A 57,671-nucleotide genomic window follows, 5' to 3' on the forward strand; every position below is an offset into this window, starting at 1 on the left:
CGGCAACCTCGTCATGCTACCGCAGGGAACTCGTCGCGCCGCCTGACGCGTTTCCACTCCAATTGACACGACCTCGCCTTGTCCGCGCACTCCTCCAGCGCTTCTGTCACCTGCTGCTTCAGCGCGGCATCCAGGAGCTTCACGGCCGCCGCGGCGGAGCTTCCCGTCGTCGCTAACGTCCGCACGGCCCTGGGAACCACCGCTTCCTCTCCCGCGACCTGGGCACAGTAGGCAGGCTGCGTCCTGCAGGAGTTCGTCGCGCTGTCGAAGTCGTACTGACTCCGCCTGTGCGCGCCTCCGCATGCCTGCAAGAGCACCGAAGCGGTGAGGAGCCATGGCCACCGTTGACTCATCCTCACGAACGTCTTCCTTCCGAAGTCCGCATAAGCTTCCCCTCATGCTGACCGAGGTGCAGGCGGGACCCTATACCGTGCGCGGCGTGTCCGTGGGCGGCGTGTACACGTCGCTCCTGGTGCCGGAGCTGGGGGTGCTGCTCGACGCGGGCATCCCCATCCGCTCCTTCGCCACCACGGACCGCATCTTCCTCAGCCATGGCCACTCGGACCATGCGAGCGCGCTGGGTTCGCTGCTGGGCATCCGCGCGCTCGTGGGCAAGGGGCCGCCGTTCGTCTACCTGCCGGCGGAGATTGAAGCGCCCGTGCAGGAGGCGCTCGCGGCCCTGGGGCGCCTGCACCGGATGAAGTCCGAGATCCGCACCGTCCCCCTGCGCCCCGGTGACACCGTGAAGGTGCAGCAGGACGTGTGGGTCCGCGCCTTTCGCACGCATCATCCCGTGCCTTCGCTGGGCTACCAGTTCCTCCGCCGCGTCGCGAAGCTCAAGCCCGAGTTCCGCGAGCTGCCTCCGGCGGAGATCGGCCGCCGTCGTCAGGCTGGCGAGCCGCTGTTCGATGAAGTCGAACGCCTGGAGCTGGCCTACTGCACCGACACGCTCTCCAACGTGCTGGAGCGCCAGCCGTCGTTGTTCGACAGCCGCGTGCTCATCCTCGAGTGCACGTTCATCGACGCGGAGCGCACCGTGCGCGACGCGCAGGAGCGGGCCCACATCCACCTGGAGGAGATCGCCTCCATGGCGGACCGCTTCCAGAACGAGGCCCTGGTCCTGATGCATTTCAGTCAGGCTTACAGCCCCGCGCAGGTCCACGCGACGCTCCAGGCCCGGCTGCCGCCATCGCTGCTCGAACGCGTGCGAGTCTTCGCGCCTGACGCCGGCCGCTGGTTCGGTTGACCCGTGGCGCCGGCCCTTCAGGAGGCCGCCATGACGTCCGCATCCGCCCGCCACGTCCTCATCGCCGGAGCAGGCATTGGAGGCCTCACGCTGGCCTGTGCCCTCCAGCGCGCGGGCCTTCGCGCCACCGTGTTCGAACGCGCCGAAGCCCTGCGGCCGGTGGGCGCGGGCCTCATCGTGCAGATGAACGCCGCGCTGGCCCTGCGCCGCATCGGCCTGTGTGACGCGGTGGTCGCGGAGGGCGAACGCGCCGAGCGGACCCGCATCCTCGATTCGACGGGGGCTCGCATCACCGACGTCGACGTGCGTTCGCTCCAGGAGGAGCTGGATGCCCCGATGGTGGCCATGCACCGTGCGCGTCTCCAGGCCGTGCTCCGCGCTCACGCGGGCCCGGAGGAGGCCGTGCGGCTGGGGGTCAGCGTGACAGGCTTCCAGGACGACGGCGCCCGCGTCACGGTGACGCTGTCCACGGGCGAGACGGTCTCCGGCGACGTCCTGGTGGGCGCGGACGGCCTGCGCTCCGCCGTGCGGTCGGGGCTGCTGGGCGAGCAGCCCACGCGTTACTCCGGCTACACCAGTTGGCGCGGTGTCTGTCCGGGCGCGGAGCTCGTGGAGCCGGGGTTGCTCAGCGAGACGTGGGGCCCCGGGGCCCGCTTCGGCATCGTGCCCATCGGCCATGGCGAGGTGTACTGGTTCGCCACGCTGAACGCTCCCGCGGGGGCGGAGGACGCGCCGGGACAGACGCTCGCCGTCCTCCAGGAGCGCTTCTCCGGATGGCACGCGCCCATCGCGCGGCTGCTCGCGGCGACGTCGCCTGAACGCATCCTGCGCACGGACATCCACGACCGTCCTCCGGTGCGGCACTGGAGCCGGGGACGCGTGACGCTGCTGGGGGACGCCGCGCATCCGATGACGCCGAACCTGGGGCAGGGCGGCTGTCAGGCCATCGAGGACGGCGTGGTGCTGGGTGAGTGCCTCGCGGCGCAGGGCAGCGTGGAGGACGCGCTGCGTGCCTATGAGTCCCGCCGGGTGAAGCGCGCCAATGCGTTTGTCGTGCGCTCACGGCAGGTAGGACGTGTGGCCCAGTGGGAGAATGGAGCCGCGCGCTTTGTCCGCGATGCACTATTCCGGCGAGTCCCGCAGTCGGCCGCGAAACGTCAGCTTTGGACGCTGGTCCAAGGCATGCGCTGACACGAATCAAGCTCTGTAGAGTCTGTCTTTGCCAGGGATGCGCAGCCTGCCCTGGCGGGGGGAACTCATGCAGACAAATCCCACGCGGCTTGCCGCCCTGGTCCTCGTGTCCGCGGCTTCCTGTCAACGCACGGAGACTCCGGTGTCCGCCGCGCCGCTGGCCGCTCCCAACGTCGTCACCGGGGGACAGGATGCCGGAGCCGCTGACGTCAACGCCCGCATCCAGCGCATCCTCGGTGAGCCCGCGAAGTACGAGCAGGCGTTCGCGGCGTTCCAGCAGGCGGTGGCCACGCACGACGTGAAGGCGGTCGCCGCCATGGTGGCGTATCCGTTCACCGCGACCGTGGGCGGCAGGAAGGTGAAGCTGCCAGACGCCGCGGCGTTCGTGAGGCACTACGACGTCATCGTCACGCCAGCCATCGCCAGGGTCATCACCCGGCAGCGCTACGCGGACCTCTTCGTCAACGCTGACGGCGTGATGTTCGGCCAGGGGGAGGCCTGGCTCAACGGCATCTGCAAGGACGCCGCGTGCAAGGACTTCGACGTCCGGGTGATCGCCATCCAATCCGCGAACTGATCAGGACCGCGAGACGGAGGCGAGGAACGGCAGGACGTGGGGCAGCACCTTGGGCGCCTTCGCCCAGGCTCCGCCGTGGTCGGCGTGCTCGATGGTCGCGAACGCCGCGCCGGCCCGGCGCGCCACGGCCTTCATGGAGTCGTGGTACGGATCCAGCGCGCCGCAATAGAGCAGCCCCGGCTTGCTGGATCCCACCAGCGCCTCGTCCAGGCCCGCCGACGTCTCACAGGCCTTCATGCACAGCCGCAGCGCGTCCAGGTCTCCCGCGTCGATGGCCTCCGCCAGCTCCGGCGCGCGCCGTGCTCCCAGGAGGAGCACCTGGAACCAGTCCACGGTCGTCCCGGGCTTGAGCTGCTTCTCCAGGGCCGCGTAGGCCACGGGCAGGCCCACCGCCGGATCCCAGCCGCCCACCACGTAGGACGCCAGCCGCTCCGGCGCCAGGGACGCCAGACCACACACCGTCCAGCCGCCCATCGAGTAGCCCCACGCGTGCGCCCGGTCGATGGAGAGCGTGTCGAGCACCGACAGCGCGTCCTCCACGCGATGCCTCAGCGCGTAGGCCTCCAGGTCGTGCGGTGTGTCGCTCTGGCCGTGCCCCAGCGAGTCGAACGTCACCACCGTGTACGCATCCGTCAGCGCGGGCACGTACCCCTTGAGCGTCCAGTGCGAGCCCACCTGGAGCAGGCCGTGCAGGAGCAGCAGGGGAGGGCCGTGGCCCTGGACCTCGTAGTGGATGCGGCGGCCGGACCTCGTCGCGAAGGGCATGGCGTGACGATTCCCTAGATGCCCGAAACCTTCGCGGCGCTGGCCACCGTGAAGCCGAAGGCCACCGTCTGGCGGGAGCGCGGCGGCACGCTCAGCTCGAAGCGCACGATGCCCTCGTCGCTCACCTTCGTGGGCGCGGGCTTCGTGGCGTCCTTGAGCAGCGCCACCTCCACGGCCTCCACCTCCGACACCGGCATGCGCTCCTCCACCGCGAGCGCCGCGGGCTTCGCGCCCATGTTGGAGACGAACAGCTTCACCTTCTGCGTCCGCGTGCGCCGGCCGGTGATGCGGGCCACCTCCTCGCCCACGTCCACCTGCCTCGACACGCGCAGGGAGTCCTCGCTGCCGAAGCCCAGCTTCACGCGCTCGCCCCGGCCCGCGAACTTGAGCTGCGCGCGGCCCACGTAGCCGTTGGCGCGCACCAGGTCCACCGGACCCGCGAGCAACACCGCCGGCCCCGTGTTGTCGAACTTCGCCACGCGGTGCACCAGCGGTGACTGCTCCGGGCAGGCCACCAGCTCCGACGTGGCCGGCGAGGTGAACGCGAACAGCGCCACGCGGTGCGCCTCGCCATCCGACGGCACCGTGGCCTTGTGCGGCGCGGCCAGCGTCACGGGTTCGCCGCCGTCGTCCATGCCGGGCAGCGCGTCCGCCGCCTTCGCCGCTCCCGCTTCGCCCGTCTCCTGGAGCGACTCCTCGCGCAAGGTGACGTCCACCACCTGCTTCTCGCGCGACGTCTTCTCCCGCAGGGAGAGCCAGTCCTCCGTGAGCCGGGGCGGCGTGGCGCCCAGCGTGGGCCGCGCCGTGGAGAAGGCCAGCGTCACGTCCTTCCACGCCTCGCCGGTGTTCTGCCAGACCACCGCCTCACACTCCAACCTCACCGAGGACTCCGCCTCCGAGAGGCCCAGCACCGCGCGGTAGGCCGGCCGCCACGCGGCGCACGGCACCAGGTAGCTGAGCGTCAACGTCGCCTCACCGCCCGCGGCGTGGCTCACGTCCAGCTCGGCGCGCACGTCCAGCGTGGGCTCCGGCATCTCCGTGCGCGACAGCACGTCGCGGGTCTCCTGGATGTGCTGCCGCTCCAGGCGCCCCAGGTCACGGCGGGCCTGCCGCAGGTGATCGTCGGTCGCGGTCTGCTCCTGGCGGACCGTCGCCAACTGCTCCTTCCACTTCGCCGGATCCGCTTCACCGGCGCCGGTGCGCTCGGAGATGGCGCGGAGGATGTCCCGGCGCGCGGTCTCCAGCAGGACGTGCTTCGCCTCCAGGCGCCGGACCTCCGCCTGGGCGCGTGCCAGCACCTGCTCGCGCTCGAAGGCGCGGCGGGCCAGCTCCGAGTGGTGCTCGCGCAGCGCTTCGGGCAGCACGGCGCGCATCGAGCGGCGCAGGCTGGCCTGGGTCACCACGCCTCCGGTGAGCTTCGCCTGGAGCGAGCGGTCCACCGCCACCGCCGGCAGCCCGTCCACCACGAGGCGGCAGGGGCCCGGGGGCAGCGTCACCGTGCCGCTGCGCTCGACGAGCGCCCGGTCCTCCAGGACCGTCACCTTGATCAGGGGCAACAGAATGGAAGTGCGCATCACGTCCTCCGGTTCCCGCCGTTCAGCATCTTGCTGGCGGGCAGCTTCACGACCCACGTCGCCTTCATCGAACGCTTCTCTCCCGCGGGGACGCTCACGCGCCACACGCGCTCGCCCTCCACCGCCTCTTCACCCGGCAGCGGCGTGGGCTTCTGCCAGGGCGGCACCACCTCCGACTCCTCCACCTTGATGTCCTTCTGGGATTCGGGGACCGCGCTGATCCGCTCGGAGATGGCGATGTTCGCGGCGCGGGAGAGGTGGTTGGCCACCTCCACGGAGACGTGGTGCGTGAGCACCGTGCTGTTGCCGAACATGCCGCCCGAGGCCTCGTCGAAGCGGGTGTTGCGCGCCACCTGGAGCGCCTCCTCCACGCCCAGGCCCAGCCGCTGCGTCTCGCCCGGCCCCAGCGTGGGCATGGGCGACGTCATCAGGAACTCGTCGCCGAGCGTCACGTCCACTGGCCCGGCGAGCAGCGGATGCGGCGAGGCATTGTCCATGCGCACCGTGCGGAAGACGCGAGGCTCCACGGAGGGCACGCACACGTACTCGGCCTTGAACTCCAGGGGCACCGTCAGCATGGGCACGGTGTGCCATGCGCCATCGGACGGCACGTCCGCGACGGCCTCCGCGTCGAAGCGTGCGTCGAAGTGCCGGGCCGACTCGCGCGGCGGCACGGCCCAGGAGGGGGGCGCCACGCTGTTCACGGACTCGGCGATGACGAAGGCCTGGGCCTCCAGGCGCACGACCTCCACCTGAAGGCTCACGGACGTGATGGACAGCATCGCCTGGGAGACGAGCGCGGAGCGGGGACGCAACCGGCCGCGCTGCCCCGGAGAGGCCGCGGAGGCCAGCGTCAGCGAGTCGTAGTCGAACAGACCCTCCGCCGGCTCCAGGCCCGCCGCGCTCCGGTGCTCAGCGCCAGCGCCGCCCTCTTCTTCATCCATCAACATGTCCGCCATCGGGGCGTCATCGAAGTCATCCTCCGAGACCGCGCGCTTCTTGCTGCGCATGCGGTCCATGCCGCCACCGCCGCGGGGCGGGGGCATGCTCGGTGCCGGAGCGGCGCTGGGGACGTTGCGGCTGGGCGCCGAGGGACGAGCCCCTCCCAGAAAGGCTCCCGAAGCCTTCGGCGCAGCCATGGGCGGAGGCGGCGCGGACACGCTGGGCGGCGCTCCTGGCGGGCCTCCGAACGAGGCCGATTCCTTGTAGAGTTCCTCCTGCTCGTAAGCGCCTTTCGCCATCTCCGGCGCGGGCATGGGCGGCGGTTGGGCCTTCTGGGGGACGGGCTCCGGCCGGGGAACGCGCAGCGCGTCGTAGCCCGCGAACAGCTCCTCCAGGCCCGGCGCGGGTTCACGCCACCCGGAGCGCGCGGGGGGCGGCTGGCTGCGGCCGATGCGCAGCGATTTGAGCTCCGGCACCTCCGCGCGCCGCTCCAGGCTCGCGGTGGAGACCGCCAGCCGCACGCCCGTCCAGTCCTCTCCGGTCCGCTGGACGACGGCGGCGCGCATGCGCAGCGTGCCTTCCACCAGCGTGCGCGGGAGGCGCAGGTCATAGGTGGGCACCCAGCGCGCGCCGGCCACCGCGTACTCCAGCACCAGCCGCGCGTCCGCGGTCGCGGCGATGGGGCCGGACAGCGTCAGCAGCGCCGCGCGGAACAGCCGGGCGCGGTCCACGCTCCGCGCGGAGGACAGCTCCTGGACGCGGCGGCGGCGGAGCTCCAGCTCGTTCGTGGCGTCGCGGTGCTGGCGCGCCAGGTCCAGCTCCTGGGCCTGCAGCTCCGCCAGCTCCGCGTCCACGAAGCCCGTGAGGGACAGCATCGCGGTCAGCGGTGCCTCGCGCGGGGGATGGCCCTTGCGCTGGGCCGGCCAGGTGGGAGCCAGGCCGCGCAGCGCCGCGATCTCCGCGCGGACCCGCTCCAGCCGCCCATGCACCGCCGCCAGCGAGGCCTCCGCCGCTTCGAGCGCGTGCTGTTCCGCGGGCAGCTCCGACTCCGGCGGCATCCGCACGTCGAACGTGGGCTTGAGGTCGCGGACGAGGAGCTCCGGCGGGCCCTCCACCACCCGGGCGCGCAGCGAGCCCGTGCGCAGGGCCAGCGGAAGGCCGTCGATGCGGACCTGCCCGGGCAGGTGTCCGTTCTCGGGCGAGAGCACGAACGCGCGCGTGCACAGCGCGCCCTCGGCGTGAACGGTGACGGATTCCAGGACGGACGGTACGACGCGCATGAGCCCCCTCTTCCGTGGAGAGGCCCGCAGGCTACTCCGAGGCCGCCGCGAATGGCGACCTGGAGAGAAGGGGGCAAGAACTTTCAGGGCCCGGCTCACGCTCCGCGCCGTGGGGGCGTGCACGCCCAGAACGCGGTTGACGGCGTGCGCGCGGATCATGTGCGTGTCCGGCGTCTGGGATTGGCAACGTCGAATGCACGGGACCGGGGGGCGCCATCCCGCGCGACCGCATCGTCTGTCTTGAGGGCGAGGGGATTCAGTGGGAGATGGAATTTTGCGATGAGTAACAGCCAGTCATCATGGGCAGGCTTGATTTCGTTCCGTTGTCACGGTGTCCATGCAAAGCTTGCCGTCCATGCGAACGTCCTGGTTACGTCTGTCTTGGGTGCTGTTGCTTTCCGCCTGTGCGACCACGCCGCCCCCGCCCCCCGGCGGCACGGCGGACCCGCTGCACCGGGTGAGCCGGGTACGGGTGGCGCCGGAGGTCGAACTGGAGGTGCTCGACTTTGGCGGCAAGGGGCCGGCGCTGGTGTTCCTGCCGGGCATGGGGAGCACGGCGCATGTCTATGACGTGCTGGCGCCGGAGTTCATCGCCACGCACCACGTCTATGCCTTCACCCGGCGCGGCTTCGGCGCGTCGAGCTGGCCGGCCACCGGCTACGACAGCGCGACGTTGGGGCATGACGTGCTGGCCGCGATGGACGGCCTGGGGCTCGCGAAGGCGACGCTCGTGGGGCACTCGCTCGCGGGGGACGAGCTGAACTGGATGGGCCTGAACCATCCGGAGCGGGTGGAGGCGCTCATCTTCCTGGACGCCACGGACAACAAGGGAGAGATCGCGGAGTTCCTCAAGCCCGGTCCGCTGCCGCCGCTGCCGTTCACCGTGCTCGACGGGCAGCCGTCACGTGAGGCGGTGACGGCGCTGCTCGCGCGCGACCTGGGCGGTCCGTTCCCGCCGCATGAGATTGATCAGGCATTTGAGTTCGACGCAGCCACGGGCGCGTACCTGCGCTACCACCGCATGCCGGAGGCGACGGAGCAGTGCATCCGGGGCGCCGCCTTGCCGGACTACGCGAAGCTGCGCGGGCCCGTGCTGGCCATCTCCGACGATCTGGCCTTCGCGGCCTGGGTGGAGCATCTGGCCCAGGCGGAGAACCTCCCCGGGGACCTGCGCGAGCGGGCCCGCGCGTTCCTGCCGGAGCTGCGCCAGCGCGAGGCCGCCCAGGAAGCGCTGCTCAAGAGCCTGCCGAACTGGAAGGTCGTGACGCTCCCCGGCGCGGGCCACTACCTCTGGCTCCCGCGACAGGCGGAGGTCATCTCCGAGATGCGCGCGTTCCTCGCGCGATAGGTCTTCACCCCACCGGCATCACCCCCGAGAGGTCACCTGCAATGCGCTGGAGAGCCTTTGTCGTCCCCGCCGTCCTGGTCCTGAGCGCGTGCTCGGAGTCCTCCGATCCCGACCCCACGCCCAGGCGCCCGTTGAAGGCCGTGCTGTTTCCATACATCCCCGACTCGGCGGGGGACGGCTTCGCCAGCCTGGAGCAGCGATTGGAGGCCGACTTCGAGGCGGCCCATCCGGACATCGACCTGGACGTCGTCTTCGACGCCAACCTGGATGTCTATGACCTGAGTGACGGCGGGACGCTGAACCAGTTGCTCGGCACGGGGGCCGGGGCCGCCCAGGTCGTGGAGGTGGACACGCTGATCCTCGGCTCGCTCGCGGAGAGACAGTGGATCCAGCCGGTCGCGCTGGAGGCGGGCGTCGTGCATCCCGCGGCGGAGGAGGCGGTCCGCATCGGCGGTGAGAACTATGGCGTGCCCACCTACCTCTGCACCAACGTCGTCTATTCGCGGACCTCGAACATCCAGTCCGCGACGGACAGCGCCTCGCTCGTGCGCATCCTTCGCGAGGCTTCTCCCGGCAAGCGCCCGCTGGCGACGAACCTCGACGGGAGCTGGACGCTGCCTTCCTCGTACATCGATGCCTGGGCGGACACGCACCCTGGGGACGCGCTCGCGGGCGCCATCTCGCTGCCGCTCGACGCTCCGACGATGAGCGCGTTCGCGGACGTCGTCGACAGTTGCTCGCTCGAAGCGGGCGTCAACCCTTGCCTGGATGGCAGCTACGCGGACAACACGGTGGCGGAGGTGGCCTTCGCCCAGGAGCAGGCCAACGGCTTCATGGGCTACACCGAGCGCCTGTTCTACATCCTCCAGTCGCAGCCCACGATGCCCCTCCCGGAGGTCATCTCCGTCCCGCTGGGCGCGGGCTCGGCGCCGGCGGTCTTCGTGGATGCGCTGGTGCTCAACGCGAACTGCACCGGGACCTGCGCGGAGGACTCCCGCGCCTTCACCGCGTTCATGCAGGCCCCCGGAACGCGCAGCCTCATCGCCTTCAGTGAAGACGGCCCCCAGGGCACCCGGCCCCGCTACCTGCTCCAGGCCAACCGCGCCTTCTATCAGCAGGAGCCCGCACGCTCCGACCCCATGTATCAGCGGTATGAAGCCCTCCTGGGCGGAGCGCGGCCGTATCCCAACCAGCGCTTCCCCGAGAACCGGAAGGCACTGCAGGCAGCCCTGCTCGAAGCCCTCCAGTAGCGCCGGGAGGGCGACGTCTGGCGAATGAGTGGGCGAGCCCCCATCGTTGAAGAGGGAGGAATCCACCCCCTTCACGCGTCCCATGGCCCGCTTGCACGACAGCCCGGCGCAGCCACCCTCGGGTGGCTCGCCATCGGAGTACAGCAACCTCCTGGATGCCGTGCTCGCCAGCATGGGCGAAGGGCTGCTGGTGGCGGACGAGCACCAGCAGCTCGCGTTCATCAACCCGAAGGGCGAGCAGATCCTGGGCATGGGCGCCACCGACGAGCCGGTCAGCCGGTGGCCCGCGCATTACGGGTTCTACCTGCCGGACCAGGTGACCCTCTATCCGTCCGAGGACCTGCCCATGACCCGAGCCCTCCGGGGCGAGGCTGTCAGCCGGGCGGTGGTCTTCCTGCGCAACGCCAGAAGGCCGGAAGGCACCTGGCTGCACGTCAGCTCCAGCCCGGTCCGCGACGTGACCGGGCGGGTGCGCGGAGGCGCCTCCGTCTACAGCGACGTCACCGACTTCAAGCGGGCCGAGGACGCGGCGCGCGAGGGCGCGGCGAAGTACCGGTCGCTCTACAACACCACGCCCGTGATGATGCAATCCATTGATCCGCACGGGCGGCTCATCAGCGTCAGCGATTGCTGGTTGAGCACGCTGGGCTACGAGCGCGCGGAGGTGATCGGGCGCGAGTCAGTGGAGTTCCTCACCCCGGCGTCCCGGCGTTACGCCCGCGAGGTCGTCCTGCCCGAGTACTACAAGACGGGGGCGTGCAAGGACGTGCCGTACCAGTTCGTGAAGAAGGGCGGGGAGGTCATCGACGTCCTGCTGTCCGCCATCGTGGAGCGGGACACCTCCGGCAGGATGGTCCGCTCGCTCGCGGTGCTGCTCGACGTGACCGAGCGGAAGCGCACGGAGGAGGCGTTGCAGGAGAGCGAGCAGCGGCTGCGCGCCATCCTGGACAACGCGCCGACCGTGTTCTTCCTCCTGGATACCCAGGAGCGCTTCCGGTTCGTGAACCGCGAGTGGGAGCGGCTCTTCCACCGCACCCGGCAGCAGGTCGCCGGCAAGACCGTCTTCGATGTCTTTCCCCGGGAGATCGCGGAGACGCTGCACGAGGCCAACCACGACATCTTCCAGCGCCGCGTCGCCGTGCAACGGGAGGAGCGGCTCCTGCACGACGATGGCATCCACGTCCACCTCACGCAGAAGTTCCCGCTGCTCGACGCCACGGGGGCGGCCTACGCGCTCTGTGGAATCGCCACCGACATCACCGAGCGCAAGCGGATGGAGGTCTCCCAGCGGTTCCTGGCCGAGGCGAGCCGCGAGCTGGTGGCCTCGCTCGACCCGGAGACCACGCTCCAGCGCGTCGCCGAGCTGGCCGTGCCCCTGTTGGCGGAGCTGTGCGTCTTCTTCGTGCGGACGGACGGCGTGGGCCTGCGGCCGGTGGCGGTGGCGGACCGCTCGCGGGCCCGCGCGGCGAGCGTGCGGGAGTGGCTGTTGCGCCACCCGCCGGACCCGGACGCCCGCCACGGCCCGGCCCACGTGCTGGCCACGGGTGAGTCGGAGGTGTCCGAAGCGTCACGGGGCCTGTGGGACTCCGAGGGGCTGACAGAGGAGCTGCGGCCGCTTCGGGAGCGGCCCTCGCTGGGGGTGCCGCTCCAGGCCCGAGGCCGCACCCTGGGCGTGCTGTACCTCCTGTCTCCCGAGCCGGGGCGCACGTACGCGCGGGAGGAGCTGACGTTGACGGAGGAGCTGGGGCGCCGGGCCGCGTTCGCCATCGACAACGCGCAGCTCTATTGCTCGGCGCAGGAGTCCATCCGCGCGCGGGACGAGTTCCTGTCCATCGCCTCCCATGAGCTGAAGACCCCGCTGACCTCCATGCGGCTGCGGGTCCAGCAGATGGAGTCCGTGCTGTCGGGGGCGCGGCCCCTGTCCCCGGAGCGGATGACGCGGATGCTGGAGGTCTTCCAGGACCAGCTCCAACGTCTGTCGAACCTGGCGGACCACCTGCTCGACGTCTCCCGCGTCCACGAGAAGCAGCTCGACCTGCGCATGGAGGAGATCGACCTGGCGACGGTGGCCCGGCACATGGCGGGCCATGTCTCGGAGTCGCTCCAGAAGGCGGGCTGCGAGTTCGAGCTGGTGGCCCCCGAGCCCGTCTGGGGCCGCTGGGATCGCCTGCGGATGGAGCAGGTGATGCTCAACCTGCTGACCAACGCGATGAAGTACGGCGCGGGGCGGCCCATCCGGATGGAGGTCACGAAGCAAGCGGGCAGGGCGCTGCTCATCGTCGAGGACCAGGGGATGGGCATTCCGCTCGAATCCCAGGAGCGCATCTTCGAGCGCTTCGAGCGCGCCGCCTCCCTCAACTACGGAGGGCTGGGCCTGGGGCTCTTCATCACGCGACGCATCGTCGAGGCGCACGGCGGCAGCATCCGCGTCGAGAGCGAGCCGGGGCACGGCGCGAGGTTCATCGTGGAGCTGCCTCCGCGCGCGGCCTGAACGGCCGATCGTAATTCTCGAACGGGCTCAAGCTGCGCGTCGGGCCGAGCCAAGGCCGCATGACATCAATGCCCGAGAGGCGCTTGCGCAGCGTGACGCTCTACCTGGGCACGGCGCTACGTACCAGGCCTTCCAGGACTCCTGGCAGGAAGCGCTTGAGTAGGAGCGCCAGCAGCTCTTTGCCGAACGCCCCGACGTAGGTCTCGCTCGTCTTTTTGCTGACGGCATTGAGGATCTGGCGTGCGGTGAGGTCCGCTGGGTGGCCTTTGGCGATATCGCTCCCCACCTCGTTCTTCGGCGAGCCGTCACCCGTGAGGGCGTTCTTCGATACGTCGGTCTGGATGTAGCCGGGGCAGACCAGCGTTACGAAGAGCCCGTCGTCAGCAATCTCCGCACGCAGGCAGTCGAAGAACCCGTGCAACGCGTGCTTGCTCGCCGCGTAGGCTGAGCGTTGCGGTGTGCCGACCTTTCCCATCACCGACGAGACGACGACGAAGTGTCCGGCCTTCCTCTTCACCATTGACGGAAGCAGTGCCTTCGTTAGCGCCACCGCGCCGAAGTAGTTGACGTCCATGATGCGGCGGTCGACGTCGAGGCGGGTCTCCTGGGCCAGCGAGCGCTGGCTGATGCCACCGTTGTGGACAACGACGTCGATGTGGCCGAAGCGCAGAAGCGCGGCCTCGACGTGGGCAGGAAAGGTTTCCGGCTCCTCGAGATTGAGCGGCAGCACGAATGCCTCGGTGCTGCACCTCGCGGCGACCTGTTCGAGCTCTGCTCTCCGACGCGCCGAGAGGACCAGTCGTGCGCCCTCACTCGCGAACGCCTCTGCTAGCGCCGCGCCGATGCCCGAGGATGCTCCCGTGATCCAGATGACCTGGCCCTCAAAACGACGTCGCATTCAATCCTCCGCTTGCAGCAGCAGCATCCCGGAGGCCGAGGAGGTCAAGGGACTCGCGAAGCACGCGCTCCGCGTCCGAGACCGGCCCATCGTGAAGAGTCGTCCGGTCAGGTCGAACGACGACGCACCACTCGTCGCGTGTGAGCTTCGCGAACGCCCCCGTGGCATCCTCGAAGCTGCCTGGTTTCGGTGCGCTCCCTCGAGCGCGCAGCACCACCGTCGTTCCGCCGAGGCGCTCCCAGCGCCGTGCCGTGTCGGCGCCGATGGCCGGCGGTGCGGCGGCGGAGCAGAGCAATGTGAAGCCATGCCCGAAGGCCTCGTCGCTCAGCAGCGTCGTTCCGTGCGAGTCGCGGACTTCGCCCTGCGGGAGCCACGCGCCACGCGCGAGGCGGCCTGAACCGCGCGCGAAGAGGCCGTTGTCGTACGCATGCGCCGGCTTCATGCCGAAGTCGCTGATGAACGACTTGAACGGCGGGAGGTGCCGCAAGACCTTGAGGCTGCCGTGGGAGAGCCACGCCCACGCCCGCGAGCGCGGCATGATGAAGAGCCCCGCGAAGCGCGCGAGGTCGATCATCTTCTTGGCGTGCGGACGCCGCTCCAAATCGTAGCTGTCGAGAATCGAGGCCGCGGCACGTTGCTGTGTGACCCATGCGAGCTTCCACGCAAGGTTCGCGGCGTCGCGCAGGCCCGCGACGAGCCCTTGCCCGACGAAGGGCGGGGTGATGTGGGCCGCATCTCCCACCAGGAAGACGCGTCCCTTGCTGAAGTGCGCGCAGGCGCGAGCATGAAACCGATAGACTGCCTTTCGCTCGAGCCGGTATTCGCCCGGGCTCGTCCAGGGGCGCAGCAGCTCGGAGATGGCTGTATCCTTCAACATCTCGTCCCGCCGTTCACCCGGGTGGAGCATGAACTCCCAGCGCGTTCGTCCTCCGGGCGCGGCCATGTGTGGGCCAGGCCGCTTCGGGTCGCAGATGAACTCGACATGGTCGATGGTGTTGGGGAGATCCAGCGCATCCACGATGAGCCAGTCTTCAACGTACGTGGCTCCATCGAAGGACTCACCGATGGACGCGCGGACCGACGAACTCGCGCCGTCCGCACCCACAAGGTAGCGGGCGCGGACGAACTCCTCTGTTCCATCCGTTGAGCGGAGCAGCGCTCGGATGCCGTCGGCCTCTTCGGTGAATTGGACCAGCTCCATGCCGGTGCGGGCCGTTATCGTGGGTTGCCGCTCGACGTTCGCGCGCAGCGCACGCTCAAGCTCTGGTTGGAAGAACGTCACAAGCATCGGGTGGCCATCAATGACCTTCGATGTGTTGATGCGTGCGATCTCACCGAGCTGTGGGCTGCGAAGCACGACGTAGGGGACGGGCATGCGGGCGAAGTCGCGTGCTCCGACGCCGACCTGCTGGAGAATGCGCAGGGCTTCATTGTCGAGAGCAATGGCCCGTGGTGCCGTGAAAACCTCCAGGGCCTTGTCAACAACCAGCGCACGCACTCCGTAGCGGCCGAGCAACCCCGCGAGCGCCGCTCCGACTGGGCCGTAGCCAACGATGAGGACGTCGAAGTCCATCGCTTACCTCTCCGCGATGATGAGGTTGCGTTGAACACCGAGGTCGAGTCGACCGTCGTCGCTCCGGATGCTTGCTTCCACGACATCCCCGGGCTGCAGGTACTGTGTCCGCTTTGCCTGCATGGCCAAGAACAGTTTCCACCTGGCTTTTTCGGGAACGAGCGCTGCCATCCGTTGTTTCATGGGAGAAGGGACGCTGAGCGCGCATCCGGCAGGCGTGCCCGTCGCGAGGAGATCCCCTGCGCGAAAGTCGTGAACGCCTGACAACTCAGTGAGTGTGGCGGCAGGACCGTGTACGAGGTTCGCCGTGGTGTCCTGCTGGCGGACCTTGCCGTTGACCTTCAAGCGGAGGGTCAGCTTGCGCAGCAGGTGCGTGTCCTCGGCGTCGAACAATGCGAGCTGCGGACCCACGGGGCCGAAGGTGCGGAACGACTTCCCCTTGTAGAACTGCATCTCGGGGATTTGTACATCGCGCGCCGAGTAGTCGTTCACGATTACCGCGCCTGCGATGAAGTCATGGAGGTTCTGGTCCGTGATCTCCTGGGGTTGGGTGATGTCACGCCGGAGCACGAGCCCAAGCTCAATCTCGTAGTCGAGGAACCGCACGCGCGTGGGGCGCACGACGTCGCTGTCGGCGGGGACGATGCACGACGACGCCTTGGTAAAAATCATGTTGAACGTCTTGGTGTCGGGGTCGACTCCTGACTCGACCATGTGCTGGCGGTAGTTCGCGCCCTGGCACACGAACTGCTGGTTGTGCGTGACAGGCGAGAGGACCTTGACGGTCGCGAGGTCGATGGATGTCCCATCGAGTGCGGCGAGCTGAGGAAGGGAGACACTCCGTACGAAGTCCCCCGTCGTCGGAAAGTCACCGGGCACTGGAGTGACAGAACCGCCGCGCACTACTCCCCAGTGGACCTTGTCTTCATGTTGGTATCGAACGACATGAACAATCATGTTTCACCCGAAGAGCCGTGCGAGCGTGAAGAGCTTACGGAGGCTAAGGTCAGGGCTGCGCCGGACATGCCGGACGAGGGCCGTGACCGTCGCGGGAGTGATGGCTGGAGCAGTGAACGAGCGCGGCATGATTGGGCCCCATTGGGACATGGCCTCGCGGCTCACCGGGTGAACACCCATGGGCACCTCTTCGGTGAAGAGGTCGCCATCGCAATAGTGCTCGTGCTTCTGACCCATGGGGTCGTTCCAGTAGTCGAAAATCTGACTGCCAAGGATGTGGCGGCCGACCCCCCAAGCGTGTTTCCAGCCGCGCTCGCGCAGCACGCGCTGTCCCATTCCGACCGCGTCGGCGTCGACGACCTCGAATGCCGCGTGGCTGAACGCCGGCCTGATGCCCTGGGCGAGCGCCAACGTGTGGTGATCCGCGGGCGTGTCTCCAAGGTTCAGGCGCATGAAGACGACGGCTGGCGAGCCATCGGGCAGCACCTGTACGTCACTGGGAAGGAAGCCAAAGTGTCGTGTGTACCACCCACACGTTGCCTGAAAGTCGGCGACCTCGAGCACTACGTGGCCCAGCTTGAGCACCTCTGGCGGCGCGATGGGAGGGCGCTGCGGTGAGTTGATGCGTGTGTGCTCTCTCCCGAAGTTGAGAGGGAGGGGGGCGCGGTGCGGAAACGCGTCTTCTTCTTCTTGGCCGTGGATGGCCTCGACGACGAAGCCTGATGGGTCGGTGAGCACCACGGCATTGCCGCCACCCGGATGTTCCGCGGGGCGAATCGGGCTCGCGCCAGGGAGCCCCGCGAGGAGCTCGAGGTCCGCGTTGCTTGCGACCCGAAGCCCGAATCCAATGAAGCCCGCTCCCGCGCCCGCGCGCCGCTCAATGCGATAGCAGTAGGGGGTGGGCGCCGATGCGCGCAGGTAGAGCGCGCTCGCCGTGCGATGCACGACGTCGAGTCCGAAGTCCGACAGGAAGCGCTCAGCCTCTTCGACCTGCGGCAGCCCGAAGATGAGGTGGGTGAGCTCCTGCGCCTTCACGGTTGGCGAGGAACACCTCGAGGGCTCCGCCGTCCGAAGCGTGAGAGACTGAGCACGTGGGTTCATTCTGATGATCTAATCAGTTCTGATATTTTCGTCAAATTGGTTCGACCTATGCCAAGATCCAAGACTGCATCGAAGCGCACCGCTCCTCGCGGACGAGCCCCTGTCCCGACCCCACTGACCGTGCCAGCCGACGAACCGGCATCGCGCGGCGACAAGCGGAGGAGGGAGACGCGTGAGCGCTTGCTGAAGGCGGCATTCCGGCTGTTCGCCGAGCGTGGTGCCGACGCCGTGCCAATCAACGAGATTACCGACGCGGCGGATGTCGGCTTCGGGTCTTTCTACAACCACTTCCCGTCGAAGGAAGCGATCCACGAAGCGGTCCTCACCCAGGTCTTCGACGCGTTCGGTGATGCCCTCGAGCGGCTGGCAGCCGGCATCGAGGACCCGGCAGAAGTCATCGCGGTGAGCGTCCGCCACGCGCTACAGCGTGCGCAGCGTGAGCCCCTCTGGGGCAAGCTTCTCGTCCGCGAGAGCTACCAGGGGCAGGTCCTCGCGCGTGGACTCGGGCCTCGACTCCTGCGTGACATTGGGCGAGGGATGGCGAGCGGGCGCTTTTCCACGCCTGATCCGCTTGTCAGCTTCATCGTCGTTGGCTCCAGTGTCCTGGGTGCCATCACCGCGCTGTTGCTTCCCCCCGAAGCGGCCCGTCTTGCCGAGGCGGCGAGCCTTGATACGCGGACAGGCGACCTGGATGTTCGCACAGCAGCCGCTGCGCTCCATGTGCTCGGACTGACCCGTTCAGAGGCTGAACGGGTCGCGCGCCGCCCACTGCCAGTCGTCGAGTTCCCTTGACGGTTGTTGGACGCTCAGGGCGCGAAGCCCGTTTCATGCTGGCGCGTCCTGGCGGACCACCGCGGGCGCGGGCTCCAGGTCCAGGGGGCGGCCCAGGCAGTCCTGGCCGTCCTCGGGCGCGGAGGTGCTCCGGGGCCGGTACTCCCAGTGCCACGGCTCCGACTTCACGGTCCGCTGGAAGCCGAAGCGGCACGCGTTTCCCGCGAGCCAGTCATACGTGGGGGAGGCCTCCTCGCTGCCCACCACCAGGTCCACCGCGAGCCCCCGGTTGTGATTGGAGCGGCCCGGCCGCGCGGCCTTGGGCCCCAGGCCCTTGCGGTAGCGGCGCCACAGGTAGCGCTGCTGCTGATACGAACGCCACCCGCTCGTGACGAGCAGCGGCTGCCCCGCCGTGCGCGCCTCCTGCGCCATGCGCTCGAACGCGGCCGCCGCGTCGCGGTGCAGCCGGTGGCCGCTGTGGATCCGCACCAGCCGCGGTGCCTTCGCCTTGGCCCTGCGGACCTTGGCTTCCTTCGCGAACCCGACGGGGGCCAGCAGACAGACCAGGAGCACGAGGCCCCAGCGGAGCAGGGGAGAGGACATTCTTCGGAGGTCCAAGCAGTGGGCGGGGAGTGGAGGCTGCCGCCTTTGTTCCGATGTGAAAAGCAGGCGGGCTGGCGAGCGCTTCTCCCTCGTGCCCGGTCGCCCGGACGCTCCGTGAGGACTAGAAGAGCTTGAGCTGTGCGTCGGGTGCGGGCGCGTCCCGGGGCGGCAGCACGTTGAAGCCGTGGGCGCGTGCCCAGGCCTCGCTCGGGCCCCTCCAGTGGTGCGCGTCCATGCGCACGTGCCCCGTGTCGTCGAAGGCGACGCCCTCGGCCTCCAGCAGCTCGCGCTGGCGGTGGCCGGAGGTGCTGATGCCTCCCGTGCGGTTGATGATGCGCTGCCACGGCACCGTCGCGGCTCGCGACCCCAGCGCCGCCATCGCGTGGCCCACGGCGCGCGCGTCACAGGCCCCGCCGACGATGGTGGCGATGTCTCCGTAGGTGGCCACCTGTCCGGAGGGCACCTGTTCGCAGACGCGGTAGATGCGCTCGTACGGGTCCTGCGTGTCGGTGGGTGATGCCATCCTAGGCCGCCACGGCCTGCCGCTCCCGCGACGGAGCGCCGGCTTGATTGAGCACCGCCCACTCCTGGCGCAGGCGCACGTACAGGGCATTCAACGGCTGGCCCGGCGCTTCGTACTGGCCCACATGGTGCTCCACGAGGTGGCGCAGGAGCACGTAGCAGGTGGTGGCCGCGCCCGCGCCCTCCACGGCGGCGAACTGGGCCGCGTCCGTGAACCAGAGCGTGGTGGGCATCTGGCAGGCCTGCGTGCCCGTGGCCACCAGGTGCGCACCGGGCTTGAGCCACGGGTGCTTCGCGAACAGGTTGGGCCGGTCCACCGTGAGCGTGGAGATGAGGTTGGAGATGCGCCGGTCCTTGAACCTCGAGTCCCCGTACACCTGTCCGAACACGAGGCCTCGCACCCGCTTCATGAACACCTGGGACGTCAGCGCCACGAGCGACGTCCCGCGGAGCACCAGCATCTGCGCGAACTCCGGCACCGTGAGCTTCTTGAAGGATGGCCAGACATCCAGATCCATCTGCCGCTTCACCAGCGTGATGACATCCGTCAGCCGCGCGCGGACCCAGACCAGCGCCGTCGCCACCGACGCCGTCAGCACGCCGGGGATGAGATAGAGGAAGTAGTCCCGAGGCTCCCAGTCGCCGGTGCGAGCGGTCTCGAACCCGCGCCACGCGAGGATGCCCGCGGAGAGCAGGGCGAGGAAGAAGAGGCCGTAGGCCAACCAGGAGACGCCGTTCAGCGTCACCCAGCCGCGCTTCGTCGGGTTCTCCGGGACGTTGTACATCTCCGGGCTCTGGACGCTGACGTCGGAGATGAGCAGCGTGGGCGGCGGCTCCGCCCGGTTGTACGCGAGCAGCAGGCTGTCGATGCCCTGGTTGTCATAGATACCGCCGTCCATCAGCGGCAGGCCGCTCTGGAAGCCCGGGCCCAGGGCCGCCAGCGCGGTGTCGAGCGGATAGCCCTGGGGCCAGTGGAACTGCTGCGGGAACACCAGCGGCTCGAAGCCGCCCGGGAAGCACGACGACGCGGCGGCGATGTCCGCCAGCCGGACGTGGCTGGCCACCGGGCGCGGCATCCGGTAGCCGTTGTTGCCCAGGACGATGCCCGGGTTGCCGCTGCGCCGGAAGCGGAAGTCCAGGCCGGTGTGGAACTCGGTGGTGTTGAAGATGGCCTCCTGGAGCTGGAGCCCGCCCGCGTCCAGGACCTCTCCGAAGCGCCGGTCGCCCAGGAAGTCGGGCCGGGCGTAGACGTCCGCGGCGGACCGGATGAGGCTGGCCCACGCGTGGCTGCCGTGGTCCCGGTTGGAGGTCAGCCCGGTCAGGGCCTCCGCGATGACATTCGTCCGCAGCAGGTACGCGGAGAACGCCTCGTGAAACGCCTTGAACGGCTTGCCGTCCAACTGGCTCACCACCCAGGCCATGCCCGTGAGCGTCCCCCCGGACACCGTGGACAGGCCCACCACATCGGACAGGAGTCCCACGGTGTCGAGGAACCGCAGCGTCCCCAGGTGGAACGCCGCCGCGCGGTAACCCCCACCGGACAGGGACAGCGCGAGCGGTCCGAGCGGACCGTGTTTCACGGAGACAGGGGCGGTGGCGTCTTGGCTCATGGCGGGATTCGGGGCGCGGCGGGGAGGACGGCGCAAGCTTAGGCCAGAACGGAAGGACCATGGCGCTTCGCACGGGACCTGGGCCAGGCTCCCAGCCCATGCCAATTCCTTCCTCGCATCGTCGCAAGGCCGTCTCCACGGCGCTTCGAAGCCGAGCCGACGGAAGGCACGGGCGAGCTCTACCGGAACCTCGACCTCCAGAGGCAGCCATGAGGAAGCTGGGCATCGTGCTCGCGGGCATGCTGACGAGCGCCCTGGCCTCGTCGCTGTTGACGGCCTGGACGGAGCGGACGGAGACCGATACCTGAGCGGCCGCGACCGGCCGGGGGCCTTCACCCGCGCCGGTCGCGCAGCCGCGTGTAGGTGTATGAGACGAGCAGCAGCATGACGCCCAGCAGGATGAACGTGACCACCCGCTGATCCGGCGGCAGCTTCGCCACGTCCACCAGCACCAGCCGCCCCAGGGCGAGCCCCAGCACCGCCAACGCGGCCAGCCGGTACCAGCGCTCGCGCACCGCGAAGCCCACGCCGAAGAGGAGGAAGGCGGCGATGACCCAACCCAGCGTGACGAGCCCCTCGGGCATCCGCGCGCCCACCAGCGCCACCAGCGCCAGCCCCGCGCCCGCCGCGCAGACGGCGGTGAAGGCCTTCCGGGCCTCGGGCTCCGGCAGGCCCGCGACGCGCACCGTCCCGCCGCGCTCCACCAGCACGAACGCCACCACCAGCCCGGTGAGCAACGACAGACGCCCCGGCGTCTGCCATTCACACGCACCCAGCGCCACGTAGAGGATGAGCACGCCCACGCCCCGCAGCACCGGTGACTCCACCCCGCGCGCGGCCAGGCCCGCGGCCAGCCCCGTCACCGTCCACGCCGCCACCAGCGCGACGTCGTCGTAGTTCGCGGGCATGGCCAGCGCGAGCGTCACCGCCGTCAGCGCCAGGTACGCGTGCGTCAGCGCGGAGGGCGCGCGCTGGAGCCTCGACACGGCGGCCCCCGCGCCATGCGCCAGCGCGACGACGAGGAGGAAGCCGAAGAGGTGCGAGTCCTGCTCCTGGGAGACCTCGTACGCGCCCAGCGACGTCAGGCCCGCCCAGTTGAGCAGCGTGAAGGCGAGGCACGCGCGCACGGGCAGGTCGCGCGGGCGCACGAGCAGCGCCACGGAGAACAGCAGGAAGTAGAGCGCGAGGAAGCCCAGGCTCAACAGGAGCCGGTCATCCTCGGGCGCGCCCGGCGCCATGTGGCCCGTGCGCACGGCCCAGACGACGTGCGTGCTGTACACGGCCACCAGGCTGGACAGGGGGACGATGACCCAGCGGTTGCGCACCAGGAAGAACAGCGCGCCCGCCGCCAGCAGCGTGGTGGACAGCAGCGTGAACGCGGTGATGTCGCTGAGCATCCCCGTGTGCAGCCCCAGGAACAGCGCGATGCCCGCCACCGTCTCCGACTGCATCCGGTGCGCGATGGTGACGATGGCCACCACGAACCCCGCGAGCAGCACCAGCGCCAGCACCTCGCTGTCGATGACCCGCACCGCCGGGATGAAGTGCAGCGCGTAGGTGACGAAGTACGCGAGCGCCAGGCCGCCGCCGAAGACGATGCGCCCGAAGAGCTGATGCCGCCGCGCCAGCCACAACCCGAACGCGCCCAGCCCCGCGCTGAGCAGGTAGCCCGCGCCCACGCGCGCCAGCACCCCCAGCTCCCCGAAGTGGTACGTGATGAGGTACGCGATGCCGATGATGAGCGCCACGATGCCCAGGCGGCTCAACCAGTAGGTGCCGACATGCGCCTCCAGGTCCCGCGGCTCGGGCGCGGCCACCGGGGGCGTGGCAGGGGAGGGCGGGGCCACGGGGCGCGGCGCCTCCCGGGCCTCCAGGCTCGCGAGCCGCGTCTCCAGGGCCGCGACCGTCGCCTCCAGCCGCTTCACCGTGTCCCGCAGGTCCTGCCCGTCACCCTCGTCCGCCATGGACCTCCCTTGGGCGGAGCTTCAGCAGCTCTGACGCCACGTGCGCGTGGCCGTGGCCCCCGGGAAGCGCGCACGGGGGCCGCGGGCCGTTGCTTCAGGCGAGGTTGTGGAAGACGTGCTGCACGTCGTCGTCCTGCTCCAGCATGTCCACCAGCTTGAGGACCTCCGTGGCCTGCTCCTCGGGCAGCTCCTTCAGCGTGCCGGGCAGGGGGATGTACTCGGACTGGGTGGACACGGGCGTGATGCCCTTGGCTTCAATCGCCGCCTGGAGCTTGCCGAAGTCCGCGAACTTGCAGCGCAGGAGCAGTTGCTTCTCGCCCTTCTCGCCGGTCGTCTCGCCCATCTCCTCCAGGCCGTGGTCGATGAGCTCCAGCTCCAGCTCCTCCTGGTTCACCCCTTCCGCGTCCAGGCGGATGGCGCCCATGTGCTCGAAGAGGCGGGACACGCTGCCCGCCGTGCCCATGCTCCCGCCCAGCTTGGTGAAGGGGAAGCGGACGTTGGCCACGGTGCGCGTGACGTTGTCCGTGGCCGCCTCCACCAGGATGCCCACGCCGTGCGGCGCGAAGCCTTCGTACAGGAGGATCTGGTAGTCAGCCTGGTCCTGACCGCTGGCGCGCTTGATGGCGGCGTCCACGTTGGTCTTCGGCATGTTCGCCGCGCGGGCGTTCTGCACGGCCCGGCGCAGCGCGGGGTTCGATTCGATGTTCGGCCCGCCCGCCTTCACCGCGATCACGATGTCCTTCGTGATGCGCGTGAAGACCTTCGCCATCTTGTTCCAGCGGGCGAACATCGTCGCCTTGCGTGTCTCGAAAATGCGTCCCATGGTTTCCTCAATATACCGTGGCCCGCTCCGGTGGAGAGGCTTTCGGAAAGGGGCGGGTGTGTCACCCGCGCGGGAAGCGGCTCGCCAGCGCGTCGGCCAGGGGGCCCGCGCCCGTCCGGAGGGGGTCCACGCAGGGCAGGCCGTGCGCCCGTCCGGTGGCCTCCAGGAGCGCGCGCGCTTCGGCCTCGCCCAGGTGCTCCGTGTTGATGGCGATGCCCGTGCACTGGATGGCCGGGTTCGTCAGCCGGCCCTCCAGCACCGTGCGGTCGATGACGTCCTGGATGGACGGCAGCGGGTGTTTCACGCCGCGCATGCGCGTGCGCGTGGGCTCATGGCAGACGATGAACGCGTCCGGCTGCGCGCCGTGCAGCAGGCCCAGCGTGACGCCCGCGAAGGAGGGGTGGAACAGCGACCCCTGGCCCTCCACCACGTCCCAGTGGTCCGCGTCGTTGGCGGGCGTGAGCCACTCCGCCGCGCCGGAGACGAAGTCGGACACGACGGCGTCCAGCGCGACGCCGCGCCCGGAGATGAGGATGCCCGTCTGCCCGGTGGCCCGGAAGTCCGCCTTCCACCCGCGCTGACGCAGCTCCTTCTCCAGCGCCAGCGCCGTGTACTTCTTGCCCACCGCGCAGTCGGTGCCCACGGTCAGCACGCGCAGGCCGGGCCGCTTCGTGCCCTGGCCCGTGGCGAAGTCCCGGTCCGGGAAGCGCACGTCGTGCAGCCTCCGCCCGTGCTTCGCCGCCGCCGCGGCCACGGCGGGGAACGAGGACAGCCGCTTGTGCAGCCCGGTGGCCACGTCCAGCCCGGCCTCCAGCGCCCGCGCCAGCGTGTCCACCCACGCGTCCGCCAGCACGCCGCCCGGGTTCACCACGCCCACCACCAGCGTGCGCGCGCCCTTCGCCTTCGCCTGGGCAATGTCCATGTCCGGCAGGCCACAGTCCGCCACGCAGCCCGGGAGGCGCAGTTGACCCACGCACCAGTCGGGCCGCCAGTCCACGATGCCGTGGGCCGTCTTGGCCGCGAGCTGATCCTTCACGTCTCCCAGGAACAGCAGGTAGGGCTTGTCGATGTCCACGCGCGGTGCCTTAGCACGGCCGAAAAACGGCGTGGAAATGGCGCGGGGGAATAAGCGCGACAGCGGACGTACCAGGGAGGAGCCCGCACATGGGCTTCATCTTCCGGAGTCATCCATGCGCTTCATTCCCTCCGCCGCGCTCGTGTTCGCCGCCTCGCTTGTCACCGCCTGTGGTGGCCCGCTCGACGAGGAGGCCCCTGGCGCGGACGTGGTGGACGAGTCCATCGCCAGCCAGGAGCAGGGCGTCGACGAGTCCTGCGTGGGCTCGACCGTGGTGCTGGCGCAGCCGGACGGCGCTTCGGTGGCGGCGGTGTTCCCCCACTGCTCGTACGCGGACATCTCCGCGGCCTCCAACGACAGCACGTATGATCAGCCGGCCTGCCCGCACCGCTTCGTGACGGAGATCACCGGCCTGAACGGCGGCTATGCCCAGCCGTTCGTGGAGGTCATCCCGGCGTCGAGCAACGTGACGGAGAGCGCCTGCAAGGGCGTGGCGATCACCGGCGCCGCGTTCGGCTACGCGAACGGCGTCTGGTGGGGGCTGGGCTCGGTGAGCACCACCGGCACCTGGTACCCGGCGGGTCCCTTCTTCCCGGCGTTCTGCGGGCTGCGCTTCAACATCGGCTCGGGCGGCTCCGGCTACAGCAAGATCCGCGTCACGGGCCTGGGGGCGGCGCTGGGCGTCTTCAAGACCCGGGTGCGCACGGGCGTTCGCATCGGCAACGGCCCCTGCTAGCCCTCCGGCCTGCCACCCCGGGCGTCCCACCTTTCAGGTGGGAAGCGCCAGGGAGGGTGTCGACGGACTTCGCGGGCGGGGCGGCTCCTGCTAGGAACGCCCCCGTGGTCTTCCGCCCGCGATCGCCCCGCGCCGTCCCGCCCGGGGAGTCCTCCGCATCCCAACCGGAGGTGTCCTCGGCCTCCCGTGGGGACGCCGCGGAGTTCCAGGCGCTCATCGCGCGGTGCGCTCCGGCCCTGGAGGAGCGGGCCCGCATCCTCTGCCGGGGCCGCAACCCGTCGGACGCGAAGGACCTGTTGCAGGAGACCTACGAGCGGGCCTTCCGCGCGTTTCATACGTATGACCGGTCCGCGCCTCCCATGGCGTGGCTGGCGTCCATCCTCGTTCGACGTTTCCTCGACTGGTGCCGGCACGACCGGCGCCACCCCCAGGAGGAATTCACCGACGCGATGGGGGACACCCTGGCGGAGGCCGAAGCCGCCCCGGAGACATGGGCGCGCTACACGTTGGACGACGTGTGGCAGGCGGTGGAACAGCTTCCCCCGGAGCTGCGCGAGGTGGTCCGTATGAAGGACATGGAGCGACAGAGCTACGCGGAGATCGGCCGGCGGCTCGGCATCCCGTCCATGACGGTGGGCACCCGGCTGTTCCGCGCGCGCAAGAAGCTCAAGGAGCTGCTCCTCGCCCGGGAAGGCACCGCGGGGGGCCCGGCGTGACCGCCTCCTGTGAACAGCTCGCCGCCTTCGTGGACGGGGAGCTTCCGCCCGAAGAGGCCGAGGCGTTCCAGGCCCACCTCGCCACCTGCGCGGAGTGCCAGGCCGGCCTGGAGGATCAGGTGCAGGCGAGCCTGCTGGTGCAGGCCGCCGCCGAAGCGCGTGCCGACGCCGGAGAGGCCGCGGGCGCGGGCGCCCGGTCCGCGAGGCCTCCCGGTATGGACGCAGGGCCCGTGGCGTCCCAGGGGCCAGTGGACCCGGTGGGTTCGGAAGGCGTCCCCGCTGCCTCGGCGGCGGGGCCGGCGCTGCGGGCCGTCCCTGGCACGGGGAGCCAGTCCAGGCCGACGCCCGATGCCGGGACGCGCCCTCCGTCCGCTCGCCCTCGCGGCCGCGCGGTGTGGGAGCGCCGCCGTGGGGTGGGCTTCGTGGCCGCGGCCGCCGCGATGGTGCTCGCGGTGCTGCTGGTGGGGCGTCCCTGGCGCTCCACGGAGGCCGAGCGCACGCTGCCCTTCGCGCTGGCCTCGGCGCGCCCGCTGGAGGGCCGGCTCAGCCATCCGGGCCTCGCGGGCTACCGCGCCACGGGCACGATGCGCGGCGGCGCGGACGGACGGCCGGAGCTGGATTTGCGGGCCCTGTCGGAGCTGGAGGCGAAGGGCGATCTGCACGGCGTCTCGACCGCCTGGCTCGCGGCCGGGGACTTCGAGCGCGCGGAGCGCATCCTGGAGCGGCTGCCCGCGTCGCCCGCCGTCCTGGGCGACCAGGCGCTGGCGGCCCTGGGGCGTGCCCAGCCGGAGCGCGCGCTGACGCTCCTGGAGCGGGGCCTGGAGACCGCGCCGGACGACGCGCGGCTGCACTGGAACCGGGGCCTCGCGCTCCAGGCGCTCTCGCTGGAGCTGGCCGCCGCGGCGGAGTTCTCCCGCGTGGCGCAGGCGAAGGAGCCCGGCTGGAGCACCGAAGCCACCGAGCGCGCGGAGGGCCTGCGCAAGGGCGCGCTGGCGCGGCGGGATTCGTGGCAGGCCATGAACGCGGCCGGCATGGCGCTGGCGCTGGACGGCACGCCGTACCCGGGCTCGATGGCGCGGCGCAACCCGGACCTGGCGCGGCTGTACCTGTACCACGCGCTCCGGGCGGCCCCGTCCGCGGAGCGCGTGAAGGCGCTGGCCCCGCTGGCCGCGCTGCTGGACGGCGTCACCCGCACCCAGACGGCGAGCGCCTACGTGGCGCGCGTGGCGGCGGCGGACTTCAGCAAGCGCGGCCCGCTGGCCGGCACCTACCGGGAGCTGCTCGCCGGCACCCGTTCGCTGGCGGGCGCGGAGGCGGACGCGTTCCTCGCGCGGCTGCGGCGCTCCGGCGAGCGCGACCTGCTGCTGGGCGCCATCCTGCTGCTCCACCAGGAGGACCGCTTCGTCGACGAGCTGGCGACGCTGGTCCAGCAGTCGGGTGAGCCCGCCTGGTACGACGCCCCGCTCGCCCGGGGCCGGGCCCACGCGGCGCAGGCCCGGGGCGACCTGGAGACGGCGGAGACGTCCCTCAAGGACGGGCTGGCGGCGTGCCGGAGCGCGGGCTTCCAGGACCGCTGCGTGGACCTCCAGCGGCACCTGGCGGCGCTCTACAACCGGATGGATCGCCGCCACGAGGCCGAAGCGCTGGCGCGCTCCGCGCTGGAGGAGGCGTTCCGCACCGACAGTTGGTTCCAGGAGGAGGTGCTCCTGTCCGACCTGGTGACGAGCGCGCGGCTGAGCCACGCCCCGGCGCTGGCCCGCGCCTACCTGGACGAGTTCGTCCAGCACGCGCCGGAGGACTGCGCGCGCCGGTCGGAGTACCACCACGCCCGGGCGCTCCTCTTCGTGGAGGACCTGGACGCGAAGCGGGCCCGGCGCGAGGTGCAGGACGCGCTCACCTGCCCCACCGCGCCCACGCTCCTGGAGGTCGCCGTCGCGGGAGACCTGCTGCGGCTGGAGGGCGCCACGGTGCCGGGCCGCGAGCTGGACCGCGTGCGCGAGCGCATCCGCGTGCTGCGTGAGGACCCGTCGCTGACGGTCGGCGAGCGGCTGCTCGTGGACCACATCGAAGGGCGCATCCTCATCGAGCGCGACCGCGAGGCGGGCCAGCGGCTCCTGCGCGGCGTCATCACCGGCTCGGCGCTCCACCGCTCCACGGACATCGAGGCGCGCAAGGCCTGGGCCCACAGCCACCACGTGCTGGTGATGGACGCGGGCCGGTCCAACGAGTGGGGCCCCGCGGTGGACCTGCTCGCCCAGGAGGTGGACCGCACCGCGCCCACGTCGTGCCTGCTGGCGCTGGCCGGACAGGACGAACGGATGCTCTTCATCGCCCGGGGGCCCACCGGCGCGAGTGACGGAGTGTACCTGCACGCCCTCAAGCAGCCCCTGCGCGAGAAGGTGCCCGCAGTGCCCGAGCCGCTGCTGCAGGTGCTCGCCGGCTGTGACGTGGTGAGGGTGCTCGCGGAGCCCATCCTCCTGGGACGCCCGGGGCTGCTGCCGGGGGAGCGCGCGTGGAGCTACCTGGCGCCGGGCGGCCACCGCGTGGACGCTCCGGCCCCGGCGCCCGTCCCGAAGCGGCTGGTGGTGTCGGACGTGGAGCCGCCCGCGGCGCTGGGGCTGCCGCGCCTGATGCCGTGGAAGGGCATGACGGGGCCGGGCGACGTCCACCTGCGGGGCCGCGCGGCCACGCCGGAGGCGGTGCTCGCGGAGATGGAGGACGCCACGGAGGTGGAGCTGCACACGCACGGCCTCGCCGGCACCGTGTCCGACGCGGCCTTCCTGGCGCTGTCCCCGGACGCGGCCGGCCGCTACGCGCTCACCGCGGAGGAGCTGGAGGGGCACACGCTCCGGGGCGCCCCGGTGGTGATGCTGGCCGCCTGTGACGCGAACGTGGGCGCGTGGCGCTACCACGCGGTGTCCAGCCTGCCGTCCGCGCTCATCCAGGCGGGCGCGCGCGCCGTCGTCGCGCCGTCCACGGAGGTGCCGGACGTGGAGGCCGGGGCCTTCTTCCAGGCGCTGGTGGACTCGCTGCGGCGCGGCACCCCGCCGGCCCGGGCGCTCCGGGACACCCGCGCGCGGTGGCTCCAGCAGGGCAGCGCCCGGTGGGTCCAGGACCTGGTCGCGTTCGAGTAGGCTCCCGGCGAATATCCGCGCGACCGCGCGTAGATGAACCGGGAGGAATCATGATCACGCGTTGGAAGTCCGCAGTGGGAAGGATGGCCGTGGGGTTCGCCGCGCTGTCGGCCGCGCAGGCCGGTGCCCAGCAGGTGAAGACCCACAACCCCCCGGTGAAGGTCTCCCCGGCGGCGAGGCCCATCTCGAGCCCGGCGACGGCGAAGGCCACCGGGTCCGTGGACGTGGCGGTGGACGAGGGCGCCAAGGGCACCCGCCTGTACCGGTATGACCGGGGCAGCGGGAAGCTCACCCTGGTGAAGCAGCTCACCCAGAAGGAGGCGGCCCGCAGCACCTCCGGCTTCAAGGCGCTGTCCGCCGTGGAGGCCGGTGGCGGCACGTCCCTGGTGGATCCGGACCGCGGCGGCGCCGTCGCCCCCGAAGGCAAGCCCCCCAAGGGCGGCCCTCCGGGCGGACATGATCCGGACCCGCTCACCCAGACGGACCTGGCCAACATCCACCGCGAGCTGGGCAACCTGAAGCTGAACAAGTCCCAGGTGAAGATCGCCACGCAGGCCCAGCGGTAATCCCAGCTTCTCAGCGGACGAAACGGACGGCCGTGGCGCCGGGGTGGGGGCACGTCGCCTCACCCCGGAGGGCCACGGCCTTCACATTCCTGGATGGATGCCGGCCCACGCGTTCAACCCCAGACGCCTGGAGTGTCCGCCCTGACCTCGCTCCCGTGTTTCCCGCACCTCTCGCGCCTTGCCACACGTACAACGTGCTCACACTTTTCGTGCGTGAGGGGGCGCAGCTCGCCCGTTTGTCTTTGACGCCCTCCCTGTCCAAACGTTCGTGGGGCCGGCCGGAGCGCCCGCGACAGCAGGAGGTTGCACACATGGGGAACGTGGAGAACGGGCGTCGTCGTGGCGCGGGAGTGCTCTCCCGGTGGGCGTGGGGGTTGGCGGTGGCCGTCGTGGGCGCGGGCTGTGACCCGGGGGGCCGGGAGCATGCGCCAGCGGATCCGCCAGGCACGCAGGAGCAGGCGGCCCTCAGCTACAACAGCCTTTCGTACAACGGGCTGTCCTTCAACGGCTTGTCGTTCAACGGGCTGTCCTTCAACGGGCTGTCGTTCAATGGCTTGTCATCCGCCGACTTCGCCGCGTGGTACGCGGCGGAGCCGGAGCTCGCGGAGGAGGTCATGCGCTACGTCGTGCGCTGCGCCGTGCCTCAAGGGCAGACGCGCACGTTCAAGGACCCGCAGACGAACACGGTGCATACGTGGACGGGGCTGTTGGGCCTGGCGCCGGGCTGGGCGGGGGGCGCGCCCGCGACGGAGGCCGAACAGCAGATCGTCTCCGCGTGCCTCGCGGCGCACAGCAATCCCTTTGGCGTGAGCGTGCCCATCTCCGTGCTGGGGCGGAACGGGCAGGGGGCGGCCATCCCCGCCTCGGACGGGGAGCTGGCCACCTTCGGCCGGCCGGAGTCGTGCTTCTTCGGCAACGTCTTCAAGGGGCAGGGGCTCTACGCGGGCAGCCAGAACCCGCCCCTGGACGCGACCCAGAGCACCACGCGCGCGTGCGCGGTGGTGGATGGCTCCGGGATGCCGCGCATGACGTGCGCGCCGCTCGTCTACGTGGGGAGCTGCTCGTCCGTGTGCACGCAGACGGGCGCGGCGGGCCCGTCCTTCGCGAACTGCACGGTGGGCGGGGGGAGCTTCCAGCCGCTCACCACGCGCGTGCGCGCCGCGGACCTGGCGGTGTGCGGCGACGGCGTCTGCCAGGTGACGGAGTCCTGCGGCGCGTCCAACACCTACGACGCGTGCGCGGCGGACTGCGGCGCCTGTCCGTGAGGTGAGGGCGGCGGCCTTCAGCCGGAGTGGGAGCCCAGGCCGGAGGCCGCGCCCGCGCGCAGCCGCTCATGCAGCGCGTCCGTGAGCAGGTACCAGAACTGGACGTTGCCGAAGCTGAGGATGTCGCCGCCCCGCAGCGGCACCTCGCGCTGCCCGATGGTGCTGGCGTTGACGAAGGTGCCGTTGGTGGAGCCCAGGTCGCGCACGGTGCAGCGGCCCGCCGCGCGGCTCCACTTGAGCTCCGCGTGCTGCTTGGACACGGACGCGTCGTCCAGCACCAGCTCGCAGTCCAGCCTCCGGCCAATGCGCAGCACCTCCGAGTCCTTGAGGGTGGGCAGGGTGGCGACGAGCAGGTCGTCGAACTCGAAGAGCAGGGCGAGCATGCCCTGTTCGACGTCGCCGGGGTCCGCCATGCGGGTGGGCGCGAGCGCGGCGGCGGACAGCTCCGACGGCGGACGCTGCACCAGCGCGAAGGGACCCAGTTGATGCTGGAAGGCGCCCACGGGCAGGGCGGAGGCGAGCGAGCGCAATTCCTGGACGGACAGCACGGGGGGCAGCCTAACGGGTCGGCCGTCGGGCGCCCAGCCACTACCGGACGTTGAACGTACGGCTTTCGTTGACCGGCCAGTCACTCGTTCCCTACATTGAGCGTTTCGAGTCGCGGGCCGGGTTCCAGGAGGGAACGCCGGACCCCCGATGCGCAGCCAGGTGACGGAAGGAGCGGTGGTTCGATGAGCGGGAGCGACAACATCCCGATGACCCCCCACGGTCTGCAGAAGCTCAAGGACGAGCTGAAGCAGCTCCAGACCGTGGAGCGGGGCAAGATTTCGCGTGAGATCGAGGTCGCCCGTGCGCACGGCGACCTGCGCGAGAACGCGGAGTACCACGCGGCCAAGGAGAAGCAGTCGCACATCGAGGGGCGCATCCTGACCCTCGGGGATTGGATCGCCCGCGCGGAGGTCATCGACCCGGCGAAGCTGGGCGGCGACAAGGTCGTCTTCGGCGCCACCGTGGAGCTGGTGGACACGGAGAACGACAAGTCCATCAGCTACCGCCTGGTGGGTGAGACGGAGGCCGACCTGAAGAAGCGGTGGATCGCCGTGACCTCGCCGGTGGCGCGCGCGCTCATCGGCAAGAAGGTGGGCGACATCGCCACGGTGCAGAGCCCCGGCGGCGTGCGCGAGCTGGAGGTCGTCTCCATCAGCTTCGAGGATCCGCAGGAAGAGCCCGCCAGCGCGAGCTGAAGCCCGGCTGGCTGGATGTCCCTCGGGGGGGCGGGCACAAGGCTCGCTCCCCCGGTTTCGTTTTCCCCGCGGCGTCAGGAGCGCTTCGTAGGATGGAGGCTGGAAATCCCGCGTGAACCACCCGCTCGCCAGCCTCGTTGGACCTCTCAAGTACGCGTGTCAGCGTGACTTCGCCCAGCTCGGGACCGTGCGGGACCTGCGCACGTTGATGGAGCGCACCCTGGCGTCGGCCGGGGGCGTGGACGCGCGGGCCCTGGAGGACCTGAGGGCGGCGCTGCCGCACGTGGATCCGCCCGCGCCGCCGGAGCACCGCAAGGCCGCGCTGCGTCAGGTGCTGGGGGCGCTGAAGCTCAGCGGCGTGGCGCTGCCGGCGGAGCTGGAGCGGGTGGTCGTCACGGGGGAGATCAACGCCGTGGCGGCGGGCTTCCCCCGGGCGCCGGAGCGCGCGCACGTGCTGGAGGGGGAGCTCATCCCCGCGCCGCCGCGCCGCCGGTTGACGCCGCCGCCGGGGACGGTGGAGGCGCGTGGCAACACCGTGCCGCCGTGGCGTTCGCAGGACCCCGTGCCGCCGGTGGGCGGTGGGGCCGCGTCCGCGCCGGTGGCCCGCACCCCGGCGCCCCCGGGTCTGGTGAAGGGCGAGCCGGTGCCCTACGGCGCGCGCATGGCGGCCTCCCGGGGGACCTCTCCTGGCCCCGCGCAAGGTGAAGCCCAGCCCTACGGTGCGCGCATGGCCGCGGCCCGGAACGCGGCCGTCCCCGCCGGTGCGCCGGCCCGTGCCCCGGGCGCGAAGCCCCAGGCGAGCACCGACCCTCGCAAGGGCGCGCCGCCTCCGGACCGCGCTCCCACGGAGAAGGCCCGGAAGAAGAAGGCCAAGGCCGTGGGCGCGGAGGCGTCCCGCTCCGAGGCGAAGCTCCTGTCCATCGCGCCGCGCACCGGCCCGCTGTCCGCGCCGCTCAAGACGCTGGGCAAGCGCCTGGGGCCGCGGCTCGTCGCCGTGCTCGACAAGAAGGGCCTGCGCCGCACCGGCGACATCCTGTTCCTGTTGCCACGCTGTTACGAGGACCGCCGCAAGCTGCGCACCATCGCGGAGCTCATCCCCGGCGAGCGCGGCGTGACGGTGGGCACCGTGAAGGCGGCCGACTTCGTCCCGGGGCGCGGCGGCAAGCGCATGTTCCGCGCCGTCGTGGGGGACCGCTCCGGCAGCATCGCCGCCACCTATTTCAACGCCGGGCCGTGGCTCAAGAGCCGCTTCTCCGTGGGCAAGCAGTTGGTGCTCTCCGGCGAGGTGCGCGCCTCCATGAACGGCCGGGAGATGGCCCACCCGGAGCTGGAGCCCGCCGAGGACCTGGAGAACACGACCAGCGTCCACTTCCACCGCATCGTCCCCGTCTACCCGGGCTTCGAGCGCGGCGAGCAGCGCTCCTTCCGCGAGCTGGCCTCGCGCATCAGCGAACAGCACGCGCACCACCTGGAGGAGCCGCTGCCCGCGGACCTGCGCCGCCGCTACCACCTGATGGGGCTGCCGGACGCGCTGCGCTTCATCCACTTCCCGCCCGACGACGCGGACCTGGAGGCGCTGGACGCGCACCAGAGCCCCGCGCACCGCCGGCTCGCGTTCGACGAGCTGTTCTTCCTCCAGTTGGGCATGGCCCTCAAGCGCCAGGGCATCAAGGCGGAGGAGGGCATCGCCTTCAACGTCACCCCGGAGCGGCTGGACACGGCGCGCGGCGCGCTGCCCTTCCAGCTCACCGGGGCGCAGGCGCGCGTGGTGGGGGACATCGCCCGGGACATGGCGCGCCCGGAGCCCATGAACCGGCTGGTGCAGGGCGACGTGGGCAGCGGCAAGACGGCCGTGGCGCTGGTGGCCGGCCTGGTGGCGCTCCAGGACGGCTACCAGGTGGCGGTGATGGCCCCCACCGAAATCCTGGCCGAGCAGCACGAGCGCACCTTCCGCCGCATCCTGGAGCCGCTGGGCTACCGCGTGGGGCTCATCAGCGCGGCGGGCACCGCGAAGCACAAGCGCGAGGTGCGCGAGGCCGTGGCGAAGGGCGACATCCACCTCGCCGTGGGCACGCACGCGCTGCTGGAGGGCGGCGTGTCCTTCCAGAAGCTGGGGCTGGTGGTCATCGACGAGCAGCACCGCTTCGGCGTGCTCCAGCGCCACACGCTCATGAGCAAGGGGCTCACGCCGGACGTGCTGGTGATGACCGCCACGCCCATCCCGCGCACGCTCGCGATGACGCTCTACGGCGACCTGGACGTGTCCATCATCGACCAGCTCCCGCCGGGCCGCACGCCCATCACCACGCGCGTCTTCAACAACGAGCAGCGCGCGCGCGTCTACGAAGCGGTGGGCGCGGAGCTGGCCAAGGGCCACCAGGCCTACGTCGTCTATCCGCTGGTGGAGGAGTCGGAGAAGCTGGACCTGGAGGACGCCACCCAGGGCGCGACGAAGCTGCAGACGGTGTTCCCCCACGCCAGCGTGGGCCTGCTGCACGGGCGCATGAAGCCGGAGGAGAAGGACGCCGTGATGGAGGCCTTCCGCGACAAGCGCATCCAACTGCTCGTCTGCACCACGGTGGTGGAGGTGGGCGTGGACGTGCCCAACGCGTCCGTCATGGTGGTGGAGTCCGCGGAGCGCTTCGGCCTGTCGCAGTTGCACCAGTTGCGCGGGCGCGTGGGCCGTGGCGCCGCGGCCAGCTTCTGCTTCCTGGTCGCGGGCGCCGCGCGCTCCTGGGAGTCCACCGAGCGGCTGGGCGTGATGGAGCGCAGCAGCGACGGCTTCGTCATCGCGGAGAAGGACCTGGAGATCCGCGGCCCCGGCGAGTTCCTGGGCACGCGGCAGAGCGGCCTCCCGGAGCTGGCCGTGGCGAACCTCGTGCGCGACGGCGACCTCCTGTCGCTCGCCCAGGTGGAGGCACGGCGCATCATGGACGCGGACCCCCAGCTCCAGAAGCCGGACCACCAGGGGCTGGTGAAGGCGCTGGAGGAGCGCTGGGAGGGCCGGCTCGCGCTTGCCCGGGTGGGGTAGGCCCGAGGAGGCCCGCGCCCGAACCCCGGATTGTCCCCGACTGTCGCCGTGCTTACGTTCCCCGCCGGAGGACCGGAGGGGGACAGCCACGATGGGAGACTGGGGCCGAGCGGAGTATCTGGCGCGGCAGGGCATCCGGGATCGGCGGGTGCTCGCGGCGATCGCCAACCTGAGCCGTGCGGACTTCGTGCCCGAGGGGATGCGGGACGCGGCCCATCAGGACGTGCCGCTGCCCATCGGCCACGGGCAGACCATCAGCCAGCCCTACGTGGTGGCCCTGATGACGGAGGCCCTGCGGCTGCGCGGGGGGGAGCGCGTGCTGGAGATCGGCACGGGCTCCGGCTACCAGACGGCGGTGCTGGCGCAACTGGCCCATGAGGTCTTCACGGTGGAGATCATCCGGGAGCTGGCCCGGCCCGCCCGGCGGCTCCTCCACCGGCTGGGCTTCACCCACGTGTTCTACCGAGAGGGCGACGGCTCCCTGGGCTGGGCCGGGGCCGCGCCCTTCGACGCCATCATCGCCACCGCCGCGCCGGAGGACGTCCCCCGGGAGCTCCTGCGCCAGCTTCGGCCCGGGGGGCGGATGGTCATCCCCGTGGGCTCCGTGAACGACAACCAGGAGCTGCTGCGCATCCGCCGTGGACAGCCGGGGATGCTGCCCCGGGTGGAGCGCCTGCTGCCGGTGCGCTTCGTGCCCATGACGGGCCTGGGCTCCGCTCCGGTTTGAGCGGCACCCGGCGGGTCCGACAGGCCGCGCGCCTGCACGCCCACTCCCCGCGTCCCGAGGTCGCGTTGCCGAGCGGAGAGGGGACCGGTAACGTCCCGCCCATGATCATCTGCCCGGTCTGCGACCACGTGCAGTCGGAAGGCGAAGAGTGCGAAGGCTGCGGCAAGCGCTTCCCCGGCCTCATGAACATCCCCGAGCCTGTCGTGGCCCCGCTGCCGGAGCTGGAGCTGACGCACCACGCGGGGGGCCGCGTGCCGGTGGACGCGCCCGTGCTGCCGGAGCTGGACCTGACGCGGCTGCGCTCGGGGCCGGACCTGCCGGCCATGTCCGTGCCGGACCTGGAGTTGACCCGCTCGGGGGCCACGGGCGACGTGCCCGTCGCCCAGATGACGGACCTGGACACGGGGCGCGCGCAGGACGACGGCGTGCGCACCGCCGCCCCGGTGGGCGCGGTGACGTGCCGCTACTGCCGCCATGTGCAGGCGGAGGGGCTCCTGTGTGACGGCTGCGGCATGCGGCTGCCCCGGGTCCGGGTGGCGGCGCCCGCGGCGGCGAAGCGCGCAGGCGCGGACGACGGCGAGCGCGTGCCCTGTCCCTCCTGCCACGTGCCGGCCTGGCCGGGCCGCGCGTGCGTGGCGTGCGGCACGAAGGTGGAGGTGGAGGCATGACGGCCGCGGCGCTGAAGGCGGGCTACGTGTGCAGCGAGGGCTGCGGCTTCACCGCCTCGCTGTGGGACGTCGTCTACCGCTGCCCGCGCTGTGAAGGCCTGCTGGAGGTGGCCCACGACGAAGCCGCCCTGCGCGCCGTCCCCGCGGCGGAGTGGAAGCGCCGCTTCGAGTCCCGCTTCGCGACGTCCCGGCTGCCGGACGGCTCCGGCGTCTGGGGCAAGCGCGAGTGGGCGCTGCCCGAGCTGCCGGTGGAGGACATCGTCTCGCTGGGCGAGGGGCGGGTGCCGCTCAAGCCGCTGCCTCGCATGGCGGCGGAGCTGGGGTTGGGCTCGCTGATGTTGAAGGAGTGCGGCGTCTCTCCCACGGGCAGCTTCAAGGACTGGGGGATGACGGTCCTGGTGTCCGCGGTGAAGCACCTTCGCTCGCGCGGCACGCCCATCCGCGCGGTGGCGTGCGCGTCCACGGGCGACACGTCCGCGGCGCTGTCCGCCTACGCCGCCGCGGCGGGCATCCCGGCGGTGGTGTTCCTGCCGAAGGACAAGGTGTCGCTCGCGCAGTTGGTGCAGCCCATCGCCAACGGGGCGCGCGTGCTGTCGCTGGACACGGACTTCGACGGCTGCATGAAGCTGGTGCAGGCGGTGACAGCGGACACGGGGCTGTACCTGGCGAACTCGATGAACTCGCTGCGCATCGAGGGCCAGAAGATGATCGCCATCGAGCTGTGCCAGGACCTGGGCTGGGAGCCGCCGGACTGGATCGTCATCCCGGGCGGCAACCTGGGCAACGCGAGCGCCCTGGGCCGGGGCCTGGACCTGCTCTTCACCCTGGGGCTGATCACCCGCCGGCCGCGCATCGCCGTGGCGCAGGCGCAGCGGGCCAACCCCCTGGCGCGAGCGTTCCGGGGCGGCTTCCAGGAGCTGGTGCCCATGCATGCGGGGGCGACGCTCGCGTCCGCCATCCAGATTGGCAACCCGGTGTCCTTCCGCCGCGCGGTGCGGATGCTGCGCGCGTTCGACGGGGTGGTGGAGGAGGCGACGGAGTCGGAGCTGGCGAACGCGGCGGCCCGGGCGGACCGCGAGGGCACCTTCGCCTGTCCGCAGACGGGCGTCGCGCTGGCGGCGGTGGAGAAGCTGGTCGCTTCCGGCGTGATGGCCCGGGGCTCCAGCGTCGCGGTGGTGGCCACCGCGCACGGGTTGAAGTTCGCGGACTTCAAGGTCGGCTACCACCGCCAGACGCTGAAGGACGTGACGGCCGCGCACGCGAACCCGCCGCTGGAGCTGCCCGCGGACCTGTCCTCCGTGCGCGAGGCCCTGAAGGACCTGGGCTGAGCGTCAGCCCGTGAGCCCGGGATGGGGCTCCAGCGGCGCGTCGGGCAGGGCCTGCTCGACGCGGCGGACGCTGGGAAGGAGCGCGCAGGCGGCCGCCAGCAGCACCGTGGCGGTGCCCAGCAGCAGGAAGAGCAACGCGATGCCCCGGCCGGGACCCGCGCCGCCCACCCACGGGCCCAGCGCGGAGGCCCACGGCCCTCCCACGGCCATCAGCGGCTCGAAGACGTGATCCGCCAGCGGTCCGGAGAGCAGGTAGGCGACGGGGATGGACGCGCCGGACAGGGCGGAGTGCACGGCGAAGACGCGGCCCTGGAGCGCCATGGGGACCTTGCGCTGCCACAGGGTCTGGTCGCAGCTCATGATGACGGGGACGGTGAGGAGGACGCCGAACGCGCCCGCGCCCACCACCCACGGGGACGCGTGGGTCGCGCCCAGGCCCATGAACAGCCCCTGGAGCCACACGAAGCCGAGCACGCTCCAGACGCGCTGACGCGCACCTCCCCAGGCGAGCAGCAGCAGGCTGCCGGCGAGCATGCCCACGCCGCCCGCGGTCATCACCGCGCCCAGCGTGCGCACGTCCGCGAACGACAGGACCAGCGGGGTGACGAGCACCTGGAGGATGCCCAGGTTGAAGCCCATCAGCGTGAGGAGGACCTGGAGGCCGAGCAGGCCCGGCCGCTCGCGGATGTAACGCCAGCCCACCCCCGCGTCCTGGAGCGCGCGGCCTCCCAGGGACACCTGGGCGGGGGCCGTTTCGTTTGAAGGCGTGGCGGGCATTCGCACCGCCTGGAGCACCGCCAGCGAGATGAACGCCGTGGCGAGGTCGATGCTCAGCAGGCCCGTGACGCCGATGACGGGCAGCAGGACGCCGGACAGGAGGGGCGCGGTGATGCGGGCCATGGCCACGCCCAACTGCATCAGGCCGTTGGCGCGCGGGAGCTGCTCCGGGGCCACCATCACCGTCGTGGCCTTGGGGAGCGCGGGCAGTTGGATGCTGTTGAGCGCCGCGCCCCCCGCGACGAGCAGGAGGATGGCGCCCACGCTCAAGCGGTCCAGGGCGATGAGCAGCGCGATGAGCACCGTGCAGACGGCGCCGCCCGCATGGCCCAGCATCATCACCTTGCGCAGGTCCTTCCGGTCCACCACGCCGCCCAGCAGCGGCGCCACCAGCACGCCCGGCGCGAAGCTGGCCAGGGCGATGAGCGCGTAGAGCGACGTGGACTGCGTGTGCTCGTACATCCACACGCCCAGCCCGAAGCCGTTCAGGTGCGAGCCCATGGCCGACACCGTCTGGCCCGACCACAGCAGCACGAACCGGCAGAAGGGCCGCGGCCCGAGGTCGTCGTCGATGCCGTGGCCCGGTGGGGTTCGCATGCCCTGGTCTCGCTGGAATGGGGTGAACCCTCCCATTCCGGTCTGACACCGGGCGCCCGGTGGACCTCCCGGGTCCCGCTACTCCACGTCGAGCGGCAGGCGCGACTCGATGGTGAGCCCGAAGCCGGAGAGGCCCCGGTAGGTCATGTCCGTGTTGGACATCACGCGCATGGCGCTCACGCCCAGGTCGGTGAGGATCTGGCAGCCCATGCCCACGTCGCGCGACTCGTTGGCCGCGCGGCTGACGGACGCGTTGCTGCCGTCGCCCGCGCGCTTGTGGTGGATGCCGAAGTCGTTGCCGTGCATGCCGGGCAGGTAGACGATGACGCCCGTGCCCTCGCGCGCCACGGTCTCCATCGCGCGGTCCAACAGCAGGTTGCACTTGCAGTCCGGGGACCCGAACACGTCGCCCATGGCGCAGGCGCCGTGCAGGCGGACCAGCGGGGCGGGCTGGGCCCTGGACGGGTCGCCCTTCACCAGGACGAGCGACTTCGCGCCGTCGGGCGTCCACGTGTACGTGAAGGCGGTGAACTCACCGTGGCGGGTGCGCACGACGCCCTGGCCGGGCTCGCGGCGCACCAGGCGGTCCTTGCGGCTGCGGTACTCGATGAGGTCCGCGATGGTGATGAGCTTGAGGTCGTGCTCGCGCGCGAACTGCTTCAGGTCCGGCATGCGCTGCATGGTGCCGTCGTCCTTCACCAGCTCGCAGAGGATGCCGGACGGCTGCAGGCCGGCGAGCCGCGCCAGGTCCACGGCCGCCTCGGTGTGGCCCGCGCGGCGCAGCACGCCGCCCTCGCGGTAGCGCAGCGGGAAGATGTGGCCGGGGCGCAGGAAGTCGTCCGCGGTGGTGTTCGGGTCCGCGAGCGCGCGGATGGTCTTCGTGCGGTCGCTGGCGGAGACGCCGGTGGTGGTGCCGTGGCGGAAGTCCACGGAGACGGTGAAGGCGGTGCGGTGGGACTCGGTGTTCTCCGCCACCATCTGGGGCAGGCGCAGGGCGTCCAGCCGCTCGGCGAGCATGGGCTGGCAGATGATGCCGCTGGTGTGGCGGACCATGAAGGCCAGCATCTCGGGGGTGGCGAGCTCGGCGGCCATGATGAGGTCGCCTTCGTTCTCGCGGTCCTCGTCGTCGGCGACGATGACGCACTTGCCGGCCTGGATGTCGCGGATGGCCTCCTCGATGGTGTTCAACTCGGAGTCTCGGCTCATGTCGGGGGAACTCATCCTGCTGACGACGTGGAGAGGCATGGTGCGCGGCATGTAACGCGAGGGGGGTGGGGTGGCAAGCCATGCCCGGGGAGCGAGCGTGCGTCCGTTCAATGGCTGGGATGAGCCCAGCCTGTGACTGCGCGTCCGTGTAGGTGGGACCTGTCTTGCCTCCGACTCGACGGGCTGGGGCACGTGATGTAGGGTGCCCGGCTCCGTGAGCGCAGACATCCAGGACAAGCGGGCCCGGTTCGACCAGTTGCAGGAGAGCCTGTCGACCCGGCAGAGCACCACCCACTTCACCCACGCGGGTGTGTCCCTCATCGCCTTCATGTTGATTTCAGGGGCGGCGGGGAAGCTGTTCTACGACTCGCTGCGCACGCCGCTGCTGGCCTGGGGCGCCACGCTCCTGGCGCTGGGGCTCCTGGTGTACGCCTTCCTCAGCTACCGCAAGGGCCGCGCGGTGCTGACGGAGGAGCTGAAGCAGTACGAGGCGCTGCTCGCGCTGCGCCGCGAGCTGCACCTGGACAACCCCGCCGCGCTCCTCCCCCGGTGAGGGCCGCGAGGAAGGCCGCCCTGGCGGGGCGGTTCATCGTGCTGGAGGGCCTGGACGGCGCGGGCACCACCACGCAGACGGAGCGGCTGGCGTCCGCGCTGAGGGCGGACGGGCACGCGGTGGTGACGACGCGCGAGCCGTCCGACGGTCCGGTGGGGACCATGCTGCGCCAGGCGCTCACGGGCCGCCTGGGCCTGCCGCATGGCCGCGGGCCGCTGGCGCCGGAGACGCTGGCGCTGCTGTTCGCGGCGGACCGGACGGACCACCTGCACGCGAAGGTGTTGCCGGCGCTGGAGGAGGGCAAGGTGGTGCTGTGCGACCGCTACGTGCTGTCCTCGCTGGCGTACCAGGGCGCGAGCCTGCCCATGGCGTGGGTGGACACGGTGAACGCGCACGCGGTGTCGCCGGACCTGACGCTGTTCGTGGGCGTGGACCCGAAGGTCGCGGCGAAGCGCCGGGCCGTGCGCGGAGGCCCCGCGGAGCTGTTCGAGGCGGACGAGGCCCAGCGGCGGATCGCGAAGCAGTACCTCAAGGCCATCACGCTGCGAGCGAAGCGCGAGCGCATCGTGCACGTCGACGGGGAGCTGTCCGTGGAGGCCGTGACGGACGCGTGCCTCGAGGAAGTGCGGCGGTTGCTCGCGCGCAAGCGCTGAGGCGGCCCTGGGGCCGCGCGCCAGCGCGGGGCCTCAGAAGTAGGACTGGAGGACGCCACGCCGCCGCACGTCCGCCGTGGCGCAGTGGAACGAGCCGCCGAACGAGTTGAAGTTCCGGAAGTCGCAGAGCAGGGGCTTGAACCCCCACTTCTTGAAGCAGGCGATCATCGGCTCGTCGCTGCGCTCCACGATGACGCGCTCCTCGTCGAGCATGAGGACGTTCATGTTGATCCACTTGCTCGTCATGTAGAGCGTGTGGTCGGACGGGATGCTGGGGCGGGGGGCCTTGAACACGTCCCAGCCCTTGAAGAGGTCCGGCACCTTCGGGACCCGCTCCGGGTTGATGAGCAGCTTGCCCGGCGCCAGCGGGACGAGCGTCGCGTCGATGTGCATGGGGTGCGGGTCATCGAACTCGAAGACGTGGATGCGGTACTCGGGGCCCAGGTGGCGGCGCAGCCACTCGATGCCGAACGCATTCGTGACGTTGCTCTGCTGCGCGAAGATGTCCCGGCCACAGCGGATGAAGTCCGCGGCGTCGAAGGTGGGCTCGAACTCCGTGATGACGTAGCGGGTGGGGCCTCCCTCCGGGCCCTCCGTCCAATCGTAGTCATACAGCTCGTCGCGCAGCTCCGGCTTGGGGCCCGAGCTCCAGCGCGCGCCGCCGCGGAAGTATTCCTTCAGGAGCGGGCGGTAGGCGGACGTCTCCGCGTAGCGCGAGCGCCAGGCCATGGGGGATTCAATGATTTCATTGCCCACCACCAGGAGCACGTCCCGGGGCATGGCGGCGTACAGCCCGGTGCTCGTCCAACCCGGCGCCCCGAAAGGCTTGCGTTGGTCGATGGGCTCCGGACGGCGCACCTTCACGCCCTCGGCCTCCAGCAGATGGACCAACTGCTCCAGCTCCTGCTTCGCCGCGGCGATCCGCTCGGGCGGAAAGGGCTTGCCGGCCTGCTTCTGGAAGAACTCGAGCTGGTCGCTGGGAAGGGTTGCCTTCAACGCGATGTGGGAGGGCGGGACGTGCGCGCCGTCCACGACCCCCACGATGACCTCCTCGAGCGGATCCCATTCATTGAAGGAATTGACCGGGCAGGGGTTCACTGGCGCGGAAGCAGTCATGATGGGCGGCACCTGAGGAAGAAGTGAACCTCACTTTATCCATCGGTTTCTCGCTTGTCATGTCTGACATGTCTGCCCCTGGGATGGGCTCGGGAGGCCCAGGTCCTTTTCATAGACATCGATGAGGCGCACCGGGTGCATCCCCACGCGCTCGTAGAGCTGGAGCGCACCGCTCCTGCCGTCCGAGTCGACGCCCAGCAGCACCTTGTGGCGCCCCCTGCGATGAAGCTCGCCAAAGGCACGCAGGAGCAGGGATTGGGCCAGCCCCCGCCGTCGCCAGCGGGGATGTACGCCCAACACTCGCACCCACCCCTCGCTTTCAGAGAACTCCCGGGCCCGGGCGAAGCCGACGAGCTCTCCTTCCGCCTCGGCGACGAACCAGAGGGTCGGATCGAAGCGCTCCGAGCGCAGCTCCGCCGACCACTGTTCGTAGGGCTCGGGCGTGTGGCGCCAGTGGTCGGCGAATGAAAGCTCGTGCAGCGCGTGCAGGGCCGCGGCCTCCCGGTCCGGCTGGAAGACGCGCAGCAGCACGCCCGGTGGCGGTTCCCGCGTCGGTGGTGGGGCCTTCCATTCCACCCGCATCCGAAAGAACCGCCGGACGAAGACATAGCCCCGGGACTCCAGCAGCCGGGCCTCCTGCTCGTTCCTGCCATTGAAGAGGTGCGCCAGCAGCACCGGCTCGCCGGGGGGCGAGCGGGGGAGCAGCTCCCGGGCATGCTGCCCGATGCGATCCACCAGCCATGCCTCCACGCCCTGGTGCCGGTGCGCGGGGTGGACCGTGCTCGTGCACTCGAACCAATGCGGCTTGCGGGGGTTCAGCTTGGCGTAGCCGACGAGGGTGCCCGCGGGATTGAAGACGAGCCACGCGTCGCGCGTGGGATCCAGCTCGCTCCACTCCTCCACCATGTCGTCGCGCGAGTAGTCCACCTCCCCGAACTGGTCGAGGTGATCCTCGGCCACGAGGGCGTGGGCGCGGTCGAGGTCGTCCGCCGTGGCCGTACGCGCCGTCCACCCCTCCGGCAGCGGGCTGCCGCCCGGGGATGCGCGCTGGAGCAGGGGGGGGACGGGGCTCACGGGGACTCCTTGGAATGCGGCTGGTAAGTCTAATCAAACATGGATAGCGTTGATAGTAAGCCTAGCGAAGCTAGTGAGGAATCCATGAGAGTCGCCCTGATTGCCCTGCCATGGTCCGCCTACCAGCGTCCGTCCGCCGCGCTCGGTGCGCTGGCGGCGTATGTCCGGCAGCACGAGCCGGGGTTTGAAGTGGCGACCTGCTCCGCGTTCCTGGACATGGCGGTGACGCTCGGCACGTCGCTCTATGACGGCATCTCGCTGGATGCCTATGAGCTGGGGGAGCTGCTCTACACACCCCAGATGTATCCGGAGCGCCGGGAGGCGGTCCGCGAGTACTTCGTGCAGTCGCTGACGGCGCGCGCGGGGGCGTGGCGGCGGGACAACGTGGATCGCTTCCCGGTGGCGCTCTTCGGTGAGCACCCCACCTACGAGCACATCTTCGACCGGCTCCTCGCCACGTTGGACGGGCACCTGGACACGCTCGCGGCCTCGCTCGCGGGCCGCTACGACGTGGTGGCGCTGACGACGTCGTTCGGGCAGTTGTTCGCGAACCTGTCCCTGGCCCGCAGGCTGAAGGCGCTCGCGCCGGAGGTGCGCGTGGTGTTGGGAGGCTCCACGGTGTCCGCGCAGGTCGGGCCCTCGCTGCTCAAGGAGTACCCCTTCCTGGACTACGTCATCCAGGGCGAGGGGGAGCAGCCCTTCCTCGCGCTGCTGCGCAAGCTGGAGTACGGCACGGGGGACCTGTTCGGCATGAAGGGCCTCCTGACGCCCAGGTCGGCGGAGCACGTCGCGTCCGGCGCGGCGCTCTGGGAGGTGGGCAACATGGACGAGCTGCCGTACCCCGACTACGACGAGTACGCGTCGAAGGCGGAGCAGCACGGGGTGATGTGGCTGCTGTCCATCGAGGGCTCTCGCGGGTGCTGGTGGGATCGCACCAAGCGCAGCGGGAACCCGAAGAACACCTGCTACTTCTGCAACCTCAACGTGCAGTGGAACGGCTACCGTGAGAAGAGCAACCGCCGGCTCGTGGAGGAGATCGACTCGCTCAGCGAGCGCTACGGCAACACCGGCATCTTCTTCCTGGACAACATCATCCGGGTGAAGGGGCTGACGGAGCTGGCCGAGGGCATCCGCGCGACCGAGCGCGACTACGCCCTGTTCTACGAGATGCGCGCCAACGCCCACCCGTATGAGATCATGCGGCTGTGGGAGGCCGGCGTGAAGTTCGTGCAGTTCGGCATCGAGGGCCTGTCCACGTCGTACCTGCGCCGGGTGGGCAAGGGCACCACCGTCATCCAGAACCTGCAGGCGATGAAGGTCTGCCACGAGCTGGACATCCGCAACTACGCCAACCTCATCACCCACTTCCCGGGCACGGAGGAGGCGGAGGTGGCGGAGACGGTGCAGAACCTCCTGTCCTACGCCATCTGCTACGAGCCGCTGGACCTGAGCCCCTACCGGCTGGGGCGTGGGTCCACGCTCGACGCGCTCCGGGCCCAGTTCCCCGTGGAGAACATCCGCAACGCGGATTGCTACAAGGTGGGGCTGCCCGCGGAGGTCTACGAGCGCATCGCGCTGTTCGACCTGTCGTTCGACCTGCGCACGGGGACGTCCGACTGGAGCGCCGTCGTCGAGGCGTGCGAGGTGTGGATGCGGGCGTATGAGATGGCCCGGGGCTCGCAGTACCGCCACGTGATGACGTACCTGGACGGGGGCACGTTCCTGCGCGTCTACGACGGGCGCGCGGGCATGCCCCGGACCCTGCTGCTTCGCGGGGTGGAGCGGGACCTGTACCTGTACTGCACGGAGATCCGCCAGCGCCAGGAGATCGACGAGGCGTTCGTGGAGACGGGGCGCGCCTCCAGGGCCCAGGTGGAGCAGGTGCTGGCGCACTGGCTGGAGGAGCGCATCCTGTTCCGGGAAGGCGAGCGCTACCTCTCCGTGGCGCCGGCGTTCACCCCGCAGATGGCGGCCAGGCGCATGCACACGCTGCACGCGGAGGACCAGGAGCGCCGGGAGCGGCGCCAGGCGAAGCGGGCCCCGGAGGACGTCGCGGTGGCGGCGTCCTGAGCGGGGCTCCCGCCTCGGGCGCGGTCAGCCGCGCAGCTTGTTGAGCAGCGCGAAGAGCCGGGTCACGTCGTCCTCGGACGTCAGGGTCCCGGCGATCTCCGCCAGCGCCGCGTGCTGGGCGGGGGAGAGTCTGCCCAGCAGGGCGAACTCCTCCGGGGAGAAGCGGCAGAAGGCCTGCCCGTCGGCGAAGCTGGGGCGGTGGTCCCAGAGGTTGGCCAGCAGGTTCACGCGGGGCCGCTCCGGGGAGACCTGCTCGGTGGCGGCGATGCAGTGGGGGAGCGTCCCCCGGAAGACGGCGCACCGGTTGGGTTTGAAGGGCACCGTCACCCACTGGTCCGACAGCTTGAACAGCGCGTCGAAGTCGTGGAAGCGCATGCAGTTGTCCAGGAGCGTCTGGGACAGGGGCTCCTCCAGGTTGAACACCGTGCCGCCGCCCACGAGCCCGCTCTGGGGACCCAGGTACAGGACGGTGCCCCACAGAGGCAGGTGCACCTTGCCTGTCTTCTCCGCCAACGGGACGTCATGGTCCACGTGGAAGGCCGCGCGCCTCACCGGGGCGCCCAGGTTGTGGAACCACAGCTCGAAGCCCGCCACCTGGTCGCGCCGGACCTCCGGGATGAGGTCCAACAGCCGGACGAAGTATTGGAAGGTGAGGGTGGAAATCTCCCGGGGGAGATAGGCCGCCAGCGCCTCCACCTGACGCGCGTCACCCTGCTGGTAGGCAATGACCCGCTCCATGTCCACCCAGAAGAACCCCGAGGGCAGCGGAGGCAGCGGCCGCAGCGCTTCGTAGGCCGCGTGGATCAACGCCTCATCAAAGACGTTGTTGAAGACCTGGAGGGCCTGCGGGTGGGTGCGCCGCTGCTGCGTCAGGGCTGAATAGTCAAACTGGCGTTCGGTGCTCATGCTGTGGTCGCTCCGTGCATGGCTTGGTGCGGGCGCACGGTACACGATTCGCCTGGCCCTCCACAGCCCGGGCGCGACCTCTGGTAGCGTGGCGGTGTCACTCTTCCAGGGGCCGTTGCAAGGAGACATGAATGGGAAGCGGTCCGGTCGCTGTGCGCTTGAACAAGACCTATGACGTGGAGCGGCTGCGCAGGGATCTGGCGGCGAGCGAGCGCTTCCAATGGGTGCCGGAGACGGATGGCGGCGTGGCGGAGCACCAGGACTGGGATGTGCTTCCGCTGGTCTCCCGGGGCGGACGTCTGGATGACGGCAGCGCGGGCACCAACAGCCTGGCGCCCTTCCGCTCCACGGAGCTGCTGGACCACGTGCCTTACTTCCGGGAGGTGCTGGAGGGCTTCAAGGCCTCGCTGCGCTCGGTCCGCATCTCCGCGATCCGTCCGGGAGGCATCATCCGGGAGCACTCGGACACGGATGTCTTTGATGTCCGGAGCGGCGATCTCATCCGTCTGCACATCCCCATCGTCACCAACGACGACGTGGTGTTTCGCATTGGCGGGGAGCGGTGTGTCTGGAAGCCGGGCGAGCTCTGGTATGGGGACTTCAGCCAACTGCATTCGGTGGAGAACCGCGGTGACACCACGCGGGTGCACCTGCTGGTGGGCGCCGAGGTGAACGACGAGATCCTCTCGCTGTTCCCGCCGGAGTTCCTGGCCGCCCATGACATCCAGGTCCGGCGCCGCACGGCGGCGAGCGAAGCGCTCCGGTCCCGGCTGGAGTTCGACGGCCGGCTGGAGGCGGGAGCCGCGCAGTTGGAGCAACTGCTGGAGGGCCTGCCGGACTCCATCCAGGCCGACCTGCGCAAGACCTTCACCAGCCTGTTGTGCTTCCGGTTCGTCGACGAGCGGCTGGCGGTGCTCATCGACGGCGAGCCGATGTTCTTCCTGGAGCCGGAGAGCGACAGTCGCTGGCGGGTCATGGACATGATGGCCCACGTGGACTTCGCGCCCGCCGCGAGCCCCTCCGCGGTCGCCCGGCTGGACTTCGCGAAGGCCGAACAGCCGTTCTCCTTCGTCATCTCCCGCGCGTGAGTGCGATTCGCCCGGCGCGCGCGCTGGCCCTGCTGGCGTTCGCCCTGCTGGCGCCGACCGCGCCGTTCCTCTTCTTCGCCGTCGCGCGCCTGGCGTTCCACGTCCCCATCGAGCCGAACGAGGGCTGGAACGCGCTGCATACCGTCCGGCTGGTGGGCGGTGGCCCGCTGTATCTGCCCTTCGAGTCCCTGCCGCTGGCGCCGGTCAACTATCCGCCGTTGTCGTTCCTGGTGATGAAGGCGCTGAGCCCCCTGTCCCCGGACCTGCTCGTGCTCGGGCGGGTCGTGGCGGCGCTGGCGTTCCTGGGCGTGGGGGGACTCATCGCCGCGACGGTGGCCGCGCTCGCGCCGGGGCGCCGCTGGCCGGCCCTGCTGGGGGCCCTGGTCTGGGTGTCCGTGGGAGGCCACGCGGCCTACCGCTACCTGGGGATGTACGAGCCCCAGATGCTGGGACACGTCTTCTCCACGGGAGCGCTGTACCTGTTCGTGCGGTGGAGGGAGCGGCTGCGGCCCGGGCACATCGCCGTGCTCGCGCTGCTGTGTTGCATGGGCCTGCTCGTCAAGCACCTGCTGGTGGCGACACCCCTCGCGCTCGCGCTGGTGCTGCTGCGCCTGGACCGGCGGCTGTTCCTCCACCTCGCCGCCTGGGGCGTGGCGTGGATGGGCGCGCTGGGGGCGGTGGGCGGCGCGCTGGCGGGCGGGGACATGCTGTCGAACATCCTCGCGGTGGAGCACGCGCGCGGGAAGTCGCTCGCGGATGGGGCGGCCTTCACGTGGGAGGTGCTCCTGGCGCCCGGCGCGGGGCTGCTCCTGCTGCCGGTGGTGGCCCTCTGGCGTGAGCGGCGGCGCGAGTGGGACGTCGTGTTCGCCTATGTCATCGCGTCCTTGCTGGAGGGCGGGCTCGCCGTCGTGGGGGATGGCGTGGACGTCAACGCCTGGTTCGACTTCTTCATCGGCGCCAGCGTGGCCGCGGGCCTCCTGGGGGCGGTGCTCCTCCAGGGGCAGCCCCTGCCCTGGCGCCGCCGCGCCGCCTGGGCGTGCCTGGTGGCCACGCTCGTTCCGGTGGGCATGGACTACCGCACCCGGTTCGGGGAGTCGGCCGCCACCGTCCAGGCGCTCCCCGTGACGGAAGCGACGTTCGCGCGCTACGCGGCCCTGCTGCGGGAGGCGCGCGGGCCGGTGCTCTACGAGGACCGGCTGATGGGGTTCCTGTCGGGCAAGCCGTATCTGTTCGACCGCTTCACGGGCGCGGCGCTGGTGCGCTCGGGCGCGGTGCCGGAGCGGGTCCTCGCGGATCCGCTCCGCGCCGGGACGTTCGACTGGCTCGTGTTCGAGCGCGACATCCGGCCCCGGCTCGCGGAGCTGCGCGGCCGGGGCTACGACTGGTCCCGCGTCACGGGCGCGCCCGGACTGGCGTGGACGGACAACGTGCTGCTGAGCATCGACGAGGCCTACGAGTACGTGCCCTCGGAGGGCCCGTACCATGTCTACCGCCCGCGCCGCTCCGCCGCGGTGAGGTGAGGGGCCGCGGCTTCCGCTGTGCCCAGCGCTTCGTCGAGCACTCGGGCGACGGACTCCACGTTCGGGGCCGTCAGGACGGTGTCGTGACTGCCCGGCACCACCGTGGTGTGGAGGGCGCCCTGGATGAGGGGCCTCCACACGTCCGCGAAGGGCGCCAGGCCCGCGGGCCGCTCCCGGGCTTCGATGAGCACCATCGAGCCGGCCAGCGGCTGGGGCCGGTACTGGTTGTGGGCCCGCGCGTTGCGCAGGAAGAGCTGGAGCATGTGCTGGACGCGCTCGCGTGAGCGCTCCGCCGGGAGGTCCGCGGACTGCTGCACGTGCATGAGGAGTCCGGAGACGCCCTGCGTGACGAGCAGCTCCCGGGCTTGCGCCTCGGGCATCCCGGAGTCCAGGGCGAGCTGGAGCGCGGCCTCGGCGGCCTGCTCCTCCTCGGTGACGTCGCGATCCGCGTCGCTCGCTGGCAGCGCGTCGATGGCGACGAGCGTGGCCACCTCCTGCCCCGCGCGCGTGAGCTGCCGCGCCATCTCGAAGGCGATGACGCCTCCCACGGACCAGCCGGCGAGCTGGTAGGGCCCCGTGGGTTGGACCTCGCGGAGCTGCTCGATGTAGCGCTCCGCCAGCGCCTCCAGGGTGGCGGGCTCCACGGGACCGCCCTCCGCGCCAGGGGCCTGGAGCCCATAGAGGGTGCGGGGGCTGCGCAGGCGGCGGACCAGCTCGTGGTAGCAGAGCAGGTGTCCGCCCACGGGATGGATGAGGAAGACCGGGGGCCCGTCATCGCCCTGGCGCAGGAGCACGCGGGGCGAGGACGCGCGCCCCGGTGTCCGTTCGCGCACCTGCCGCGCGAGGGCTTCCAGCGTGGGGGCGTGGAAGAGGGTGTCCAGCGGAAGCGCGACCCCGAGCCGCCGCTCGATGCGGCCCATCAGGCGCAGCGCGAGCAGGGAGTGTCCGCCCACCGCGAAGAAGTCATCGCGCAGGTCCGGTTCGCCCGTGGAGAGCACTTCCCTCCAGAGGTCCGCGAGCACCTGTTCGGTGGCGTCGCGTGGCGCCTGGCGCTCCGGGGGCTCGCCCGGGGCTCCTGCATCGGGGAGCGGCAGGGCGGCGCGGTCGACCTTGCCGTTGGCGGTCAGCGGAAGCCGCTCCAGCACCTGGATCCGGAAGGGCAGCATGTACGCGGGGAGCCGCTCCGCCAGGTGCGCTCGCAGCGAGGCCTCCACGGACGCCTCCGTGACGGCGGGGCCGTCTTCCCGGAGCGTGACCCAGGCCACCAGCCGGGTGTCGTGGGCGGAGTAGGCCCGTGGCGCCACCACGCTGTCCCGGACGTGCGGGTGCGCGAGGAGCTGGGCTTCGATCTCCCCCAGCTCGATGCGGAAGCCGCGCAGCTTCACCTGGTGATCGTTCCGGCCCACGTAGGTGAGCCCCGTCTCCGACCGCCAGCGGACGAGATCTCCCGTGCGGTAGAGGCGGGCTCCGGGCTCGCTGGAGAAGGGATCCGGGAGGAAGCGCTCGGCCGTGAGGTCCGGACGGCCCAGGTAGCCCCGGGCCACGCCCTCGCCGCCAATGAACAGCTCTCCCGTGACGCCCACCGGCACCGGGTGCAGGCGCGTGTCCAGCACGTGGACGCGCACGTTGCGCACCGGCCGGCCGATGGGGAGCTCCGCGCCGTCCGGCACGGAGGCCTCCGCCAGCTCGGCGAGCGTCGCGACGACGGTGGCTTCCGTGGGGCCGTAGGTGTTCACCAGCCTCGGGTGGGAGCCCACCTGACGCCGCCACCGGGCCAGGTGCTCGGGGGACGCCTTCTCCCCGCCGATGATGATCAGGCGCACGCTGTCCGGCAGGACGGTGGCGCCATTGCCCAGGTCCGCGGTCAGCTCGTGCCAGAAGGCGGTGGGCAGGTTGAGCACGGTGATGGCGTGCTCGCGGCAGGCATCGAGGAAGGCCCGCGTGGATTCGAGCATCGCTTCGGTTCGCGGCACGAGCGTCGCGCCACGGCAGAGCGTGGGGAAGATCTCCTCGGCGCTCGCGTCGAAGCTGACGGATGCGAACTGGAGCGCGCGGTCTTCGGGGCGCAGTCCGTACTGCTCGATGGCCGCCAGGGTGTAGTTCACCAGCGCGCGGTGCGGGACCACCACGCCCTTGGGGTGGGACGTCGAACCCGAGGTGTAGATGACGTAGGCCGCATCCAGTGCCGTCGCGCCGGACTCCGGAGGTGTCTCCGTGTCCTGGCCGGTGCCGGTGGCCTCCTCCACGCCAAGCCATGCGAGCCGCAGGTCGGAGAGGCCGTCCCGGAGGTGCTCCTGGCCCACGACGACCTGGACCGCCGCGTCCCGCAGCATGAAGGCGCGGCGCTGCGCGGGAAGGGTCGGATCCAGAGGGAGGTAGGCGGCGCCGGCCTTGAGGATGGCGAGCATGCCGGCGAAGAGGAGGGGCGAGCGCTCGACGCAGAGTGCGACGACGTGGCCGGGCCGGACGCCGAGGTGGCGCAGGCGGTGGGCGAGCTGGTTGGAGAGGGTGTCGAGGCGGGCGTAGGAGAGGGAGTCGGCGCCGAAGCGCAGCGCGGTGGCGTCGGGGGTGAGGGCGGCCTGGCGCTGGAAGAGGTGGTGGACGCAGGCGTCGCGGGGGAAGGGAGCGGCGGTGGCGTTCCAGGCGCGCAGTTGGAGCGACTCGGGCGGGGTGAGCAGGGGCAGGTCGGCCAGGGGCGCGTCGGGCCGGGCGCAGGCGGCCTGGAGGAGGGAGGCGAAGTGGCCGACGAGGCGCGAAGCGGAGGCGGCGTCGAAGAGGTCGGAGTTGAATTCGAGGGCACCCACGAGGCCCGAGGGTGAGTCGGCCAGGGAGAGGGTGAGGTCGAAGGCGGCCGAGGCGGTGTCGACGTCGAGAGGGTGCAGGGTGAGGCCGGGCAGCAGCAGCTCGGAGGCGGGAGCATTCTGCAAGGCGAGCAGGGCCTGCACGAGAGGCGCACGGCTGGCGTCGCGGGCAGGGCGCAGGGCTTCCACCACCTTCTCGAAGGGGACGTCCTGGTGGGCGTAGGCGCCAAGGGTGGCGTCACGCACGCGCGCGAGGAGAGCGCGAAGGGAAGGGGCGCCATGGAGGGGGACGCGCAGGGCGAGCGTGTTGACGAAGAAGCCGACGAGGCCTTCCAACTCGGTGCGCTGGCGGCCGGCGATGGGGGTGCCGACGAGGACATCGTCCTGGTGGCAGTAGCGGCCGAGCAGCGCGCCCCAGCCGGCGAGCAGGGCCATGAAGAGGGTGGCGCCTTCACGGCGGGCCAGGGCACCCAGGGCCTGTGTCACTTCCAGGGAGAGGGTGACGGGGACGGTGGCGCCGCGGAAGGAGCGCACGGCGGGGCGGGGCCTGTCAGTGGGCAGGGCCAGGGAGGTGGGGGCGCCGGCCAACTGGCGCTTCCAGTAGTCCACTTGGGCGTCGAGGACGGGGCCCTGCAACCACTGGCGCTGCCATTGGGCGTAGTCGGCGTACTGCACGGGCAGCGGGGGCAGGGCCGGAGGCTGGCCGGAGACGTGCGCGGCGTAGAGGGCGCCCAGCTCGCGCACCAGCACGCCCATGGACCAGCCATCGGTGACGATGTGGTGGAGCACCAGCAAAAGCACCGCGTCGTCCGGCCCCAGGCGCACCAGCAGCGCGCGCACCAGGGGCCCCTTGGCCAGGTCGAAGGGGCGCTGGGCTTCCTGGCGCGCCAGGCGCAGCCCTTCAGCTTCGCGAGCCTCCTGGGGCAGGGCCTCCACGCTGAGCGTGGCCAGGGGCAGTGGGCCCGCGGGGAGCACCTGCTGCAGGGGGCCGTCCTCGCCCGGCGCGAACACCGTGCGCAGGGCTTCGTGCCGGTGCACCAGCCCTTCCAACGCCAGCCGCAGCGCTTCCTCCTTCAGCGCTCCGCTCAGTCGCAGGGCCAGGGGGACATGATAGGCGCTCGACTCCGGGTCGAGCTGCGCCAGAAGCCACAGCCGCTCCTGGGCGAAGGACTGCGGCATCCAATCGGTCCGGGGGGCCGGATGCAGGGGCGGCGGCGCATGTCCTGGATCCGCGGCCAGCGCTGCTTCGAGCTTCCGGACCACCGCGCCCAGCGTCGGGGCTTCGAAGAAGTCGCGGATGGACAGCTCGGTGCGCAGTGCTTCGCGCAGCCGCGCCACCACCTGGGTGGCCAGCAACGAGTGGCCTCCGAGGTCGAAGAAGTTCTCGTCCAGGCCGACTCCCGGCAGTCCCAGGACGTCCGCCCAGACGCCCGCCACCAGCTCTTCGACCGGTGTGCGTGTGACGGAGGGGACGATGGCGTGAGGGAGCTCGAAGGTCGGCGCGGGCAGCGCGCGACGATCCACCTTGCCGTTGGCGTTCAGCGGCAACGACTCCAACAGGACGATGGCCGAGGGCACCATGTACGCCGGCAGTTGGTCGGCCAGGAAGCCGCGGAGGCTGGCGGCGGACGGTGACGCTCCGGCGTGCGCGACCACGTAGGCGACCAGTCGCTTGTCTCCGGGGGCGTCCTCGCGCACCAGCAGCACCGCTTCCCCCACCTCCGGGTGGCGGACCAGGGCGGATTCAATCTCCCCCAACTCGATGCGGAAGCCGCGCAGCTTCACCTGGTGATCCCGCCGGCCCTGGAACTCGATGGCGCCATCCGCGAGCCGGCGGACGAGGTCGCCCGTCCGGTACATGCGGGCCCCCGGCTCGCCCGCGAAGGGATCCGGGATGAACCGTTCGGCCGTGAGCGCCGGACGGCCCAGGTAGCCCCGGGCCACGCCAGGGCCACCGATGAACAGCTCCCCGGGCAGTCCTACCGGAACGGCTCGCAGGCGCTCGTCGAGCACGTGCAGCGTGGTGTTCGCGAGCGGCTGCCCGATGGGCACCGTGGTCGCGTCCAGGGACACGTGACGCGTCAGGTGCCAGGAGGCGAACGTCGTGGTTTCGGTGGGGCCGTAGACGTGCAGCAGCCGCCCGGGGGCGCCCTTGTCCAGCACCGCCCGGACCCACTTGGGATCCACGGCCTCACCGCCAAAGAGCAGGTGGCGCAAGGGCTGGAACGCGGCAGGGGTCTCGCGGGCGAGCTGGTTGAACAGCGCCGTGGTCACGAACAGCGTGGTGATGCCGTGCTCCCGGATGGCCTGCTCCAGCTCGCGCGGCGAGAGGGCCACCTCCTTCGAGATGCCCACCACTGTCGCGCCATGGAGGAGCGGTCCCCAGATCTCGAACGTGGCGGCGTCGAACGAGCTGTTCGCGGCCTGGGCCACGCGGTCGGACGGCTCCAGTCGCACGTAGTCGGTGTTGCACACGAGCCGCAGCACGGCGCGGTGCGGAACGCCGATGCCCTTGGGCGTGCCCGTCGAACCCGACGTGTAGATGACGTAGGCCAGCTCCTCCGCGTCGCCGGTGTCGTGAACGGGCGCCGTGCTCTCGTTGGCGAGCGCGCCCTCCCAGTCCGTGTCCAGGCAGAGCGTCTGGACCTCCGGCTCCGCGAGCGAGCCGGCCAGGTGCGACCGGGTCAGCAACACCGGCACGCGAGCGTCCCGCAGCATGAAGCCGAGCCGCTCCGCGGGGTGCTCCGGATCCAGGGGGAGGTAGGCGGCGCCCGCCTTGAGGATGGCGAGCATGCCGGCGAAGAGGAGGGGTGAGCGCTCAACGCAGAGGGCGACGACGTGGCCGGGCCTGACGCCGAGGTGGCGCAGGCGGTGGGCGAGCTGATTGGAGAGGGCGTCGAGGCGGGCGTAGGAGAGGGAGTCGGTGCCGAAGCGCAGCGCGGTGGCGCTGGGGGTGAGGGAGGCCTGGCGCTGGAAGAGGTGGTGGACGCAGGCGTCGCGGGGGAAGGGAGCGGCGGTGGCGTTCCAGGCGCGCAGTTGGAGCGACTCGGGCGGGGTGAGCAGGGGCAGGTCGGCCAGGGGCGCGTCGGGCCGGGCGCAGGCGGCCTGGAGGAGGGAGGCGAAGTGGCCGACGAGGCGCGAAGCGGAGGCGGCGTCGAAGAGGTCGGAGTTGAATTCGAGGGCACCCACGAGGCCCGAGGGTGAGTCGGCCAGGGAGAGGGTGAGGTCGAAGGCGGCCGAGGCGGTGTCGACGTCGAGAGGGTGCAGGGTGAGGCCGGGCAGGAGCAGCTCCGAGGCGGGAGCATTCTGCAAGGCGAGCAGGGCCTGCACGAGAGGCGCGCGGCTGGCGTCGCGGGCGGGGCGCAGGGCTTCCACCACCTTCTCGAAGGGGACGTCCTGGTGGGCGTAGGCGCCGAGGGTGGCGTCACGCACGCGCGCGAGGAGGGCGCGAAGGGAAGGGGCGCCGTGGAGGGGGACGCGCAGGGCGAGCGTGTTGACGAAGAAGCCGACGAGGCCCTCCAACTCGGTGCGCTGGCGGCCGGCGATGGGGGTGCCGACGAGGACGTCGTCCTGGTGGCAGTAGCGGCCGAGCAGCGCGCCCCAGCCGGCGAGCAGGGCCATGAAGAGGGTGGCGCCTTCACGGCGGGCCAGGGCGCCCAGGGCCTGCGTCACTTCCAGGGAGAGGGCGACGGGGACGGTGGCGCCGCGGAAGGAGCGCACGGCGGGGCGGGGCCTGTCAGTGGGCAGGGCCAGGGAGGTGGGAGCGCCGGCCAACTGGCGCTTCCAGTAGTCCACCTGGGCGTCGAGGACGGAGCCCTGCAACCATTGGCGCTGCCATTGAGCGTAGTCGGCGTACTGCACGGGCAGCGGGGGCAGGGCCGGGGGCTGGCCGGAGACGTGCGCGGCATAGAGGGCGCCCAGCTCACGCACCAGCACGCCCATGGACCAGCCATCGGTGACGATGTGGTGGAGCACCAGCAGGAGCACCGCGTCGTCCGGCCCCAGGCGCACCAGCAGCGCGCGCACCAGGGGGCCCTTGGCCAGGTCGAAGGGGCGCTGGGCTTCCTGGCGCGCCAGGCGCAGCGCTTCGGCTTCGCGGGCTTCTGGGGGCAGGGCCTCCACGCTGAGCGTGGCCACGGGCAGTGGGCTCGCGGAGAGCACCTGCTGCAAGGGGCCATCCTCGCCCGGCGCGAACACCGTGCGCAGGGCTTCGTGCCGGTGCACCAGCCCTTCCAAAGCCAGCCGCAGCGCTTCTTCCTTCAGCGCTCCGCTGAGTCGCACCAGGGTCGGCAGGTGGTAGCGAGCCGCCTCCGGATTCATCTGGTGTTCGAGCCACAGTCGCGCCTGCGCGAAGGACGCGGGCAGGGGGACTTCACGAGACACGGCCAGGATGGGCGGCGGCTTCGGGTGCTCTCCCCTCACGGCCTCCACGCGGAGCGCCAGCCCCGCGACGGTGGGGGCTTCGAAGAACGTGCGCAGGGGCAGCTCGACGCCGAGCGCCGAGCGCAGCTCGGAGACCACCTGGGTGGCCAGCAGCGAGTGACCTCCGAGCGTGAAGAAGTCCTCGTGCACGCCCACGCGCTTGCGCCCCAACAGCCGAGCGAAGCTGCTGGCGATGACCTCCTCCACCTGCCCGCGAGGGCCGGAGTCCTCCACCGACGCTTCTTCCGTGTCCCAGACCGGCGCGGGCAACGCGCGCGGGTCGAGCTTCCCGCTCGACAGGCGGGGGAATTGCTCCCTCGCGACGAAGGCCGCGGGGATCATGTAGCCCGGCAGCCGTCCCCGGAGGAACGCGCGCAGCGCCGCGGCGTCGGGCGGTGCCTCGTGGCTGGCGAGGTAGGCCACCAGTCGCTTCTCGCCGGGCGTCAGCGTGTGCAGCACCACCGCCGCGTCGACGACGCCGGGCACCTGGCGCAGCGCCGCTTCGATTTCTCCCAGCTCGATGCGGAAGCCGCGCAGCTTCACCTGGTGATCCATCCGGCCCAGGAACTCGATGGCGCCGTCCGCCCGGTAGCGCGCGAGATCTCCCGTCCGGTACAGCCGGGCTCCCGGCTCCAGCGCGAACGGATCCGGAACGAAGCGCTCCGCCGTGAGGTCCGGCCGTCCCAGATAGCCTCGCGCGAGCCCCGGGCCTCCGACGTACAGCTCCCCCGCGACCCCCACCGGGACCGGCTCGCTCCGGGCATCCAGCAGGAACACCCGCAGGTTCGCCACCGGGTGCCCGATGGGAACGACCCGGCGCTCATCTCCGGGCCCGCAGGTCCAGGAGGTGGTGTCGATGGTCGCTTCGGTGGGGCCGTAGAAGTTGTGCAACTGCGTATCGCCGAGCTTCTC

General features: G+C 71.1%; 42 protein-coding genes (1 of these 42 running past the window's edge). 22 read left to right on the forward strand and 20 right to left on the reverse strand.

All coding sequences use genetic code 11. The features are described from left to right. The first annotated feature begins 397 nt into the window (after nucleotides 1–397). From K8556_RS00005 to K8556_RS00015, 3 genes are all read left to right on the forward strand, one after another. Nucleotides 398–1,246, forward strand: coding sequence for an MBL fold metallo-hydrolase (locus tag K8556_RS00005; RefSeq protein ID WP_223737961.1), 849 nt, complete (start codon nucleotides 398–400; stop codon nucleotides 1,244–1,246). Between the two features lie 30 nt (nucleotides 1,247–1,276). Beyond that, complete coding sequence (locus tag K8556_RS00010; protein WP_223737962.1) at nucleotides 1,277–2,437, forward strand: FAD-dependent monooxygenase; 1,161 nt, start codon at nucleotides 1,277–1,279, stop codon at nucleotides 2,435–2,437. Between the two features lie 142 nt (nucleotides 2,438–2,579). Beyond that, a complete protein-coding gene (locus K8556_RS00015; RefSeq protein ID WP_223737963.1) occupies nucleotides 2,580–3,014 on the forward strand; it encodes a hypothetical protein in 435 nt (144 codons plus the stop codon). On the opposite strand, the gene K8556_RS00020 is transcribed toward K8556_RS00015, so the two are convergent. From K8556_RS00020 to K8556_RS00030, 3 genes are read right to left on the reverse strand one after another with little or no spacing between them, the layout of a single operon-like run. Continuing rightward, nucleotides 3,015–3,779 (reverse strand): alpha/beta fold hydrolase, encoded by a 765-nt coding sequence (locus tag K8556_RS00020; RefSeq protein WP_223737964.1) that lies wholly within the window; start codon nucleotides 3,777–3,779, stop codon nucleotides 3,015–3,017. It lies immediately after the preceding gene. 14 nt (nucleotides 3,780–3,793) lie between these two features. Continuing rightward, nucleotides 3,794–5,353 (reverse strand): mucoidy inhibitor MuiA family protein, encoded by a 1,560-nt coding sequence (locus tag K8556_RS00025; RefSeq protein ID WP_223737965.1) that lies wholly within the window; start codon nucleotides 5,351–5,353, stop codon nucleotides 3,794–3,796. Further along, a complete protein-coding gene (locus tag K8556_RS00030) occupies nucleotides 5,353–7,575 on the reverse strand; it encodes a DUF4139 domain-containing protein (protein WP_223737966.1) in 2,223 nt (740 codons plus the stop codon). Before K8556_RS00030 ends, K8556_RS00025 begins: the two co-directional genes overlap by 1 nt. A 385-nt stretch (nucleotides 7,576–7,960) precedes the next feature. On the opposite strand from K8556_RS00030, the gene K8556_RS00035 reads away from it, so the two are divergent. The 3 genes from K8556_RS00035 to K8556_RS00045 all read left to right on the forward strand — a co-directional run bounded on the left by K8556_RS00035 (nucleotide 7,961) and on the right by K8556_RS00045 (nucleotide 12,664). After that, nucleotides 7,961–8,923, forward strand: a complete 963-nt coding sequence (locus K8556_RS00035) for an alpha/beta fold hydrolase (RefSeq protein ID WP_370639871.1) — start codon at nucleotides 7,961–7,963, stop codon at nucleotides 8,921–8,923. Between the two features lie 140 nt (nucleotides 8,924–9,063). Further along, the gene (locus K8556_RS00040; protein ID WP_223737968.1) at nucleotides 9,064–10,173 is read left to right on the forward strand and encodes an extracellular solute-binding protein; all 1,110 of its coding nucleotides are present in this window, start codon (nucleotides 9,064–9,066) and stop codon (nucleotides 10,171–10,173) included. Between the two features lie 82 nt (nucleotides 10,174–10,255). Then, on the forward strand, nucleotides 10,256–12,664 hold the full coding sequence (locus tag K8556_RS00045) for a PAS domain S-box protein (RefSeq protein WP_223737969.1): 2,409 nt from the start codon (nucleotides 10,256–10,258) through the stop codon (nucleotides 12,662–12,664). Between the two features lie 100 nt (nucleotides 12,665–12,764). Here the strand turns inward: K8556_RS00045 and K8556_RS00050 are convergent, their stop codons facing one another. The 4 genes from K8556_RS00050 to K8556_RS00065 are packed head-to-tail and all read right to left on the reverse strand — an operon-like array spanning nucleotide 12,765 to nucleotide 17,127. After that, the gene (locus tag K8556_RS00050; protein ID WP_223737970.1) at nucleotides 12,765–13,562 is read right to left on the reverse strand and encodes an SDR family oxidoreductase; all 798 of its coding nucleotides are present in this window, start codon (nucleotides 13,560–13,562) and stop codon (nucleotides 12,765–12,767) included. Then, complete coding sequence (locus tag K8556_RS00055; RefSeq protein ID WP_223737971.1) at nucleotides 13,546–15,135, reverse strand: bifunctional 3-(3-hydroxy-phenyl)propionate/3-hydroxycinnamic acid hydroxylase; 1,590 nt, start codon at nucleotides 15,133–15,135, stop codon at nucleotides 13,546–13,548. Before K8556_RS00055 ends, K8556_RS00050 begins: the two co-directional genes overlap by 17 nt. Nucleotides 15,136–15,138: 3 nt before the next feature. Next, a complete protein-coding gene (locus tag K8556_RS00060) occupies nucleotides 15,139–16,092 on the reverse strand; it encodes a fumarylacetoacetate hydrolase family protein (protein ID WP_223737972.1) in 954 nt (317 codons plus the stop codon). Between the two features lie 3 nt (nucleotides 16,093–16,095). Continuing rightward, nucleotides 16,096–17,127 (reverse strand): VOC family protein, encoded by a 1,032-nt coding sequence (locus K8556_RS00065; protein ID WP_223737973.1) that lies wholly within the window; start codon nucleotides 17,125–17,127, stop codon nucleotides 16,096–16,098. Nucleotides 17,128–17,373: 246 nt separating this feature from the next. On the opposite strand from K8556_RS00065, the gene K8556_RS00070 reads away from it, so the two are divergent. Then, nucleotides 17,374–17,985, forward strand: coding sequence for a TetR/AcrR family transcriptional regulator (locus tag K8556_RS00070; protein WP_223737974.1), 612 nt, complete (start codon nucleotides 17,374–17,376; stop codon nucleotides 17,983–17,985). A gap of 33 nt (nucleotides 17,986–18,018) precedes the next feature. Here the strand turns inward: K8556_RS00070 and K8556_RS00075 are convergent, their stop codons facing one another. From K8556_RS00075 to dgcN, 6 genes are all read right to left on the reverse strand, one after another. Beyond that, entirely contained in the window at nucleotides 18,019–18,567 is a 549-nt protein-coding gene (locus tag K8556_RS00075; RefSeq protein ID WP_223737975.1) for a D-alanyl-D-alanine carboxypeptidase family protein, read from the reverse strand. A 121-nt stretch (nucleotides 18,568–18,688) separates the two neighbouring features. Further along, nucleotides 18,689–19,090, reverse strand: a complete 402-nt coding sequence (locus K8556_RS00080) for an MGMT family protein (protein WP_223737976.1) — start codon at nucleotides 19,088–19,090, stop codon at nucleotides 18,689–18,691. A gap of 1 nt (nucleotide 19,091) precedes the next feature. Then, the gene (locus K8556_RS00085) at nucleotides 19,092–20,699 is read right to left on the reverse strand and encodes a patatin-like phospholipase family protein (RefSeq protein WP_223737977.1); all 1,608 of its coding nucleotides are present in this window, start codon (nucleotides 20,697–20,699) and stop codon (nucleotides 19,092–19,094) included. Nucleotides 20,700–21,031: 332 nt separating this feature from the next. Continuing rightward, nucleotides 21,032–22,663, reverse strand: a complete 1,632-nt coding sequence (locus tag K8556_RS00090) for a DUF2339 domain-containing protein (protein ID WP_223737978.1) — start codon at nucleotides 22,661–22,663, stop codon at nucleotides 21,032–21,034. Between the two features lie 94 nt (nucleotides 22,664–22,757). After that, on the reverse strand, nucleotides 22,758–23,486 hold the full coding sequence (locus K8556_RS00095; protein WP_223737979.1) for a YebC/PmpR family DNA-binding transcriptional regulator: 729 nt from the start codon (nucleotides 23,484–23,486) through the stop codon (nucleotides 22,758–22,760). A gap of 61 nt (nucleotides 23,487–23,547) precedes the next feature. Next, nucleotides 23,548–24,561, reverse strand: coding sequence for an N-acetyltransferase DgcN (gene dgcN, locus K8556_RS00100; protein ID WP_223737980.1), 1,014 nt, complete (start codon nucleotides 24,559–24,561; stop codon nucleotides 23,548–23,550). A 115-nt stretch (nucleotides 24,562–24,676) separates the two neighbouring features. Here dgcN and K8556_RS00105 point away from each other — a divergent pair, with 115 nt between their 5' ends. The 5 genes from K8556_RS00105 (at nucleotide 24,677) to K8556_RS00125 (ending at nucleotide 30,978) form a co-directional block, all read left to right on the forward strand. Next, the gene (locus tag K8556_RS00105) at nucleotides 24,677–25,297 is read left to right on the forward strand and encodes a hypothetical protein (protein WP_223737981.1); all 621 of its coding nucleotides are present in this window, start codon (nucleotides 24,677–24,679) and stop codon (nucleotides 25,295–25,297) included. 104 nt (nucleotides 25,298–25,401) lie between these two features. Next, the gene (locus tag K8556_RS00110) at nucleotides 25,402–26,013 is read left to right on the forward strand and encodes a sigma-70 family RNA polymerase sigma factor (protein ID WP_223737982.1); all 612 of its coding nucleotides are present in this window, start codon (nucleotides 25,402–25,404) and stop codon (nucleotides 26,011–26,013) included. Then, a complete protein-coding gene (locus K8556_RS39635; protein ID WP_223737983.1) occupies nucleotides 26,010–29,147 on the forward strand; it encodes a CHAT domain-containing protein in 3,138 nt (1,045 codons plus the stop codon). Before K8556_RS00110 ends, K8556_RS39635 begins: the two co-directional genes overlap by 4 nt. Nucleotides 29,148–29,197: 50 nt before the next feature. Beyond that, a complete protein-coding gene (locus tag K8556_RS00120; RefSeq protein WP_223737984.1) occupies nucleotides 29,198–29,713 on the forward strand; it encodes a hypothetical protein in 516 nt (171 codons plus the stop codon). Nucleotides 29,714–30,024: 311 nt separating this feature from the next. Further along, nucleotides 30,025–30,978 (forward strand): hypothetical protein, encoded by a 954-nt coding sequence (locus tag K8556_RS00125; RefSeq protein WP_223737985.1) that lies wholly within the window; start codon nucleotides 30,025–30,027, stop codon nucleotides 30,976–30,978. 17 nt (nucleotides 30,979–30,995) lie between these two features. Here K8556_RS00125 and K8556_RS00130 read toward each other — a convergent pair whose 3' ends face one another. Then, nucleotides 30,996–31,526, reverse strand: a complete 531-nt coding sequence (locus tag K8556_RS00130) for an FHA domain-containing protein (protein WP_223737986.1) — start codon at nucleotides 31,524–31,526, stop codon at nucleotides 30,996–30,998. 183 nt (nucleotides 31,527–31,709) lie between these two features. Between K8556_RS00130 and greA the strand changes: the two genes are divergently transcribed. From greA to thrC, 5 genes are all read left to right on the forward strand, one after another. Then, on the forward strand, nucleotides 31,710–32,222 hold the full coding sequence (greA, locus tag K8556_RS00135; protein ID WP_223737987.1) for a transcription elongation factor GreA: 513 nt from the start codon (nucleotides 31,710–31,712) through the stop codon (nucleotides 32,220–32,222). 112 nt (nucleotides 32,223–32,334) lie between these two features. Then, nucleotides 32,335–35,253: an ATP-dependent DNA helicase RecG gene (recG, locus tag K8556_RS00140; protein WP_223737988.1), complete on the forward strand. Its 2,919-nt coding sequence runs from the start codon at nucleotides 32,335–32,337 to the stop codon at nucleotides 35,251–35,253. A gap of 91 nt (nucleotides 35,254–35,344) precedes the next feature. After that, a complete protein-coding gene (locus K8556_RS00145) occupies nucleotides 35,345–35,980 on the forward strand; it encodes a protein-L-isoaspartate(D-aspartate) O-methyltransferase (RefSeq protein ID WP_223737989.1) in 636 nt (211 codons plus the stop codon). Between the two features lie 101 nt (nucleotides 35,981–36,081). Next, the gene (locus K8556_RS00150) at nucleotides 36,082–36,648 is read left to right on the forward strand and encodes a hypothetical protein (RefSeq protein WP_223737990.1); all 567 of its coding nucleotides are present in this window, start codon (nucleotides 36,082–36,084) and stop codon (nucleotides 36,646–36,648) included. Beyond that, nucleotides 36,645–37,976, forward strand: a complete 1,332-nt coding sequence (thrC, locus tag K8556_RS00155; protein ID WP_223737991.1) for a threonine synthase — start codon at nucleotides 36,645–36,647, stop codon at nucleotides 37,974–37,976. The genes K8556_RS00150 and thrC overlap by 4 nt, the downstream gene beginning before the upstream one ends. 3 nt (nucleotides 37,977–37,979) lie before the next feature. Here thrC and K8556_RS00160 read toward each other — a convergent pair whose 3' ends face one another. Then, a complete protein-coding gene (locus tag K8556_RS00160; protein WP_223737992.1) occupies nucleotides 37,980–39,350 on the reverse strand; it encodes an MFS transporter in 1,371 nt (456 codons plus the stop codon). Between the two features lie 78 nt (nucleotides 39,351–39,428). Next, nucleotides 39,429–40,556, reverse strand: a complete 1,128-nt coding sequence (ribB, locus tag K8556_RS00165) for a 3,4-dihydroxy-2-butanone-4-phosphate synthase (protein WP_223737993.1) — start codon at nucleotides 40,554–40,556, stop codon at nucleotides 39,429–39,431. Nucleotides 40,557–40,770: 214 nt separating this feature from the next. Between ribB and K8556_RS00170 the strand changes: the two genes are divergently transcribed. Then, nucleotides 40,771–41,109 (forward strand): hypothetical protein, encoded by a 339-nt coding sequence (locus tag K8556_RS00170; protein ID WP_223737994.1) that lies wholly within the window; start codon nucleotides 40,771–40,773, stop codon nucleotides 41,107–41,109. Next, on the forward strand, nucleotides 41,106–41,762 hold the full coding sequence (tmk, locus tag K8556_RS00175) for a dTMP kinase (protein ID WP_223737995.1): 657 nt from the start codon (nucleotides 41,106–41,108) through the stop codon (nucleotides 41,760–41,762). Before K8556_RS00170 ends, tmk begins: the two co-directional genes overlap by 4 nt. Before the next feature lie 33 nt (nucleotides 41,763–41,795). On the opposite strand, the gene K8556_RS00180 is transcribed toward tmk, so the two are convergent. Next, the gene (locus K8556_RS00180; RefSeq protein WP_223737996.1) at nucleotides 41,796–42,878 is read right to left on the reverse strand and encodes an inosamine-phosphate amidinotransferase 1; all 1,083 of its coding nucleotides are present in this window, start codon (nucleotides 42,876–42,878) and stop codon (nucleotides 41,796–41,798) included. A 57-nt stretch (nucleotides 42,879–42,935) separates the two neighbouring features. Next, nucleotides 42,936–43,952 carry a GNAT family N-acetyltransferase gene (locus K8556_RS00185; RefSeq protein WP_223737997.1) on the reverse strand — a complete coding sequence of 339 codons (1,017 nt, stop codon included), beginning with the start codon at nucleotides 43,950–43,952 and terminating at the stop codon, nucleotides 42,936–42,938. Between the two features lie 84 nt (nucleotides 43,953–44,036). Here K8556_RS00185 and K8556_RS00190 point away from each other — a divergent pair, with 84 nt between their 5' ends. Further along, nucleotides 44,037–46,022 (forward strand): RiPP maturation radical SAM C-methyltransferase, encoded by a 1,986-nt coding sequence (locus K8556_RS00190; protein ID WP_223737998.1) that lies wholly within the window; start codon nucleotides 44,037–44,039, stop codon nucleotides 46,020–46,022. A 24-nt stretch (nucleotides 46,023–46,046) separates the two neighbouring features. Here K8556_RS00190 and K8556_RS00195 read toward each other — a convergent pair whose 3' ends face one another. Further along, nucleotides 46,047–46,928: a hypothetical protein gene (locus K8556_RS00195; protein WP_223737999.1), complete on the reverse strand. Its 882-nt coding sequence runs from the start codon at nucleotides 46,926–46,928 to the stop codon at nucleotides 46,047–46,049. Nucleotides 46,929–47,059: 131 nt separating this feature from the next. Between K8556_RS00195 and K8556_RS00200 the strand changes: the two genes are divergently transcribed. After that, a complete protein-coding gene (locus K8556_RS00200) occupies nucleotides 47,060–48,016 on the forward strand; it encodes an aspartyl/asparaginyl beta-hydroxylase domain-containing protein (protein WP_223738000.1) in 957 nt (318 codons plus the stop codon). Then, nucleotides 48,013–49,536 (forward strand): hypothetical protein, encoded by a 1,524-nt coding sequence (locus tag K8556_RS00205; protein ID WP_223738001.1) that lies wholly within the window; start codon nucleotides 48,013–48,015, stop codon nucleotides 49,534–49,536. The genes K8556_RS00200 and K8556_RS00205 overlap by 4 nt, the downstream gene beginning before the upstream one ends. On the opposite strand, the gene K8556_RS00210 is transcribed toward K8556_RS00205, so the two are convergent. Beyond that, nucleotides 49,503–57,671, reverse strand: the end of a protein-coding gene (locus tag K8556_RS00210) for a non-ribosomal peptide synthase/polyketide synthase (protein WP_223738002.1). 16,305 nt of this gene lie beyond the right edge of the window; only the last 8,169 of its 24,474 coding nucleotides appear in the window; its start codon lies off the right edge, out of view — the gene reads right to left on this strand; the stop codon is at nucleotides 49,503–49,505. The genes K8556_RS00205 and K8556_RS00210 overlap by 34 nt on opposite strands.

Origin of the sequence: Corallococcus sp. AS-1-12 (assembly GCF_020036995.1) — a bacterium.
GTDB lineage: Bacteria > Myxococcota > Myxococcia > Myxococcales > Myxococcaceae > Corallococcus.

What these genes read in the sequence shown, in the direction of transcription:
- K8556_RS00005 (WP_223737961.1), top strand. Translation starts at nt 398, where the DNA reads ATGCTGACCGAGGTGCAGGCGGGACCCTATACCGTGCGCGGCGTGTCC.
- K8556_RS00010 (WP_223737962.1), top strand. Translation starts at nt 1,277, where the DNA reads ATGACGTCCGCATCCGCCCGCCACGTCCTCATCGCCGGAGCAGGCATT.
- K8556_RS00020 (WP_223737964.1), bottom strand. Translation starts at nt 3,779, where the DNA reads ATGCCCTTCGCGACGAGGTCCGGCCGCCGCATCCACTACGAGGTCCAG.
- K8556_RS00025 (WP_223737965.1), bottom strand. Translation starts at nt 5,353, where the DNA reads ATGCGCACTTCCATTCTGTTGCCCCTGATCAAGGTGACGGTCCTGGAG.
- K8556_RS00030 (WP_223737966.1), bottom strand. Translation starts at nt 7,575, where the DNA reads ATGCGCGTCGTACCGTCCGTCCTGGAATCCGTCACCGTTCACGCCGAG.
- K8556_RS00045 (WP_223737969.1), top strand. Translation starts at nt 10,256, where the DNA reads ATGGCCCGCTTGCACGACAGCCCGGCGCAGCCACCCTCGGGTGGCTCG.
- K8556_RS00050 (WP_223737970.1), bottom strand. Translation starts at nt 13,562, where the DNA reads ATGCGACGTCGTTTTGAGGGCCAGGTCATCTGGATCACGGGAGCATCC.
- K8556_RS00055 (WP_223737971.1), bottom strand. Translation starts at nt 15,135, where the DNA reads ATGGACTTCGACGTCCTCATCGTTGGCTACGGCCCAGTCGGAGCGGCG.
- K8556_RS00060 (WP_223737972.1), bottom strand. Translation starts at nt 16,092, where the DNA reads ATGATTGTTCATGTCGTTCGATACCAACATGAAGACAAGGTCCACTGG.
- K8556_RS00075 (WP_223737975.1), bottom strand. Translation starts at nt 18,567, where the DNA reads ATGTCCTCTCCCCTGCTCCGCTGGGGCCTCGTGCTCCTGGTCTGTCTG.
- K8556_RS00080 (WP_223737976.1), bottom strand. Translation starts at nt 19,090, where the DNA reads ATGGCATCACCCACCGACACGCAGGACCCGTACGAGCGCATCTACCGC.
- K8556_RS00085 (WP_223737977.1), bottom strand. Translation starts at nt 20,699, where the DNA reads ATGAGCCAAGACGCCACCGCCCCTGTCTCCGTGAAACACGGTCCGCTC.
- K8556_RS00090 (WP_223737978.1), bottom strand. Translation starts at nt 22,663, where the DNA reads ATGGCGGACGAGGGTGACGGGCAGGACCTGCGGGACACGGTGAAGCGG.
- K8556_RS00095 (WP_223737979.1), bottom strand. Translation starts at nt 23,486, where the DNA reads ATGGGACGCATTTTCGAGACACGCAAGGCGACGATGTTCGCCCGCTGG.
- K8556_RS00105 (WP_223737981.1), top strand. Translation starts at nt 24,677, where the DNA reads ATGCGCTTCATTCCCTCCGCCGCGCTCGTGTTCGCCGCCTCGCTTGTC.
- K8556_RS00120 (WP_223737984.1), top strand. Translation starts at nt 29,198, where the DNA reads ATGATCACGCGTTGGAAGTCCGCAGTGGGAAGGATGGCCGTGGGGTTC.
- K8556_RS00125 (WP_223737985.1), top strand. Translation starts at nt 30,025, where the DNA reads ATGGGGAACGTGGAGAACGGGCGTCGTCGTGGCGCGGGAGTGCTCTCC.
- greA (WP_223737987.1), top strand. Translation starts at nt 31,710, where the DNA reads ATGAGCGGGAGCGACAACATCCCGATGACCCCCCACGGTCTGCAGAAG.
- K8556_RS00145 (WP_223737989.1), top strand. Translation starts at nt 35,345, where the DNA reads ATGGGAGACTGGGGCCGAGCGGAGTATCTGGCGCGGCAGGGCATCCGG.
- K8556_RS00150 (WP_223737990.1), top strand. Translation starts at nt 36,082, where the DNA reads ATGATCATCTGCCCGGTCTGCGACCACGTGCAGTCGGAAGGCGAAGAG.
- thrC (WP_223737991.1), top strand. Translation starts at nt 36,645, where the DNA reads ATGACGGCCGCGGCGCTGAAGGCGGGCTACGTGTGCAGCGAGGGCTGC.
- K8556_RS00160 (WP_223737992.1), bottom strand. Translation starts at nt 39,350, where the DNA reads ATGCGAACCCCACCGGGCCACGGCATCGACGACGACCTCGGGCCGCGG.
- ribB (WP_223737993.1), bottom strand. Translation starts at nt 40,556, where the DNA reads ATGAGCCGAGACTCCGAGTTGAACACCATCGAGGAGGCCATCCGCGAC.
- K8556_RS00180 (WP_223737996.1), bottom strand. Translation starts at nt 42,878, where the DNA reads ATGACTGCTTCCGCGCCAGTGAACCCCTGCCCGGTCAATTCCTTCAAT.
- K8556_RS00190 (WP_223737998.1), top strand. Translation starts at nt 44,037, where the DNA reads ATGAGAGTCGCCCTGATTGCCCTGCCATGGTCCGCCTACCAGCGTCCG.
- K8556_RS00195 (WP_223737999.1), bottom strand. Translation starts at nt 46,928, where the DNA reads ATGAGCACCGAACGCCAGTTTGACTATTCAGCCCTGACGCAGCAGCGG.
- K8556_RS00200 (WP_223738000.1), top strand. Translation starts at nt 47,060, where the DNA reads ATGGGAAGCGGTCCGGTCGCTGTGCGCTTGAACAAGACCTATGACGTG.